The organism is uncultured Phyllobacterium sp., assembly GCF_902479695.1.
Lineage (GTDB): Bacteria > Pseudomonadota > Alphaproteobacteria > Rhizobiales > Rhizobiaceae > Phyllobacterium > Phyllobacterium calauticae.
The window spans coordinates 1-57,671 of sequence record NZ_CABSQF010000024.1 but is presented as its reverse complement, the minus strand read 5'-3'; the positions used below and the strand labels follow the sequence as shown (position 1 = coordinate 57,671).

Annotated in this window: 53 protein-coding genes and 1 pseudogene (1 of these 54 running past the window's edge); 43 read left to right on the top strand and 11 right to left on the bottom strand. The window is 56.1% G+C overall.

Annotation, left to right across the window (positions count from 1 at the left end):
* The 4 genes from RDL77_RS15485 to RDL77_RS15470 form a co-directional block, all read right to left on the bottom strand.
* Positions 1–529 carry the 5' portion of an AAA family ATPase gene (locus RDL77_RS15485; RefSeq protein WP_164056987.1) on the bottom strand. 149 nt of this gene lie to the left of the window's left edge, so 529 of the gene's 678 nt are visible here — the first part of the coding sequence; its start codon is at positions 527–529; its stop codon lies beyond the left edge, outside the window.
* Positions 530–944: 415 nt separating this feature from the next.
* Positions 945–1,529 (bottom strand): MucR family transcriptional regulator, encoded by a 585-nt coding sequence (locus tag RDL77_RS15480; RefSeq protein ID WP_130519790.1) that lies wholly within the window; start codon positions 1,527–1,529, stop codon positions 945–947.
* A gap of 191 nt (positions 1,530–1,720) precedes the next feature.
* Positions 1,721–2,326, bottom strand: a complete 606-nt coding sequence (locus RDL77_RS15475; RefSeq protein ID WP_130519787.1) for a hypothetical protein — start codon at positions 2,324–2,326, stop codon at positions 1,721–1,723.
* Positions 2,327–2,355: 29 nt separating this feature from the next.
* Complete coding sequence (locus RDL77_RS15470) at positions 2,356–2,736, bottom strand: hypothetical protein (RefSeq protein WP_130519785.1); 381 nt, start codon at positions 2,734–2,736, stop codon at positions 2,356–2,358.
* A gap of 326 nt (positions 2,737–3,062) precedes the next feature.
* Here RDL77_RS15470 and RDL77_RS15465 point away from each other — a divergent pair, with 326 nt between their 5' ends.
* Positions 3,063–3,497 (top strand): hypothetical protein, encoded by a 435-nt coding sequence (locus tag RDL77_RS15465; protein ID WP_130519783.1) that lies wholly within the window; start codon positions 3,063–3,065, stop codon positions 3,495–3,497.
* Positions 3,498–3,603: 106 nt separating this feature from the next.
* Here RDL77_RS15465 and RDL77_RS15460 read toward each other — a convergent pair whose 3' ends face one another.
* The 3 genes from RDL77_RS15460 to RDL77_RS15450 all read right to left on the bottom strand — a co-directional run bounded on the left by RDL77_RS15460 (position 3,604) and on the right by RDL77_RS15450 (position 5,483).
* Positions 3,604–4,032: a hypothetical protein gene (locus RDL77_RS15460; protein WP_130519780.1), complete on the bottom strand. Its 429-nt coding sequence runs from the start codon at positions 4,030–4,032 to the stop codon at positions 3,604–3,606.
* A gap of 13 nt (positions 4,033–4,045) precedes the next feature.
* On the bottom strand, positions 4,046–4,384 hold the full coding sequence (locus RDL77_RS15455) for a hypothetical protein (protein ID WP_130519778.1): 339 nt from the start codon (positions 4,382–4,384) through the stop codon (positions 4,046–4,048).
* Between the two features lie 70 nt (positions 4,385–4,454).
* Positions 4,455–5,483, bottom strand: coding sequence for a hypothetical protein (locus RDL77_RS15450; protein WP_288193623.1), 1,029 nt, complete (start codon positions 5,481–5,483; stop codon positions 4,455–4,457).
* 811 nt (positions 5,484–6,294) lie between these two features.
* On the opposite strand from RDL77_RS15450, the gene RDL77_RS15445 reads away from it, so the two are divergent.
* From RDL77_RS15445 to RDL77_RS15400, 10 genes are all read left to right on the top strand, one after another.
* The gene (locus tag RDL77_RS15445; RefSeq protein WP_130519774.1) at positions 6,295–6,846 is read left to right on the top strand and encodes a hypothetical protein; all 552 of its coding nucleotides are present in this window, start codon (positions 6,295–6,297) and stop codon (positions 6,844–6,846) included.
* Positions 6,847–6,853: 7 nt separating this feature from the next.
* Complete coding sequence (locus tag RDL77_RS15440; protein ID WP_130519772.1) at positions 6,854–7,093, top strand: hypothetical protein; 240 nt, start codon at positions 6,854–6,856, stop codon at positions 7,091–7,093.
* The gene (locus tag RDL77_RS15435) at positions 7,081–8,235 is read left to right on the top strand and encodes a type IV secretory system conjugative DNA transfer family protein (protein ID WP_130519770.1); all 1,155 of its coding nucleotides are present in this window, start codon (positions 7,081–7,083) and stop codon (positions 8,233–8,235) included. Before RDL77_RS15440 ends, RDL77_RS15435 begins: the two co-directional genes overlap by 13 nt.
* The gene (locus RDL77_RS15430) at positions 8,232–9,446 is read left to right on the top strand and encodes a type IV pilus twitching motility protein PilT (protein WP_130519768.1); all 1,215 of its coding nucleotides are present in this window, start codon (positions 8,232–8,234) and stop codon (positions 9,444–9,446) included. The genes RDL77_RS15435 and RDL77_RS15430 overlap by 4 nt, the downstream gene beginning before the upstream one ends.
* A gap of 3 nt (positions 9,447–9,449) precedes the next feature.
* Positions 9,450–10,127: a DUF882 domain-containing protein gene (locus tag RDL77_RS15425; RefSeq protein ID WP_130519766.1), complete on the top strand. Its 678-nt coding sequence runs from the start codon at positions 9,450–9,452 to the stop codon at positions 10,125–10,127.
* Positions 10,120–10,410, top strand: coding sequence for a hypothetical protein (locus RDL77_RS15420; protein ID WP_130519764.1), 291 nt, complete (start codon positions 10,120–10,122; stop codon positions 10,408–10,410). The genes RDL77_RS15425 and RDL77_RS15420 overlap by 8 nt, the downstream gene beginning before the upstream one ends.
* Entirely contained in the window at positions 10,407–10,940 is a 534-nt protein-coding gene (locus RDL77_RS15415; RefSeq protein ID WP_130519762.1) for a hypothetical protein, read from the top strand. The genes RDL77_RS15420 and RDL77_RS15415 overlap by 4 nt, the downstream gene beginning before the upstream one ends.
* Positions 10,941–11,080: 140 nt before the next feature.
* Positions 11,081–12,295 carry a hypothetical protein gene (locus RDL77_RS15410; RefSeq protein WP_130519760.1) on the top strand — a complete coding sequence of 405 codons (1,215 nt, stop codon included), beginning with the start codon at positions 11,081–11,083 and terminating at the stop codon, positions 12,293–12,295.
* A 15-nt stretch (positions 12,296–12,310) separates the two neighbouring features.
* Positions 12,311–18,391 (top strand): strawberry notch-like NTP hydrolase domain-containing protein, encoded by a 6,081-nt coding sequence (locus RDL77_RS15405; protein WP_130519758.1) that lies wholly within the window; start codon positions 12,311–12,313, stop codon positions 18,389–18,391.
* Positions 18,392–18,662: 271 nt separating this feature from the next.
* Complete coding sequence (locus tag RDL77_RS15400) at positions 18,663–19,634, top strand: helix-turn-helix domain-containing protein (RefSeq protein ID WP_130519756.1); 972 nt, start codon at positions 18,663–18,665, stop codon at positions 19,632–19,634.
* Positions 19,635–19,755: 121 nt separating this feature from the next.
* Here RDL77_RS15400 and RDL77_RS15395 read toward each other — a convergent pair whose 3' ends face one another.
* Positions 19,756–20,010, bottom strand: a complete 255-nt coding sequence (locus RDL77_RS15395) for a hypothetical protein (RefSeq protein WP_130519754.1) — start codon at positions 20,008–20,010, stop codon at positions 19,756–19,758.
* Between RDL77_RS15395 and RDL77_RS15390 the strand changes: the two genes are divergently transcribed.
* The 22 genes from RDL77_RS15390 (at position 20,009) to RDL77_RS15285 (ending at position 43,154) form a co-directional block, all read left to right on the top strand.
* Positions 20,009–20,656: a hypothetical protein gene (locus RDL77_RS15390; RefSeq protein WP_130519752.1), complete on the top strand. Its 648-nt coding sequence runs from the start codon at positions 20,009–20,011 to the stop codon at positions 20,654–20,656. The genes RDL77_RS15395 and RDL77_RS15390 overlap by 2 nt on opposite strands.
* A 12-nt stretch (positions 20,657–20,668) precedes the next feature.
* Positions 20,669–21,424 (top strand): hypothetical protein, encoded by a 756-nt coding sequence (locus RDL77_RS15385; protein ID WP_130519750.1) that lies wholly within the window; start codon positions 20,669–20,671, stop codon positions 21,422–21,424.
* Complete coding sequence (locus RDL77_RS15380) at positions 21,421–22,434, top strand: hypothetical protein (RefSeq protein WP_130519748.1); 1,014 nt, start codon at positions 21,421–21,423, stop codon at positions 22,432–22,434. Before RDL77_RS15385 ends, RDL77_RS15380 begins: the two co-directional genes overlap by 4 nt.
* Positions 22,435–22,444: 10 nt before the next feature.
* Positions 22,445–23,446 (top strand): hypothetical protein, encoded by a 1,002-nt coding sequence (locus RDL77_RS15375; protein ID WP_130519745.1) that lies wholly within the window; start codon positions 22,445–22,447, stop codon positions 23,444–23,446.
* A 68-nt stretch (positions 23,447–23,514) separates the two neighbouring features.
* Positions 23,515–23,868 carry a hypothetical protein gene (locus RDL77_RS15370; protein ID WP_164056735.1) on the top strand — a complete coding sequence of 118 codons (354 nt, stop codon included), beginning with the start codon at positions 23,515–23,517 and terminating at the stop codon, positions 23,866–23,868.
* Complete coding sequence (locus RDL77_RS15365) at positions 23,858–24,541, top strand: hypothetical protein (RefSeq protein ID WP_130519741.1); 684 nt, start codon at positions 23,858–23,860, stop codon at positions 24,539–24,541. The genes RDL77_RS15370 and RDL77_RS15365 overlap by 11 nt, the downstream gene beginning before the upstream one ends.
* A 6-nt stretch (positions 24,542–24,547) precedes the next feature.
* Positions 24,548–26,047, top strand: a complete 1,500-nt coding sequence (locus RDL77_RS15360) for a hypothetical protein (RefSeq protein WP_130519739.1) — start codon at positions 24,548–24,550, stop codon at positions 26,045–26,047.
* Positions 26,048–26,064: 17 nt separating this feature from the next.
* Positions 26,065–28,443, top strand: a complete 2,379-nt coding sequence (locus tag RDL77_RS15355) for a DotA/TraY family protein (RefSeq protein ID WP_130519737.1) — start codon at positions 26,065–26,067, stop codon at positions 28,441–28,443.
* Positions 28,444–28,447: 4 nt separating this feature from the next.
* Positions 28,448–31,057: a hypothetical protein gene (locus tag RDL77_RS15350; protein WP_130519735.1), complete on the top strand. Its 2,610-nt coding sequence runs from the start codon at positions 28,448–28,450 to the stop codon at positions 31,055–31,057.
* 101 nt (positions 31,058–31,158) lie between these two features.
* The gene (locus RDL77_RS15345; RefSeq protein WP_130519733.1) at positions 31,159–31,434 is read left to right on the top strand and encodes a hypothetical protein; all 276 of its coding nucleotides are present in this window, start codon (positions 31,159–31,161) and stop codon (positions 31,432–31,434) included.
* Positions 31,435–31,526: 92 nt separating this feature from the next.
* Positions 31,527–31,862, top strand: a complete 336-nt coding sequence (locus RDL77_RS15340; RefSeq protein ID WP_130519731.1) for a hypothetical protein — start codon at positions 31,527–31,529, stop codon at positions 31,860–31,862.
* Between the two features lie 171 nt (positions 31,863–32,033).
* Positions 32,034–32,993: a hypothetical protein gene (locus RDL77_RS15335; RefSeq protein WP_207900515.1), complete on the top strand. Its 960-nt coding sequence runs from the start codon at positions 32,034–32,036 to the stop codon at positions 32,991–32,993.
* 9 nt (positions 32,994–33,002) lie between these two features.
* On the top strand, positions 33,003–33,284 hold the full coding sequence (locus RDL77_RS15330; RefSeq protein ID WP_130519729.1) for a hypothetical protein: 282 nt from the start codon (positions 33,003–33,005) through the stop codon (positions 33,282–33,284).
* Positions 33,245–33,952 (top strand): DotI/IcmL/TraM family protein, encoded by a 708-nt coding sequence (locus RDL77_RS15325; RefSeq protein ID WP_164057009.1) that lies wholly within the window; start codon positions 33,245–33,247, stop codon positions 33,950–33,952. The genes RDL77_RS15330 and RDL77_RS15325 overlap by 40 nt, the downstream gene beginning before the upstream one ends.
* Complete coding sequence (locus RDL77_RS15320) at positions 33,949–34,563, top strand: DotI/IcmL family type IV secretion protein (RefSeq protein ID WP_130519725.1); 615 nt, start codon at positions 33,949–33,951, stop codon at positions 34,561–34,563. The genes RDL77_RS15325 and RDL77_RS15320 overlap by 4 nt, the downstream gene beginning before the upstream one ends.
* An 11-nt stretch (positions 34,564–34,574) precedes the next feature.
* The gene (locus tag RDL77_RS15315) at positions 34,575–35,678 is read left to right on the top strand and encodes a DotH/IcmK family type IV secretion protein (RefSeq protein ID WP_164057010.1); all 1,104 of its coding nucleotides are present in this window, start codon (positions 34,575–34,577) and stop codon (positions 35,676–35,678) included.
* A gap of 12 nt (positions 35,679–35,690) precedes the next feature.
* Positions 35,691–36,863 (top strand): DotG/IcmE/VirB10 family protein, encoded by a 1,173-nt coding sequence (locus RDL77_RS15310; protein ID WP_130519722.1) that lies wholly within the window; start codon positions 35,691–35,693, stop codon positions 36,861–36,863.
* A gap of 18 nt (positions 36,864–36,881) precedes the next feature.
* Positions 36,882–37,160, top strand: a complete 279-nt coding sequence (locus RDL77_RS15305) for a hypothetical protein (protein WP_130519720.1) — start codon at positions 36,882–36,884, stop codon at positions 37,158–37,160.
* 43 nt (positions 37,161–37,203) lie between these two features.
* Complete coding sequence (locus RDL77_RS15300) at positions 37,204–39,351, top strand: hypothetical protein (protein WP_130519718.1); 2,148 nt, start codon at positions 37,204–37,206, stop codon at positions 39,349–39,351.
* Positions 39,352–39,357: 6 nt separating this feature from the next.
* A complete protein-coding gene (locus RDL77_RS15295) occupies positions 39,358–39,630 on the top strand; it encodes a hypothetical protein (RefSeq protein WP_130519715.1) in 273 nt (90 codons plus the stop codon).
* Complete coding sequence (locus tag RDL77_RS15290; protein WP_130519713.1) at positions 39,627–42,614, top strand: hypothetical protein; 2,988 nt, start codon at positions 39,627–39,629, stop codon at positions 42,612–42,614. The genes RDL77_RS15295 and RDL77_RS15290 overlap by 4 nt, the downstream gene beginning before the upstream one ends.
* Positions 42,615–42,734: 120 nt before the next feature.
* Positions 42,735–43,154, top strand: coding sequence for a hypothetical protein (locus tag RDL77_RS15285; RefSeq protein ID WP_130519711.1), 420 nt, complete (start codon positions 42,735–42,737; stop codon positions 43,152–43,154).
* A gap of 68 nt (positions 43,155–43,222) precedes the next feature.
* On the opposite strand, the gene RDL77_RS15280 is transcribed toward RDL77_RS15285, so the two are convergent.
* Complete coding sequence (locus RDL77_RS15280) at positions 43,223–43,804, bottom strand: recombinase family protein (protein WP_109614887.1); 582 nt, start codon at positions 43,802–43,804, stop codon at positions 43,223–43,225.
* Between the two features lie 165 nt (positions 43,805–43,969).
* Here RDL77_RS15280 and RDL77_RS15275 point away from each other — a divergent pair, with 165 nt between their 5' ends.
* Complete coding sequence (locus tag RDL77_RS15275) at positions 43,970–46,936, top strand: Tn3 family transposase (protein WP_130519709.1); 2,967 nt, start codon at positions 43,970–43,972, stop codon at positions 46,934–46,936.
* Here RDL77_RS15275 and RDL77_RS15270 read toward each other — a convergent pair.
* Positions 46,930–47,334 (bottom strand): annotated as a pseudogene (locus tag RDL77_RS15270) (integrase); the annotation flags it as partial. The gene RDL77_RS15275 and the pseudogene RDL77_RS15270 overlap by 7 nt on opposite strands.
* A 190-nt stretch (positions 47,335–47,524) precedes the next feature.
* Between RDL77_RS15270 and RDL77_RS15265 the strand changes: the two are divergent.
* From RDL77_RS15265 to RDL77_RS15225, 9 genes are all read left to right on the top strand, one after another.
* On the top strand, positions 47,525–48,667 hold the full coding sequence (locus tag RDL77_RS15265) for an RHE_PE00001 family protein (RefSeq protein ID WP_165909441.1): 1,143 nt from the start codon (positions 47,525–47,527) through the stop codon (positions 48,665–48,667).
* 173 nt (positions 48,668–48,840) lie between these two features.
* Complete coding sequence (locus tag RDL77_RS15260) at positions 48,841–49,845, top strand: AAA family ATPase (protein WP_097143403.1); 1,005 nt, start codon at positions 48,841–48,843, stop codon at positions 49,843–49,845.
* Positions 49,845–52,316, top strand: a complete 2,472-nt coding sequence (locus RDL77_RS15255) for a S8 family peptidase (RefSeq protein WP_130519705.1) — start codon at positions 49,845–49,847, stop codon at positions 52,314–52,316. Before RDL77_RS15260 ends, RDL77_RS15255 begins: the two co-directional genes overlap by 1 nt.
* Before the next feature lie 432 nt (positions 52,317–52,748).
* Complete coding sequence (gene dmeF, locus RDL77_RS15250) at positions 52,749–53,732, top strand: CDF family Co(II)/Ni(II) efflux transporter DmeF (RefSeq protein ID WP_130519703.1); 984 nt, start codon at positions 52,749–52,751, stop codon at positions 53,730–53,732.
* Between the two features lie 30 nt (positions 53,733–53,762).
* Positions 53,763–54,038: a metal/formaldehyde-sensitive transcriptional repressor gene (locus RDL77_RS15245; protein WP_052820499.1), complete on the top strand. Its 276-nt coding sequence runs from the start codon at positions 53,763–53,765 to the stop codon at positions 54,036–54,038.
* Positions 54,039–54,043: 5 nt separating this feature from the next.
* Positions 54,044–54,256, top strand: a complete 213-nt coding sequence (locus RDL77_RS15240) for a DUF1289 domain-containing protein (RefSeq protein WP_165909439.1) — start codon at positions 54,044–54,046, stop codon at positions 54,254–54,256.
* 160 nt (positions 54,257–54,416) lie between these two features.
* Complete coding sequence (locus tag RDL77_RS15235; protein WP_130519701.1) at positions 54,417–54,821, top strand: OsmC family protein; 405 nt, start codon at positions 54,417–54,419, stop codon at positions 54,819–54,821.
* On the top strand, positions 54,818–55,513 hold the full coding sequence (locus RDL77_RS15230; RefSeq protein ID WP_130519699.1) for a VIT family protein: 696 nt from the start codon (positions 54,818–54,820) through the stop codon (positions 55,511–55,513). The genes RDL77_RS15235 and RDL77_RS15230 overlap by 4 nt, the downstream gene beginning before the upstream one ends.
* An 86-nt stretch (positions 55,514–55,599) precedes the next feature.
* The gene (locus tag RDL77_RS15225) at positions 55,600–55,989 is read left to right on the top strand and encodes a DUF302 domain-containing protein (protein WP_130519697.1); all 390 of its coding nucleotides are present in this window, start codon (positions 55,600–55,602) and stop codon (positions 55,987–55,989) included.
* Positions 55,990–56,160: 171 nt separating this feature from the next.
* Here the strand turns inward: RDL77_RS15225 and RDL77_RS15220 are convergent, their stop codons facing one another.
* Positions 56,161–57,426 (bottom strand): adenylate/guanylate cyclase domain-containing protein, encoded by a 1,266-nt coding sequence (locus RDL77_RS15220; RefSeq protein WP_130519695.1) that lies wholly within the window; start codon positions 57,424–57,426, stop codon positions 56,161–56,163.
* Between the last annotated feature and the right edge of the window lie 245 nt (positions 57,427–57,671).

The window sequence follows — 57,671 nt, the reverse complement described above, 5'->3', positions numbered from 1 at the left end:
CAGACCGCTCGTGGAGGTGGGTTGTGAAGGAAGGCACATCGTTCCCTTGAATTTCAGCCATGATTTTGCGCTCCACGCGCGAAATCATATTCGGTACGGTCCTCGACCAGAGAATTCGCTTATCGACCGTCCGACCTAGCGTCTCTTCGTCGCTCGTAATCAATGCGAAGGAGTCTGCGGCTTTTCGTGCGTCTTCTGGACTAGGCTGCATCGGGATAATCATGAGATCGGCCCTGCTCACGACAGGGGTTCTCATATCGGACGTGAAACCCGCCATATCAACGAACACAAACGCGCTCTTGGCTGAGGCATCTTTGATAGCTTTGTGAATGCCGGTGCTCGATGTCTGCTCAATGACTTCAATGGTCGATGTCGTCGCCTGCTCACGCCAGTTAGCGATCGATCGCTGAGGGTCAGTATCGATAACCGTCACTGAGGCATTCTGTCGTGCCAACGAATCCGCCAGCACGAGCAGGGCCGTGCTTTTGGTTGATCCACCTTTCGAATTAAATGCTGCAATAACGGGCATATAAGCGCTCCTTTTGGATTGTAGCGTGAGCACGCACGCAAACTCATTCAAATGCGTTCGGTATCTTTCATATACATTATCAATCTTTAACGTTCTGTAAACAGCTTTTGCAAGCGTTCGCGTGCGGTCTCGTTCTTTCGCTTGCTGTTGCGTTCTTGCGCGTTCTTTTGCTTGCACGTGCATGAACGCATTTGCGTTTACTTGCGTTCTAATGCACGCAGCCTGATCGCGAGCGGGAACCGCGCTCCCACATTGCGCCGTAGGTGACGGGAGCGATCTATCAAGGCTGCGAAACTACCAACAGCCAGGAAAAAACAAACCCCGCATTTGCCCGTACAGAGCGAAATGCGAGGTTCAATGGGGAAACTAACGTCAGAGGGGCGAAACGCCTCCCTACGAAGCTCTGTGGCCGTTTTCAGCCTTCATCATCGTCGTGGCCTTTGCTAACGCGCCTCTTATCCCACACCCGATGTTTCAGGACGACGCCACGCCGCGTGTCTTGGACCTTCTTGGTCCAAAGCAAATATTCATCTGGCAGGCCAAACAGCCTGCGATAATCGTCGGCCGTAATCTCATAGCCGACGAGACTGCGCGTCAGGATCTGAAACTGGGAGCCATCAAGCAAGCTGGTGATGTGATCGCTGGTAGTCGCGGTATCGACATCTCTCACGGGCAGAAGGCGAGGGCGGCTGTCGAGGTCATCCAGTTCATCGATCACGGTGAGAAAATCTTTGGTGTAATCTCGGAGCTGAGTGAGCTTGACGATGTACTGAGTGAGCGTGTCGTGCGCTTTGCGCCGGGCGGCGGTATCGAAATTTTGGAGTTCATCTGCACGAGGCGGGGTATGGTCCAGCTCGGCAATCAATGACTGCTCCTGACGCATAAGCTCCGACAACTCACCGATGTACTCACGCTGCTTCTCGATGACTGCTCGTAAACGCGTTCGCAATCGCCTCTCAGTGGGACGATGGCTACCGCGCTTCTGCGTCTTCCGCGTCATTGGTACACCTCCCCACGCGGCAGAACTTCATTTCTCATTGTCGGGATAGACTCCTGTAGGTATGCCGTGACAATCAAAGCTTAGTGATTTGTCAGATTGTCACAATTAAATAAAATGGCTGGTGCCCTCGTGTACAGCGTTATCCTTTCGCATTTTATTATTTCTCTACCCCCACCTTATTATTGTTCCATTTAGGATTGTTTTTTAAATATATTTGCTAATTCTGCTTGTATGAACTCCCCAAGTGGAGCTTTTTCCTCATAAAATCGGTTCTCAGCGACCTGCCAAGCGCGGTAGCGCATAGCGAAGCAGCCCATGAAAAGCGGCATCGAAAGCAGAAAGGCCGCAAACATCATTAGGCCCGATCCGACCCAGCCGCTATAAAGCACTGCGGCTGACAAAACCGCGCAAGCAATCACAAACAGAATGGTCGCCGATCTAATAAAATAGGCTCTACGAGCCTCGGGAGCATAATGGACGACAGGCCCATTGATGTCCGCAAGCTCACGTAATGTAATCTCCAGTCCGCAATCTGGATCGGAGCATCGTCTAGCGTTGGGCCGTCCCGAAATCGGCACAAGAACGCCGCTACGGCCTTCACGCTTGCAGTCAGGACAATCAGGTCGATCAGCGCTGAAGGCCGAGACCGTCATCTTCAACGCGTTGCGGTGAGAATCTTTAATAGGGCGGGGGATCACCCTGCCGGGCCAACGCAAAAAGCCCCTCTTATCTGCAACCGGGGGCGTATCATCAGCATCGGTAGTCTGAGCCACCTTGCGGCGTCGGAAGATTTTCATTGTTAGACCAGCTCGCTACTTGTTGTGGTTCACTGAAGCTGGATGTGCGGGAACCATTCCTCGAATAACTCGACCCGATCCAACTGATCTGCCGGGACAGTAAGCCTCAACCGCTCGCCGTTGTTACCAATTACAAGCACAAGACCATCACCGGACAAGGAAAGAGAGCACCAATCGCCGTCTCCGTTAAGGAATTCCGTTGATACAGAAAGATCACCCGAATCTACTGTGAATGTATAGCCGCCCCGAGCGACTTCACCGTCTGAAGAACCCCATAGCCTAAAGAGGCTTTTTATTGCAGGGTGAGCCAGCGATTCTGCGACATCCATTGAAAATGCGAAGGGCAAGGCTTCCCATGCAGCGACGGGCAGGCTCGTTGGCTTATAAGCCATTTCTGAAACGTCAGGCATGGGTGTACGCTCCCTATTATCGCTCAAGGACAGAGTAATCGAATCGTGAACTGATATCAAGACCGCCATATTACCACGGCGTACACCGCATGATATCACGTGCTATCACCTCATATCGCCTTACATCGCTATCATGCGCGTGCTAACGGTTGGTAGCATTATATAGATGCACAGCGCGCAATGATCTGATTTAATGAAATGCGTCGTAGATTTCGACATCCCATATCTTAATCATTCGCAGGATATCACTTTCCATTGCACGGTATTGATTGTAACATTAAGCGTCCGCTCCAGATGCGGCGACATAGGTTGGGGAAGGGGAGATAATGGCTCCGCGAAGAGCATCGAAAGCTGGATCGGGCGAGGCGATAGCCGAACGCCCCATCATTGACATGCATACGTTGCGCCTTCCCCGAGAAGAGGCGGCACGAGTTGAGACTTTTAAAAAACTCCACCGGCTTCCAACAGGCGACCTTTACGTGTTCCTGATGAACATCACCGGCATCAACGAAGATGGATCAAACAGGGTCCTCGTTGACTACGCCCGTTTCGATTCAGACGATGACGTGAGGCCGACGATAGATAATTCCTCCATGCGTCTGCCACGCGACCAGTCTGACCGCATGAAAAACTTCAAGAAAAATCACCGCTTGTCTGTCGGCGAAATGCTGATCTTCATGATGGACAACGCCAAGATTGCCGCCGATGGAAACACTCGGCTGCTCATCGATTATGAAACCTTGACGCTAATTGAGAAATAATCACCTTACCGAACCGCTCATGAAGCAGATCGCGAGCGGGAACCGCGCTCCCAAATTGCGCCGTAGGTGACGGGAGCGATCCAAATCGGATCACAGCCTTACCAGATCAAATGTACTCGTATTGCAAACCGGGATCGGTGATGACACCCGGCGTGACAATTCTCCCGACAATAAACAGTCTACCAAGCGGCTTATGATCACGTTGATCATCGCGAACACGCCTCATTGTTCGCCTGAAAGACGCCCCATTCAGACGCGCCGTAAGGAACGCGCCCTGCTCGTCAACAGCAATAGAAACTTCAAGGTCCGGTTGTGGTAGATGCTTGTCACGAATAGCACAGTCATCGAACATATCGATTGAAACTGGAATACGGATCAAAACCCCCTTAGCGGGCACCGTAAGGCGGTCGGCAGGGAAGCTGGCGCGCTTAGGCGCACGATGAACAGCGCCATCGTTGGCGTTGGCTGCGCCCCGGCGATCCATGCCGCCACGCGGAAAATGATCAATCATCGAAACTTCAGCCAGGTCGCGCACATCACACCTCATTCTACTCGCTGAGAGAATATACCGGATGTTTGTCTTCATTGGGATGAACCCGGCCTTCATCCTTCAAAAATTTGATCGCAGCCCGGCATCGAGCACCCGCACTTTCACGAGAGATGCTGAAGAGGTCTTGGAACGTAGCTGTGAAAACAGACATTCTGGCCCCTTTGACCTCTCCATCACGAAGGAGGGTCAATATCAAATCAGCATCGCGCTTCATCTGTGAATTGCTGCGCCTTCCACCTGCATCGTCAGCAAGCTTGCGTGCAAAAATCTCTTTTGCCTTCTTCGCGTCGTAGCTGAGATTATCATCCCGTTCCGACCTAACGCGTTTTGTCGTCATCTAAGCCTCACAAAAATAGAGCCTAGAAGTTATCAAAGACAGCAAATAATGCAATACGAGACGGCTTGATTTATGGTTTGAACCCCGATGTCTGTGAGGGTGTTGCGCGAACTTTCGCCGTGCTCATTTCATTATTCGTAGTCTGGTTGGAAGCGCCATTATCAGAAGCTTTCGGTTGAGCAATATTCACGGACTGATTAACGGCTTTAGCAATTGAACCGGCCAACTTAGCAAGAGACCTTTTATCGACATTCTCAACGCTTACAGCGGACGGTTTAACCGGGAGACCAACACGCCCTTTCCTACGGTTTCCGTAGGATGTGTGTGCAGTTACTGCGCTACGGTGTCCCATAGCTGCCGCAACCTCACCACCTTGATAATCCAATGTATTTTTCGCGTTAGCTGCAAACTGGTGTCTGGCGTCGTAAATTCGCGTTTTCATCTCCTTGGGAGTGATCAGTTTCATCTTTCTTAGTTCTGCCTTTGCTCCACGTAGGGCGCGGCGAACATGCGTTCCAATGTCATCCCACTCAACGCCATTCAAGGCAGTAATAACCCTATCAATGGCCGAACGCTGCTCGAACGTAATCACGTCATCTAGCAGGAATAGCTCTCTTTTCTCACCATTACCGGAAACGCCCGGCCGATACTTTGCGTTCGGAACTGTCAAGACATCATCAACAAGGCTTGCATCCTTCCATTCAACCGGTCTCAAGCCTGTTGCGATACCGGCTTCAATCATATCTGCGGCAAGAAGCTGGAAGCGTCCACGATTTCCATTTCGAAGGACATGGATCAAATCCTGTTCTAACTGTGGCCCAACGCCTTTTGGCAGCTTTAGCTTCGGCTTTACGGCTGGCTTTTTCTCACGAAAAAGGCGCGTAAATCGCTCAGCTTCCTCATGACCAATCTCGCTTGTAATCCACCACTTTATCGCCGCTCTGATGAAGCGCCAACTCGCATCAGTTAGATAAGGATCATCTGCCGTGGCGACCACCACATAATTCTCGGGGGTCGGCTCCAAACCACAACGAGCCAGTTCTGCATTCCAACGGGTCGCAGCCCTTCGATATGCCTTCTCCGTTCTCAATGATGGCAAAACAACATCCCCTACGTTTACGGACCACTGATATCATCAGATGTATTGCAGCATATCCCTGCCATCAAGTGATATCACGTGCTATCAGGTGATGGCTTCCCGATGGCCTCGGCATCAAGCGAATTGGTGCTTTTCATTTCATCCTCTAGCTGGCATAAAAGGACATTGAATTTGATTTGTAGAAGGTTGTGAACATGCTTGGAAAGTCAATTGCTGTGATTGTTGTCGCCGCCACTCTCGCCGGTTGCCAGACAACATCAAATGAGCCAACTGACGCCTATGTAAAGCGGACGCTGGAGAACAACGCTACCACCATGGCTCCACGGGTCTCGGCCTCTGCTGACGTAAACACAGCGGCTGCTCCAAATTCATAAATATTAGCATGGCAGTAACCGCTCGAAATTGCGCCGTCGATATTGGTTCGGTTTGGGTCAAGGCTATGGCGACGGTTCCCGGTGGGACACGTCTGGTTCAGTTTCCAACACGTCTAGGATTGGGGACTCGCGTCTCGGGTCCTCGCGATAAGCCTCCCCAAGTTGTCACTTACGGTGATGCGGTTGTCAGGGTAGGGGACCGTTCAGATCGGACAGGCTTCGTTGAATCTGAGTTGCCGAAGGCCCTCTCGGATACTCACTCATCGGCGGTAATGATCGCCGCAGCTTATGACCGCTTGGGGATAGCTGGCTCATCAGTCCTAATGGTCGGGTCAGGTGTTGCCCCATCTAGCGATGAAGCGGCATATCTACGTTCTTCTCTTTCGAACTGCCGCTTGTCGAATGGTAGCGCGTTGTTGGTCTCAAAGTTGGGTGTAATGGGTTCGGCTGAAGCGGTGTTGGCTGATTTCTCGCTGGATCAATTTGCAGGGATTTCACCTCGTGGGGGCAAAGAGGAAAAGGGACGTTTTGCCGTTGTAGATTTTGGCTCAAAGGAGTGGCGGATCGCACTGGTTTCTGATGGAGCTGAAGGCGATGAGGTCGAGTTTCGTAAGGTCGATATCGAGACGGCCATGTTCGTTGAAAAGCGCACCTGCGAGATCATTGAGACGAGGTTGAACGTCTCGGTAAATGGGGTCGCTGAGATATTCGAAACCGGCGTTTGCTACGCCAAGCGAGGCAAGCGCGATATCACTATGCATATTGCGCAAGCTCGTCGCGAAGCGTGGCGGGAGTTTGGGCCAATTCTAATTGCTGAGATCGGTCGCCACGGTGCATCAACGATTTATGGGGCTGGCGGGAATGCAACGGTCCTGAAAGAAGCCTCATCGGGAATAAAGGACATTGATTTCAAGATTGCGAAGCAATGTGAAGTTAGTATAGTAAGGGGGCTGCTCAAAAGCGCTCGTCGTTGGGGAGAGCAGGGGTGATTTACAAATGGATGATGAGACATCAGGAGAAGCCGGGATCGTGCTCCCCCTGACGATATTGGAAGAGAAGCTATCCGCTCATCTTCTATCTCTACCGGTTGAGAAACGTGCGGCAGCGATAGCGCGGTTTGCTCGAATCGGGTTTGAGAAAAAGAGCATTGCAACTGCCAAGCGAGGCTTGGGCGATCCACCGGGGAATGTTGCCTTGGTTGATTTTCTAGGAGGCACTATCAGATGGTTCGCATGAACGGCGCTTTTGCGGCGGCAATATTGATGACAGGGGTTTCCCTAGCGCATGCGCAAGAGGACACTCTGCCGGTACGACAGAATGTGTATCCCAATCAGGTGACTGCCTATCCCGGCGGATATCAGCCCCCGGTTGCTTATCCTAATATGTATCCTATGGGTTATCCCGGTTATCCGGCAGTTGGTTATCCCGGCGTTTATCCCGGCGTTTATCCCGGTGGTTATCCCGGCGCATATCCGGGCCAGCAACAGGGCGTTATGCTGAACCAGCCGGGGATGGCTGGCCAGAGCGTCATCCGCGATCCTGCGTCCGGTCAGATGCTGCAAGCACCTACAGGAGCAGGGTCGAATGTGGTTGTCGATCCTTCAGTTTATATGCGTGGTCAAACGCCTGATAGACGTGGACCACAAGTCCCGCCCGGTTCCGGTCTCGGGGGGCAGGGTCCCGCCCGAAAAGAGATGGTCAGGAAGACTGCTCGCACTGCCGGTATCAGAGACGGTTATGCGCAGGAGGCTCAGCGGATTAACGCCTCCCTCAATAAGATGGCGGGCTGGTTGGACCGCACCTATCCTTTTCCCTCACTTATGATCAACGATCATATTGTCCCGCCAGTTGTCGTGCTCACGAACAGCCGCGTTGAAAAGAATGGTCCTCAGATTCTTGAGTTAACGCTTGGAAGGTTTGAAATCGTCACTCCTGCGCGAGTGACAGCGCAGGCTCCTTCATGGCGCACGTACCTGTTCATGCAGTCCGATCCTGAGAATGGCATCGACCTGCGTCCTCATTCTAAAGAGGACAGCACAGCTTGGCAAAGCGGGTACAAGGAAGGCCAGTCAATTGGAATTGCCGAGGCTCGGTCTTATTTTGAAGAAGCTGAACGGCGCATGCGGCGTGATTACGAGGGAATGGCCCGTTACCATGATCTGGCATCCCGAGGCGCAATTTCGATGCCTATCGCTTCTCAAAAGAGCAAGGCTCTTCAGATCAGCCGTGACGGCCGCGTAGCGCTTCGCGGAAGTAAGACGATCAAGATCGTCGTCTCGCCGACATTCCGAGGCAAGGCCGGTGTGGATGCGTTCCCTGTGGGGTCTGCTGATGTGACGATGCGCAACGTGCCGGTGCCAATCGCGAAGGGCAAATGATGGACCAGCAGTATGCGCAGGTGATTGGCCTATGGTCGGGTAAACGCGATCTGTCGCAAAGCTTTCGCATGACTGAGACTGGCGAGGATGTTATGCGCATCCTCTGCTACGCTGCGCGAAATGGCTGTCAGGATGTCATTTTCCAGACTGGCTCCCCAATCTTGATGAACAAGCTCGGCTCGCTGATCGCTCTGACCGAGTGGACATACGACACTACGGACTTCATGCGGGCTGCAAAACACATCAGCGGCTCGGGTGGTGATGTCGAGACGCGGCTTGCCGGGGCGCGGTCATTCAATAAGCGGATCGACGCTCGTGATTTCGGGGATCGCGATGAGCATGGCGAGCCTAAAGTCTACCGTTTTCGAGCGAACGTGACCGCTTGCGCTTTCGGGGCCTCGCTCGGGGGGCAAATGGTGCTGCGCTATATTCCCGAACATCCGCCCACCGTTCGAGACATCCAGCTTGAGGAAGACATTATCGCGGAATCGACGCCTGAGATGGGGTCTGTAATTTTGTCTGGCCCGACCGGATCGGGGAAGACGACAACGTTTGCAGGGCTTCTTCGGCGAGTGATGGAAGAAGAAACGCCCATTGAAGGCAACATCGTTACGCTTGAGCAGCCTATTGAGTTCACGTTTGATTCAATTCAGTCTCACCGCTGCGTAATAGCGCAATCAGAAATCCCGACGCATTTCAGCAGTTTTGAAATGGGGATTGAAGAAGCGATGCGCCGCGTGCCGCGACTGATCGTGGTTGGCGAGCAGCGCGACTATCAGACAATGGCCGCAGCCCAAGAGGCGGCGAACACGGGGCACGCGGTCTATACCACGGTTCACTCAAACACTGCGGCTTTGGCGATCCAGCGTATTGTTGGCAAATTTCCGCGTGAAATGCAGAGCCAAGCATTCGAGATGGCGGTGGCGACAACTCATATGATCGTCAGCCAGGTACTGGTGAGAGATACCAAAGGAGGTCGTGTCTGCCTGCGGGAGTGGGTGGTACTCAATGACGACGCGCGGCAGGAACTTACGAAAGTTGGTTTTCTCGGCTCTCGTGCCTTTCTCTACGACCTCATGTCGCGCGGCGGATCAGGCAAGCCGATGAAGACGACTGTCGCGGAACAGTTTAAATCCGGCAATATCTCGGAAGAGGCTGCAATACTGGCGCTCAAGCGCTACGGCTATAGCAGCTCAGAGCGGATACTTTGACAGATGCTGGATCGTCGCTCATTCCTCGTAGGGGCGTTTTCGAGCGCGTGGGCCGTGGGGGCGACAGCCTTTGCGGCCGAAGAGGGTGCGGTCGATAAGAAGGACAGGATACCGTTCGCGCCGTCGGCTGATGATGCCGAGGATCGGGCATTCACAAAAGAAGTCGAGAAGGCTGCGCCCGAAACAGATCCTCGCACTTCTGGTTTTGGGTCACTACAGCTCTACCGTGAGGCAACGGGTGAGAGCATCGCGGCTAGATACCGGTTCAACGGCGAGCTGGACCGTCGCGCGGTCGCGGAATTATCGTGGTTCTGGCGAGATGTGAAGGATGACGATAAGGCGCTCTGGATCGAGCCGTCGCTGTTCGACTTCGTGTCGTCGGTTCAGTCAACGATGGCGATGATCCATGGTTCGATGCTGCCTTTTATCCTCACAAGCGGTTATCGCACGCCCCGGCATAATGCGGCCATAGAAACTGCGGCTAGAAACTCTCTTCATATGGGTGGGCTTGCCGCTGACCTGAAAGTGCCGGGATATCCGCCTCGATCACTGGCTATCGCGGCGATGACTTTTAAAGGCGGCGGTGTAGGGGTGTATTCCCGCTTCACACATTTGGATGTCGGGCAAATCCGCTGCTGGCCCTATTCATGCAACCAGTTCATAGGAGATCGGAATGGCTGATGAAGAGCGGGTAAGTTTTTCCGGTGATGGGTGGCGCTGGACGGGCGAGCCGATCAATGGGGTTTTAGGGCTTCATGGTTCAGTGATGCTGCTTATCCCCTCGGGGATCGCGACGGGGATGGTGTGGCAGTTCACAAAGCTACCCCTCCTTTGGCCATTCGTCATTTTTTGGGTCGTCTACATCGCGCTCGCGGCCTATGCGTCCCGTAAAGGTTATACGCCTCGTGACATGATCGAGCGGCAAGTGATCATGAAACTGTTCCAAGGTAGGTACAAGGTTTGAGCGCACCAGATCAACGTACTGAGTTCACAGTCTCGCAGCTAACGCGATTCGTTGTCGAAGGTGCGTTTGCGGATGTTGTGGCTACCCGATTAGCAAAATGTCCCAACCCGTTCGATGTGCAACGTGAGCTGTATGAAGCCGTCATCGAGCGCGCGGCCTCTAAGATCGGATCGGATGCCGCTGCGCTTCTTGGTGAAGCGATGGCTGCACCCGAATTTCCAGATTTTGCATCGGGCTTGTGGCTGGAAGACGGCTTCATAATGCCGATTGTCTTGGGGCACTCAGAACATGTCGGGAAAATAATCGGGATGCTGCCGACCGAAAGACCGTTATTTTCCGTGGACTTAAAACGAGGTGGCTGGTTCGACGTGCGTTTTTCAAAAGCCACGATCTTTGCGACGGAAGAAGCGCGAAAGGCCACTGCCTTAGCTTACGGTCAGGTGGTCGCCCATTCGACACGAGAGATTTTTTCCGACAGAGATGCATTGTCAATTGGCCTCGACAATGCATGGAAACTAGCTGCTCTGTAGGGTTTCGGCGTGTCCGTCCTCGTCGGTGATTCGACAGTGTTTTTGAGTCCGGCTTGACAATCAATTTGATTGCTGTCTGTTATTTCGCAGTGAGTGCTGGCGAGTCTGTCAGACGGTGATTTAGTTGGTTGGAGAAGAGCATGGCCGAACGTGCTAAGAAATTTGCTGGTCCAAAATTGCCTGCCACCCTCGGCAACGTCGCTCTCAGTGTGAGCGAATACACCTCAAAAGACGGTGTAACGTCCGTTAAGGGCACTCAACTTCAAAATGGCGAAGAGCTGACCGTCCAACTCATGTCACCAGCGCGAGCGGCGAACATGATGAAGGGCCGCAATGATGTTGATGATCGTGAGCGGGTGCGTCTATGGGAAGATCGCTTTGCCAATCGAAGAGAGCTATCCGAGTTCGCCGATAGGACAAACGATCAAGGCGTGAAGCCGGGCGGAGTAATCTTGCTCAACAATACCCGGCTCGATTTCAGTGATCGCCAGTATTACGCGCAAGCAGCATATGGCTTTGTTAGCGATCCCGAGTTTCAGGCAGCAATGTCGGGTACGGTGTCACTCTCGAAATTTTCCGATGGCTCGATGCGGCTACAGGTTTACCAGCCAGACAAGGCGGTGTTGCTGTCACCTTCCTCAAAGGATGAGGCTCAACGCGCTGTCAAAGAGGCTTTCGACGTTCGGTCGCCGGTTGGTTCTGGCGTTATGGCTCGAACCGTGATCGTGACGATTTCAGAGAAAAATGAAGAAGGCGAGGCGCAGAGCAAGGCGTTCTACATGCGGAGCGCAAGCTTTGAGGCTGACCTCGGGAATGGCGTGCAGTTCCAATTGTCGAACGGTTTTGGTGACACGCTGAAACGTAGCCAGCTCGATAGCAACTCAGCGGCGGCAGCGGCAGCAATTGCGGCGGCGACTGGCGTTTCGGCGCAGATCGTCATCGACCGGATGTCCGAAGCCGCTCCCGAGGACAGCGCAGCGGTTCAACGGATTTATGATGTGGTGAAGTCCGGAGAGGCATCGGTTGCCCTTACACCGGGCTTTACGGTGCCAATCGTACGGAAGTCGATGGATAATCTGCTGAAGCGGCCAGAGTTGTTTCATTCGGGTTCCTTCGCCGGGGCGATAGCAATAGCCATTCGCGGTGCAGACGGCGGGGCTTTAGAGCGTCCGGCCGCGTATGCAGTTACGAGCTATTCTGCACTGCCAAAGTCCGCGCCAGAGGTCACGCCGACGCCTGCGAAGGAAGCGATTAGAGCGCATGAAAGGTTGCTGTCGGCTGGAGGAGAAAAGCCTTCCTCTTCGCTTCAAAGTCGCCCGCCCGCGCGTTTTGCCTCGCCGGGTCGCGACTTCTAGGGCCGGGGCTAAGGTATGCCTTCCGTTCCACTCCCCATTCTTTCTGTCGATGGCATCGGAGCCGCGTATATACCGCGTGCTTCTCGCATGCACGGCAATGCAGGCGATCTTTTGATTGCGACGACCGATGATGTGCGGGCAACCGGCGTGCGGGGCGGTCTGAAGTATTGCAATGTGCCCGTTCTCAATACGGTTACGAGGGGCGAAGCCACGATTTTCGTCGTAAGACCGCCCGGCGATCTCGATCCAAGCGACTTGTGGGTTGCTTGCGGCCTTCCGATCAGGCGGCTTTGGGACGATGATTTCAACGTCGATGTTGCCGACCGCGCGCTCTTGTCCAAGCGTTTTCACGAGTGCATGAGCGGCACCGGCATGGGTGATATGGTCACTCCGCGCCAGATCGGCCTTAACCTCGCCGGTTCAAAGGTATTTGAAACCATCGGGGGCCGAGTAGCAGTCAACAAAGCGAATGAGGCCCACTACGAGTACGACCGCTTCAGCAACGGTCGTGAAAAAGGCGAGCATCGTGATCGGTTCCTACGCGCGATTCGAACAACTGAGCTGGCAGGGTGCGCGGCCGGTGTAGCACTGGCTATCGTGCAAGGTGATAGCTTTGACCGGGGATCGATAGCCCGGTTGCACAAGGATATAGTTGTCGATGACGCGTCTCCTTTCCTTAGCGTTTTCGCCTTTCAGGAGGAAATTGAAGCCGCATTGGCGGTCCAAGCTGCAAACCTCGTGCGCAGCGGTGGGGCTTTCCGTGAAGTCGCCAGAGAGCTGACTGATAGGTCTGCCGCTCATGGCGAACGAAATGCGCAACGGCTGCGTTTGCAGCAATATTCAACGCCTCTTACGATCTCGGCTGTCGCACAGGATATATTGCGCATCCGCGAGGGAGAATTGGTGCTTGAGCCAACGGCCGGAAACGGAACGCTGGCGCTCGGCGCTGCGGCGGCCGGAGCACGTATAGAAGGCTTTGAGCTGGACAAGGCACGCGCAGAACGTGGCACAAGAGTGCTGAAGGATGCGGGCGCACCGTTTGTAAATATCAGGCCGCGAGCTTTCGAAGTGAACGCTGAAGGTGGATTTGGAGGAATGGCGTTTGACGCCGTTCTGGCAAACCCACCCTTTGAGGCGATCAAGGCACAGAATGTGGCTGATAGAGAGGGCCGCACGCTCTCCATCTCACGCCTTGACCATCGGATCGTCTATGACGCGTTGAACCAGGTGCGAGCGGACAGTGGTCGCTCGTTCCTAGTTCTACCGGGTGAGATGATGGGCGAAGGCAAGCTTGAGGGAGCGACACGCTTCTTCAACAACTATCTCCATGCGACCTTCGAGGTTGCTGGCGCTGCCATGCTCGACGGAAGGCTCTATCGGAAATCCGGCGCTGAGTTCCCTGTGATCGTCTATGCCCTTGGCCCCCGGCTTGAAAACCCGCTCTCCGCTGAGAGAGCGAAAAAAATCCCCGATGAGCTGCCATATCTCCATACCACTGATCAGCTATTCGCGTGGGGCGATGCTGCACGTTTGGCCATGGACGAGATTATGGCTCGGCGCTCGGCGCCAGACACCCGGGTTGCTAGAACGTTCGTAGCTCCCGACTTTGACGACGCTGATATCACGACAGATGAGACGCCCAACGGTGATGTGCCGGCGGCTCTGGTCCCGGCAGTTCCCCCGGTCGGTCCAGGTGTCGAGGAACCGGTGTTCGAGGCGGTCAGTGAAGACGAACTTGAGATGTCGGAGGACGAGGCCGAGTTCGTGGTTTCGCCTGATGTGCTGGTCGATGACTTGGTTGTTGAGAATGATCCGTTCCAAGTCACGTATGAGTCCGCCTCCCTTGTTGGTGGCCCTGTTCTCAAGATTCAAAAAGCGCTGGCAGAACCGGTCGCACTTGCCCTCACGGAGCTGGAGCGCGTTCGCGGGCCGGTAGATAATTTTGTTGCAGACAGCCTTGGCGTTGAGGTCAGCGAGTTGGGAGGCTTGCTGCATGCTGGACAGGTCGATGGTGTAGGGCTTGCGCTTCATAAAGCGCTGCGGGCAGAATCCATTATTGTCGGAGATCTGATGGGCGTTGGGAAAGGCCGTCAGCTCGCGGCGCTCGCCCGTGCGGCCTTCAAAGAGGATCGGCCGGTGTTGTTCTTCACCGATAATGCCTCGTTATTCACGGATTTTGTAGCGCGCGATCTGGCCACGGTAATGCGGAAGCCAGCCAATGAGCTGCCGCAGTTTATCAAACCCTACATCGTCAACAGCAGTAAGGATGCATCGATCCTTGACCCCGATTTTCAGGGGGAGCGGCGACGTGGAGAGGGTTTCGTTTTCCGGGCATCGCCATCGTCTGCCAAACGTGAAAAGACGATTGATCCGTCGATGAACATGATCTTGTCGTCATATTCGCAGCTCGGCGCGCAGGGCAGGGAAGCGAAACTTGCGGCGATCATGGAGTGGCTTGGCAAGCAGGACAAGCCACCATTGTTGATCATGGACGAGGCTCATCGAGCAGCCGGTGAGGGGTCGAACGTCGGTCTCTCGATGACAGCACTGGTTGAGGGCGTCAAAGCGGCAGGTGGTTCCGTTGCATATGCGTCAGGGACGGCGTTGAAGGGTGCGCGGAATTTGCGCGTCTACGGCTCTGCGCTACCGGATGTCGGGATTCCGCCCGACAGACTGGTGGAGCTGATCGAAAAAGAGCCGCTGGCTTTGCAGGAAGCGCTTTCTTACGAGATGGCGCGGTCGGGAGGGCTTATTGCGCGTGAACTCGACAACACTGAAGTCGCTCGCGAAACTGTTTCTCTGCAAGATGTCGATCCGGTTCGCTTTGCTCAGGTACTCGAAAAGGTCGATCTTTTCGCGCACAAGATGTCCGAGTTGCTGGCCCTCGGCCGCGAGGTCAAAGATTGGTCTCAGCATCGGCAAAAGGAGCTGAAAAAGGACATCGAACAGATGCCAGAGGGTGCGGAACGGGACCGTGCTCTAGGCTCGGTCGGCGTGCATTATCAATCACCAGCCTCCCGGTTCCATCATTTGTCGAACTACCTGACGCTGGCTATCAATGGGGTTTTCTTGGAAGACCTCGTGCTGAAGTCAATCGCCGAAGGCAGGAAGCCTCTGGTGGCGGTCGCCAATACTGGCGACACGTTGATGCGCGATCTGATCGCGAGCCATTGGGATAATGATGGCCTCGATGATGCCGACAATGCGGGCATCATGAAGGGGTCAGCCTATGTCCTCCCTGAGAAGCCCCACCTCGGGCATGTGATCAAGCGTGTAGCTGACCGGTTGCTGACCGTTAAGGAAAGCAATGGATTCGGGGCGGTCACAGAAATTCGCCTTCACGAATACGAAGATTGGCTGGCTGATTTCAATGCGCGGGTGGATGCGGCCGACTTTTCCCTATTGTCGATGACCGTGATCGACGACTTAGCCGTGGCACTCGAAAAGCACGGGTTATCATTGGGAGAAATCACGGGCCGTTCCTTTATGTCGCGACCAGCGGAAGATGGGGGCGGATTTGTCATTAGCGCCCGGCCCAAGCCGCTTAAGCACGATGTTGTTTCGGACTTCAATAACGGTCGTGTGGATGTTCTGATCCTGAACCAGTCGGCCGCTGTGGGCCTGTCGGCGCAGGCGTCACCCGCAAATGGTTTCGACGTGCGGCAGCGGGAGATGATCAAGGCGCAGATGCAGGGCGATGTGACGCAGGAGCGCCAGATGGACGGCCGCATCAATCGTGTCGGGCAAATTCATCCTCCGCTCTATACGGTGCCCCTGCAAGGGCTGGCCAGCTCGGATCGTCTGGCGCAGTTGTTCAACCGAAAGAACCGTTCGCTTACAGCGGCTTCTACGGCCACCCGTGAAAACGAGTCCAACATTAAGGATACGCTCGACCTTCTCAACGAGGTGGGGCAATTTGTCAGCCGCGAATATCTCAAGAATAACCCGGATATTGCCGTCACGCTCGATATCGACCCGGAATCCGATATCGAGACGAAATATTCTGAGAAGCTGATGGGCCGTATGATCGCGCTGCCTTCCGGCATGCAGCGCACGATCATGGGCGAGCTGGACACCGCTTTTCAGATGCGCGTGGCCTTGCTGGACGCCCTCGGCGAAAATCCTCTGCGGCTGCGAGAATATGACTGGCGGGCGCAGGTGAAAGAAGTGGCATCGCTGATAAGTGGCAACGCGGCATCAGCACGCATGTCCGAACGTCCCCTTGCGCTCAACAAGCTGACTTACAAGGAGACAATCAAGCCAATCGATGTGCTGGCTGTTGAGGACGCGGTAGCGCGGGGCAAGGGATGGATGATCGATCAAACCCTTGGCCGCGAGATGTCGGTTGTTGAGCGGCTGGAAAGCCTCGCGCCGAGTGGTCAGGAAATTCGTTTCTCTGATCCGATTTTCGACCGTGTGATGAACCGCTCTGACGAATTGCGCAGCCTTGGAGCGACAGAACACCCATTGGAGGTCGCCCAAGGGTTTTGGGATAATCAATGGACACGCGATGCTGAAAAGGAAATCAAGGGGCTTGAGAAAATGGTGCTCGATGCCGGGCACAAGCTTGATTTCCTGCTCGACATAGCACCAACACTCGCACCCGGCGCTATCGTCACGGTTTACCCCAAGCTGGTCTCAAGGCTGCGAGATTCGACGCTGTTCAATGCCGCCGTCGATTATATCGACGGGACAGATCACACCGATAGAGAGATCGGTGTCCCGGCCGTGATCACCGATGTACGCTTCAACGAGGAGAAGCCCCTGAATCTTGGCGAGTGGAGCGTGCGGATCGCAGTACCCGGCGAGGAGCACCTGATCGATATGCCGATGGCATCTGTCTATGCGATCCTACGCGAAGAACACCAAGCGACAGTTGAGGCTAAGGGCGTCACGAAGATATGGGCGTTCAAGAGTGCGCGTCTGGACGATGACGGGATTGGCCTCGCCCGGTCCATTGCGCCCATGTGGTCTCAACCTCTCGCTCAGGCGCTGGAAGAAGCCGAAGCGAAGGGAAAATCCCCCGATTTCGGAAATGGTTATGAACGTCTTCACTGGAAGCCGTTCTTGGGAGATGGCAGTCCCGAAGACAGCGTGATGATGGCCCTGTTCCAGAATGTGCAGGGCGGGAGCGTCAGTCGGACGCGATATGCTGTTGAAGGCAACCTTTTTGCCGCCGTTTCGGCTCTCGCGGGGAAGCGAATGGGCGAAAAGGCAATGTATACGGACGAAAGCGGCGCGATCCGGCACTGCTTTTTGCTCAAGCGCGATGGGCACAAGAAAGTGCTCGAGCAATTGACATCGAGCGTGGCAAGCCGTGTCGGCTTCATGAAAGCTGACGTGGCTTCCGTTTCCGGCCTCCTTTTAGGAATGACGGGGATTATCAGCGAGGCAGACGACGAGGCGCGGGCGGAATACATCGCCTGTGACATGCTCACAAGGATGGTCCACGGTGGCTGCAAGGTTACGATTGATCATGTTCGCGATCTGATCCGGCCTCGGCTGCAAGAGATGCATGAGCAAATCGTCAAAGCTGTACGGCAGCAAGGGGCGATCAATACCGGTCTTTTTGTCGGCACCGATCCTTTCGGGGACTCGACGCAAAAGCTTTTCACTCCCGGCGCATCGATCCGAATTCGAGAGGGCGCGTCTGACGCGGCCAGTGGTTTCCGGGTCTATTGGGACCAAAAGGAGATAGCCAGGTGCGCCGCGTCACTCAGCGAAAAAGGCGCGCTGGCTGCCTTCGGTGGGAAGACCTTCGGCGTAATCGTAAAAGCCAAGAACGATGTTTGCGACAAATCCAAGGATGCGCTTTGCGCAGATTGGAGCAACAAGCTTGGCACGGCCGTGGTGCGCAACTCGACAGTGGCGAAGGAGATCGCATCGGCGTCGGACGTAGCCGCGATTCTATGCGCTGCGGCGAGCGATAAGTCCCTTGATGGGATGATCGGCATCAAAGGCGCGCTGGTCGTGTACAATGAGGTTGTGGCGAATCTCTCCCGTGAGCTGATCAGTCAGCATTTGGGAGCAAAAACGGAGGCTACTATGTCGGTGCGCTCAGAGAGAGCCACGTCACCAGCAGTTGCAGCCGTGTAGAATGAGTTACCCGGCGTTAAAAAGTTTGACATACTTTTTCTGTCGGGTTTCATTGTGAAAAATTTTGGAAAGGGAATCAGTCAAGGACTAGAAAGCTAACCCCAGAAATGCCGAACCCCAGACGGTCTCCCGTCCGGGGTCGAAAACTAAGATAGAAAAGAACGCTTTTGCCGAGCGCCGTTCTCCCTAGAAGGTAGATTCCTTCAGGGCGAAATGCAAGTCTTTTTGTCTTTTTTTCTCGGCGTTTCCGGCTAACCGGAAAGAGAGAAAGATGAGTGCTTCAGCGTTGGCGACGTGCCAACTCAGCGAACGAACAATCCTATCTAACGTCAAAAATACATGGTCACATTCGGCGTTGGATAGTTGCATCAAGGCTGTCATCGGTGCGCACGCTCGCGGGCTACTGGATGATGAGTTTGTGGAGTCTGTCTACGGCGCGGTGAATGAGCGTCGGGCGGAACTCTCGGCGGGCCGGAGAGCGCGACCGGTAAAATGGGGCACACCCTTGGCCATCCATTCGAGGCTTACCTTGGAGGAACGGCGTGCGCAGGCGAGAACTCGTAACATCAGTGCGGGTTGGTTCTCAGCGAAGCTCGAAAAGAGCGGGGCAAACGTAGCCGAGATCTATGCGAAGCTTCCTCGTGCCAGTTTTCGAGCGGTATTGCACACGATCTGCGAGCTTAGCGCCCTCGCGCGCGGGCGATGTGACGCTTCCATTGCGACAATAGCTAAAAAGGCGGGGTGCAGCCGATCATCAGTCGAGCAGGCTTTGGCTCATCTGAAATCGAGCGGTTTCATCGTGGTTGAGAGCGGGAAGACGTTGGGTGTAACGTCGATTATACGGCCCGCTCAGGCTTGCTTGATCAAGGTCGTGAACTGGTGCCGCGCTCGACTTGAGCGAATGCAAAAAAAGGACCGGTCTGACCGCCCGGTTTCCGCTGCAAGGGGTACACAAAATACTAGGCAGAAATCAGAATCTTATTTTTTAAATAAAAGATCGAAGACAACAGAGCCGCGCAGAGAAGGTGGGCGGGCCATTGGAGCCGTAGCATTTCCAGCAAGCGGATCGATTTATTTCAGCCATTGGCGTGATCTGGTTAGGGAGCATTCGACAGGCGTCACCCCTGATGCAGATATTGTGGCGAATGCCTTCCGAAAGTTCTGCTCCGAGAAAAATATCCCCCTTGATGCTCCGAAAATCGAAGAGCGGTTTATCAAAATCGTCCAAAGGTTCCGTATTTAGCGTTTTTCCTGCCGACAGGCCGTTCTTATTCAACTCTGCGGGATTGCTCTCAATGCGGCCTGCGGGGGGTTGGATATTGCCGCATTATGCAGTAAATCTTTTTTTGATTTCACAGTGAAATTCAGAGGTCGAGCGAGTGCCAGAGAACGCAAACCCCGATAGCGGAACTCAACTGGCGGTAAATCCGCTGAAAGGTGCCGTCCTCGTTGACCTGTACAAGCCGCTCGCGGTCGAGGATCGCACCGGCCAAGGTTTCGAGAAGACGGCGGCATATGGTGCCGATCATCTCGCGGCGGTTTTGTCCGTCAGAAATTTGAGAATTGCTTTGGCGGCTCTTGCCGCGTGGGAAAGAGGCTAACAGGAGAGAGACGGACATGCGTGCCACAACGAAGGCGACGTTTGCAGGGTTGGCAGTTTCGGCGGCGATTTTTGCGGCCTCACCGGCTTCCGCTCAAGGTGCGGGTGGATGCGGGATCACTCAAGCGGCCGATGCAGCGGTTCAGAGACAGATAGCGCTTCTCGATGCAGCGAAAGTGGATAGCTCCGAGTTTTTTAACGGGGCCAATAGCTGCCTTGGCTCAAACCTGCTCGATTCCCTCGATCTCTCGAACCTGATCCCCACAAGCTTCGATTTCTTGGGCGGGGCGGCGGATCAGTTGATCAATGGTTTGATCCAGAAAGCTCAGCAGCAAGTTTGCCAAGTGCTCAATGACCAACTGCAGAAGGTGGTGGGGAAGATCAACAACAATATGTACCAGTTCGATTCCGTCATGGGAGGACAGATGAATGAGCTGCTTGGCGGTTCAGGGAATAGCGTAACAGAGCTGAAGCTTCCGAGTATTCCTGGCATCGGAAAGTATGACTTCACGCTGGCGTCAATGAGCACCGGCAACGGCATCGACCAGCCGATCATGACCCCGCCTGCCGTGCAGGCTGGAAACAACACGGTGGGTAATGGAACGCAGCCCACCGGCAATACCGGAAACACGAGCAACCCGTTCGGAAATCTCTTCCAGCAGTAAAGGGGATATCCGATGCGAAAAGCAGCAACCGCACTGGTGATTGGCATCGCTTTCGCTGGCACGACGATGCCGGGCGCTGCCAATGCAACGATCATGGAATGGGCGACTAGTTTCGAGCGCTTCATGGCTGGCCTGAAAACGGTTGACCGGCAAGTCTCCAGCTCAGCATCCCAAACACAGCACGTGATCAAGAAATCGGAAGAGGCGGCGGTGAATGCGGAACTTGCGCAAGAGCAGGCGCTCCGTATGGCCGACATCAAAAACCGATATTCGTATGAAACTGGTCAAGGTGAGACATCCTGCGCTGTTGTGGATGCAAGGTCGGGTCTCTCAGGTGTCGATAATTCCGAAAAGAAGATGCTGACCGCTTTCCGGTCATCTGATCAGAAATACCTGAGCAGCGGCGGAAACGCGGCCGCGACAATCAAGAACTCGCTTCTTAAGAGGATCGGACATTACTGCACCGATCAGGAGCGTGCGGCCCTCGGCCCGACATACTGCCAATCGACCGTTCGAAGCGAGCGCAACGCCGGGGATTCGAATGCAGCGCCGTTTCTCGTGAATAGAAATTATGGCGGCGCTGAAGTCGTGACGGCTGCGGACTACATTGATGTCCTCGCCCCACTGCCGACGATCAAGCCTAATGCTGAAGTTGTAGGGGATCGTCTGGAATTGATGAATGCCCGTATGCGCGGCGCGGCGCTTTCAGCGTCCCGTTCGACAATGATGGGCGTGGCGGTGTCGGGTATGGGAGGCGATATGCAATGACCGTTATTTCGAAGAAAAAGGCGGCGTTTTATCTCGCTGCGATTACGATGGCGGGGATTTCGTCCCCTGCGTTTGCCGTGACATGTGCTGTTGAGGCGCATGTAATCCAGCGGACGCTACAGCTCGATACTGCTGTGACGACGCAGATCGTGAAATCGAAGACGTTGCTCATCACGGAAGAGATGCGCCAACGCCAGCTTCTGTTGGCAGCGCTGAAGGTCCTGACGAAACAGGAATCGGGATCGGGTCAGCAAACCTCTACCGTGGTAAAGAAATCTGCTGAAGCGGCAGCAAGCGCAAATGTTGCGCAGAGGCAGGCGTATCAAATTGCCGATGCGAAAGAGCGCTATGGCGTCACGGGCTATGACAGTTGCGGTTTGCAGACAAAGAGCCAGTCTTTCTATGCTGCAAACATGGCAATGGCCGGGAAAGCCGCGTCCTATCGTAATGGCACCTATTTCAAGCCGGGCCAATATGGGTCCCCGAAGGATTGGGCGTCATTGGCGCAAAGCGGCTCGAACTTTGATGCCGAAGCTATATTCAGCGGCAACAGCTCGGCGGCGGCAGAGTATATCAATTTCGTTGCCGGACCCCCGATTGAGAAGCAAGCCGGTGGCGGTGTGGCAGGCGATTTGCAGACCTTCGAAAAGAACAGGAACGATGTTCGTCGTTCGGTCGTGGTGAACGTTTTGTCGTCCATCGCTGCCGAAAATGAGCCGGGTGGCCCGAGAGAAAAGCTGGCCGAGCTGATGAAGCATTGGACAGGTGACGATGGTGGGGTGAAGTGGGCGCAGGCCAGCGCCGACAAGCCGCTGAGAGCCACGCTGCTCGACGCTGTTCGGATTGAAGCCGCAAACATCGCTCTGATGGCTTTTCAGGTCAAAGACAATGCGAGAACGGAACTGGCGCTGTCTTCCTATGCCCTGTCTCGGGTTAACCGAGCTGTGTTCAACGGCAACGAGGGCGTTGTCTCTGTAGGCGCTGGCCAGCGCCGCGCCGGTCTTCAATAGGAGCTGTCCGATGAAAAAGCATAAGCGTTTTGTTCTCGGTTCAGTTGTTCTCGGCGGTAGCATGCTGCTTGGCGCTAATTCGGCCGCTGCGGCATGGTGTGCGATTAGCACTGGATGGATTGCCACCCACGAGCAAGTCGAAAAGCATCTGATCCAAGAAACGCAGATTTTGGAAAATGATGTCGCCAAAGCTGGCTCCGAGACGCTGGAACAGGTCCTCGCAGCGCTCAAGGTGCTCAACCGGCAAACTTCCGGCGAAGGGCAAAGGTTGCAGCAGGCCACCAAGAAGAGCCAAGAGGCTTACGCAAATACCGTAACTGAGCAGATGCGGCGCGAGCGTTTGGTCGCGATCAAGGAAAACTACTCGTATGAGACAGGGCAAGGACCCAATGCATGCGCCCAAGTGGCGTTTTTGCAGAAGGTGACGGGCGCTATTGATGGCACCGGTAGCTCAACCTCGCGTGTTTACAAGCAGATCGACGTATCGCCGGGATCTGTTCCGAGTGTCGCGCAGCAGGCGGCTGACCGGCGAGATCCGCGCTCGACGGACGCCTCGTTGTTGCTCGATGTAAATGCCTCGGAAGAGGATAAGCGAAAAGTAATCCAGCAGCTCGCTGGTTTTGCGGTGGAGAAGCCCACGGGTAATGAGACAGGCACTGTTGGAGGTGAATTCTCGATGCTGCGTGCGCGCGAGGCAGAGGCTTGGCGCTCGCCTGCGCTAGTTTCGTTGGCTGCGGTCGCGGCGATGTCGAATAAGGCCAGCGGGGACGGAGATGGGGCGGGGAGCGTCCTTCAGGCCATGGATGCCTTGATAGACAACTATGGCGGTGGTCCCGCCTATCAAAAATGGACCAATGCTCTTCAGATGCAGTCAGAGCGTGGCCTGATGATCGAACTTAACCGCTTGCGGGCACTTTCGATGCGCCTCCGCACCTACCATTCGGAGTCAGAGGCTCGCAAGGCCGCGGTCGTTGCAGGAATGCTCGCAGCAGAGGCACAGGGATCGAATTGACAGGAAATAAGCCAGCCGAACGCGCAGATCACAACGATAGCCACGAGATAGCGACAGTAGACGTTGATGTGGCTGTCCCGGATAGCGACGGCTATTTCGATGATCAGGATTTCGAGGTCGGCGATGGCGACATCGAAATTACCTATGAGGTAGATGATCCCTCGCGCCCCTCGGCTGCACGGGACATCTACGTTTCAGAGCTGGCAACGGCGGCGAAGCACGAAGAGGCTCGACGCAAATCTGATGTGCAGCTCAATCCAGACAGGATGAAGGCGGCGATCAATGAGGCGTTAGGTCGGATCAGCCGAATGCCGAAGATGCTCTATGCCGCCAAGCAGATTCAGGAAGCCGTGGAGAGGCTGGCTGACGAGCGACTTGCATCGAGCGGATCGAAACATGCGGAGAGCGACTATGACGGTTGATGCGTATTCGAGTGTGGAAGATGACGACGATGCTCCGAGCGCTGCAATGATCGAGAAGCAGGCGAAAGATCAGGTCGGGTTCTCGGATGAGGATGAGATCGGGGAATTCGAGCGATCGGAGCGCGAAACGTCGTTCGAGCAGCCTTCTGTTGCCGCCACGCCGAAGCAAGAGGCTTCGCCGCAGGTGAAAAGGCTGTCAGTTGAGGAATCTACCTCACTGAACATCACCCTCAAGAATGCTGCATATGCAGCGGAAAAAGAGGCGTTCATCGATGGTGAGCCGGGCGGCATGCCAATCGGCGAGTATATTGCGCGAATTGGCTGTGACGCTATTCCTCCCGGCCGCAGCGTCCTTTGGTTCAAAGGTGATGGGCCGGATTCGGGACTCTGGCTTTTCGTTATAGCCCCGAAACCGAAGGGGGCAGTGCAGCCAGGTTATCGGGTCACTCTGGCCTTCGGCAAAGAAAAGGCCGGTGAGATTCAGATGGAGGCGTGTGCCTTGTTGCAGGCACAGGACAAGAACGGCGAGAAGCTGAAGTTCGATAAATGTTGCCTCGTCAAGCACGATGGAACGAAGTTTGCCCCGGCAGGCGTCATAAACGAGCAGGAATTGGTCGGGCGCGTTAGCGACATAGGATTTGGGATCAACCCGTTCAGCTTCGATGAAAGGTGAGGAGAGATGGACCAGAACGCGAAAAAGTGGTTCGATTTCGGCCCCGGCATCTCGCTTTCCTTGAGGCAGAGCGGGGGCCGCTATCTTCTCCGATTGGAGCTAGCGCATAAGCCTAGCCCTGCGGCTGTTGAGAAGGCATACGAAGGCAGATGGGCGATGATCCAGAGCGGTAACGATGGCCGCCCAGCGATCTATGAGCATATGAACGATGTGCGCTCGCTAAATGATGTCGTGACCCGGCTGGAAGCATTCTTTGACAAGGGGCGCATTATGGGGGCACTGAGCGTTACAGCACGGGCGCCAACGAACATTGCGCCTCCCGCTCGATCCTCCCGCGAGGTCACAGATGCGGTGCTGAACGCTTTTGCGGCCGACGCGCCGGTTCCCCTCTTGCAGCATATAAACCGTTCAATCCAGCATGCATATGCGGTGATGGGTGCAAGAGCCGCTGCCGCCAAGCAACTGCCATTTGAGGGGGACGCGTTCGGGGTTTATGACCGCTTAGTAGCCAAGGTTGGTCCTTTACGCGCGGCCGAGACATGGGGAACGGTTCTGCTAGCTGTCTCTACCGGTCGGCATGGATGGCAAGAGAAGCTCGATAGCCTGATGGAATGGGATGCGGGTGGGCGCGAGGCGCAGATCGCGGCCGACACGTCAATCAAGGCAATGGTGGAAGCCATTGCGCGCGAGGTTTCGGTTATCAATGCCACCGGTCTTGCGGAGGTTGATCTTGCCTCATCGCTGCGCGGGCGGCTCGTGGAGGCTGCGGGCGAACGGATTAGTTATCGTGCCTATGATGGAGCGAAATTCCAGCCGAAGGGTGCGCCCGATCTCGGCCCGAACACCTTTACCGTCCAACAGGGATTGTCGCTCGATCTTGCCACTGACGCCAAGGCACGTATTACTCAAGCGCTGTCGGCAGCGGCGAAAGCCTTTGGAATGCCGAGAGATCGCCTTTTCGGCGATGAAACCGTGAAGTTTTTCTTTGCCCCTGATATGGGCCGGGCCGGTGGCTTGGACCGTGGATCGGCAACGCTTTATCGAGCCAACGAAGATATTCAGCTTCACGCAATTCACATTGTGCCGACGCGGCCCGGTGCCCTGATTCACGAGATCGGTCACCAGATACACAATGTTGGCGATAAAGACTTTATCTTGGAAAAGGTTCGCTCCCATAAATTCGCGCAATCCACCAGAAGGATTGTCTCGGCGCTGGAAGAAAAGGGCCTTATCTCTCCGCAGTATGCGGCGTACCTGACCGAACCAGCAGAGATATTTGCGCGGGCATTTGAGGCCCACGTGGCGGCTACGCAATCAATGGAACAGATGGGGGGATCGCTTTCAAGCGTCGGTTCCCCAAGTTTGACGCCTACTGGCGACGAGCTTGCTACCTTCATGTCGAATATGAGGGCCGTGGTGCAGGCAAGTAGGTCTGACCTTGATAGCAAGACACGAGCGCGCCCGGCTGAGCCTAGAAATGCGGCCACACCACGTATGAGTATTTAACGTCTTAGGGGGACACAATGGCTGAGCGGCCGGATATTACAGAGCTTTTCACTCCCGAAGATTATAGTGCGGGCCTCGTATTCCTTCGGCGAATTCTTGGCTGCACGTTCGATTACCTATGGGTGCCGGGTGGTCAAGCGGCTCCGTCTGGCGGTAGCTGCGATAACACCAACGATATTCTGGCGCAGCTCGTCACAACATTGAATTGGGCGATGCTGGCTGTCATCGCTGTCGTTGCCACCTACCTCATATTCGCGGCCCTTAAAGATACGGCAAATGATGGCGAGGCCGGTGGTCGTTCAATGAACCCAAGCTGGACGCTTGTTTTAGCCGGTTTGGGCGCGATCCTCTGCTTCCCGGCCTTCAACGGATACAGCGCGTTGCAAATAGGCACGATGCAGGTGGCCGTATGGTCGTCTGGCCTCGGGGACTCGATGTGGCGCATCGCTGGCGATAAAATGGCAAGTGCCAATGCCGTCAACAAGACGTTCACGAACCTGAATGAGAGCGGCTGGTGGAGTGACGGGGGGGATGGCACCGAATCTGATCTGCGGACTGCTATAACCCAAGCGTTGCAGGCGCGGGTGGGCGGCGAGCTTTGCAAACGTTCGCTGAATAAAAGTCTTGCCAGTATGGCAACGACGAACGGCCAGATTACTCCTGTTTCGGGGGCAGAGGTACGAGACACCCAAGAAGGATTTGCGCAACGGAGCATCTACTTCAAAGCTCCTGCTTCGCTGAATGACAGCATTGGGCTTTGCGGCGGCGTTACGGCTACCTATTCCATTGAAAAATCGGTGCCGAACGCTCAGGCGAACGCGAACGCTGATCCTTCCAACATGGCCATCCAGAACCAGATCGCCAGCACAATCAGCAAATATGCTGCCCGAACAGGTAAGGCCGGTGCCGATGCAATCCTCTCGTCGCTCGATACCGAAGCGCAGAGGTTGACTGACATACTGTACCCTGCAGATGGCATGCGGAAGCGCGGCCCGGCAGAAGTGGACGCTATTGGGCAGTCTATCTCGACGGTTGTGGCGGCGGCTAAGCAAGCCATCAACACTCAGTTTCAGCAATCTGAACCGGAGCTGCGCCAGACAACTGCGCAGGCAATGTCTGCTTCTAATCGAAACGGCTGGTTCTATGCGGTCCTCTACCAGCGTATTCTCGTGAATGCGACCTCTGCCCGCGACGGCATCCGCAAGGGGATATCCGTTTCTGCTACTCCTGCCTCGCGCGATCTGGCGGCAGCTTGGGGCTGCGTGGTCTCCAGCTCGTGGGCCTTCTGGAAATCAACGTGTTCAAATGAACTGGAAGTCTTCTTCAAGCAGTATTCGTCGGACATGGCCAACCTCGATCAGATGTCGGGCACATTCTTGAACAACGCAAACCGAGATAGCGGATTGGGGACGAACTCGTCTGATATCGCGGCTATTCGCGGTGCGGGTATGGGTTGGGGCCGTCTGACCGATTGGGTGCTCGGCATGATGGGCCAGAACAATGAAGGCAACTCTCTGAACGGAGAAGGTTGGGCCGATCCTATCCCGCAACTGCAAACGACGGGCGGTGCGATGCTCGGTGCCGGCGGCGCTCTCGTCGCTGCTGCCAAAGCTGGTGAAATTGCGTCGGAATCGGCGGTGGGGATGGTGAACCCACTGGCGTATATCGGAGGAAAGCTGCTTGAAATGGTGGGTCCCCTCGGCTGGCTATTGGTCGCCATCGGCTTTCTGCTGGCTGTGGTCGTGCCGTACATGCCGCTGATCTACTTCTTTCTCGCCGCACTCTCGTGGTTGATCTTGGCGGTACAGACGATCATCACAGCGCCGTTCTGGCTGATGCAAATGTTCTACCCAAACCGGCAAGGTGGTTTGCAGGGGACGAGCATCGCGCGAGCGTTGATGGTGCTGCTGGCATTGCTGGTGCGCCCGGCTCTCATCATCATCGGACTTATCTTCTGCATGATGCTCATGCGCGTGGGGCTGGATTTCCTCAACATCCTCACACGAAACGCATATGCGGCCATGGCTTATGCTGGACCGGTCAGCGCCGGGGGGCAGTTGGGCAATATCGCGTTGGCAATCGGCGGGTTCATGATCTACGCCTCGGCGGCGGTAGCGCTGGTTTCCATCTGCTGCGGCCTGATCGACGGCGTTGGGGATGCCGTGATGGATGGCGTCGAGGCAGGTATGAGCCGGTTCCTCGGATCGCAAGCGCAGCGCGGCGAAGGGATGCTTGGAAATCCTGCTGCTGCGGCAGCATCGCAGATTGCCATCGGCGGGCGTGGGTCGTTGGCCGGAACTGGCAGTCAGATTGCCCGGATGCGGAACCAGCCTCGCGGGGGCCTTGGCAACGGAGGGAGCAATCCGCCCCGTCGCCTTGGTGGCACAGGGAAGTAGTTGAATGGCGAAGCGCACGAGAGAGTTTGAAGGCGTCGAGCATACAGACGTTGTTCGCTTATCCTCCCGGCGCGAAAGGAGGAAAAGCCTCACCGAATGGGTGAAGGATTGCCACAACGATCCCGCTGACGTTCTCAAGCCCTATTTTGGCTTGGCTGTCATAGCTCTGCTCTTGTCTTGGGCACCATTCTGGCCGGAACTTCTGGCGATTGGCGCGGTATTCCTCGCTCTGTCACAGGGGAGCTATGCCCGTAAGTTGTGGGATGCCCCTTACCGGGTTCCGATGGACCTCGGCAAAAAGGGCTTCAAAGACAAGTCTACAGGCGACGTTGGCGCTGGCGTCATTTACCACGGAGTAGGCCGGGGGGCGTACTCTGGTCAGGAGGTGTGGTCTGCCGCGAAAGACATCCAGACCCACAGAATGGTTCTTGGCGGCACCGGTTCCGGTAAGTCCGAAGAGATATTTGGACTTGTGTTCAATGCCCTTTGCCTGAACAGCGGTGCGATTATGGTTGACGGTAAGGCATCGGCCGATACCCTCAACTCACTGAAGAAAATCACCCGCCTTTTCGGTAGGGATGAGGACTTTCTCACCCTCAACTTCATGATGGGCGCGAAGGATTTTTACGGCCATTCCGAAGTCAAGTTGACCAACACTTTCAACCCCTTTTCGATGGGGTCATCTGACCAGAAAAGCACGCTGATGGAAACATTCATTCCGCCAGCAGAAGGATCGAACAGCGTGTTCGCGCAGCGAGCTATGCAGCTCAACAAGGCGCTTCCCCGGCCTCTGACTTTCCTTCAAGAGCGGGGATATGTTGACTACAATCCGCGACTGCTGACAGAGTTTTTCCAGCTTAATAACGTTGAAAACCTCGTATGGTTTGGCCGCTTCAGGGACAAGCACGGCCGCGTAGTCAGCCTGCCGGATGAAGGCAAGCATGAAGATTTTCTTCGGTTGAAGCAGGCTTGCCAGAGCTTGGAGCAGGTTCTTCTCGATCTGCCGGGCTATAGCCAGGTCATGCCGAAAGAGCCGCCTCCCATGATCGACGCCAACGATACGAAGATTGCGATGGCGCTCCTGTCTGGCGAAAACGAGGTCGAAGCGCTCTCCCGAGAAATGATAGAAAGCTATCGAAAGCTCGCGGGAGGCACGGGCGGCGGCGATCAGAACCAAGCGAACGAAACTTCTCGTGCCGAGGTGTACCGACAGTGGGGTTACATGACGATGAGCCTGTCGGAACCCGCTGCGATGCTGACCTATTCCTTCGGGCATGTGTTTAACGCGCAGGTCGGTGAAATCAACATGAGCGACGTTTTCCTGAACCGTCGCATAGTGTTTGTAATGATCCCCTCGCTCGAAAAAGCTCCACCAAGCACAGCGGCTCTTGGAAAGATCACGGTTGCGGCTGTGAAACAGGTTCTCGGCAACCTGCTCCATAAGCCGCTTGAGGGCGACCGCCGCAGTATTGTGGACGCATCACCTAGCAAATCGAACATGCCCTATCCGCTCATTTTCGATGAGTACGGATATTATGTTGTCGAGGGATTTTCTGTCGCCGCTGCGCAAGCCCGCTCTTTTGGGGTTTCATGCACGTTCGGTATGCAGACGCCCGACTCTCTCGAAAAAGCCTCCCCGCAGGAAGCCCAAGAGACGCTTCAGAATACCACGTTGAGGCATATTGGCCGTTTCGTCGGGGGCGAAGACAGCAACACATTTAAGCTGATCCGGGGGTGGGGATCCAAAGTGATGACCCCTGTTTCGAGAGGGATGAAGGTTGATCAGCGCGCTGCCTTCAAGACCACCCGTTTGAGTGATGAGGTCAGTTACGAAGAAGAGGACGTGATCAAATATGCCGACATCGCAGGGCAGCAAGACGGCCAATTCCATTTGATCGTAGGCACGCAGACGCGGGAAGGTCGGATTCGACGTGGTGAGAGCCGGACGATCCGCTATACCGCTTTCTATACCGGTGGGGTCCCTGAAGTCACAGAATGGCGGCTAAACCATTTTGTGCCGGTAAAATCTCGTGATCCTGAATCGATAGAAGCAATTCGCAAGCGTGATCGCCAAGAGAAGATGCTTGAGGAGCTGAGCGCGGAAGGCATCAAAGAGTGGTCATTTACGCAGGCTGATCCGACGAGGCGATATCTCGACCATAAGGATCGTGACGGCATTGCGGTTCTGCTCCGTGATATTCTTACGACGCTTTCAAGTGTGATCCGCGATGAGCGGTTTAGAAGGAGCAAGCCAAAGGCTGATACGCCTATCGAGGTTGTGGCTGAAACCCTGAAAAATATGCTGGAAAGCGGCATCGTTTCGCAGGGGCAGCTCGATGCTGCAATTGTCGAAAGCCTCGCCGCGCTAGACAGCAGCAGCGGCGCTATCTCGGTAAACCGCGAGATCGACCAATTGGAGGATGCGCTGAAGGCGCGCTACGCGGATAGCATTTCCAGCGCAGGGTTGTCGGCAACGGATAGCGAGCTGGCAATGGCGGCGTTTGGTGTCTTGATTGACCAGCCTTTGCGTGTGGCAAGGCGTACAGCTCTTCGCAACAATTCCATTCGAGCGGCGACTTTGAATACAGGGGCGCTTTTGGCTGCTGCTGAGTGAGGACTTTAACTCGTGAGCGACCTAAAATCCTTGATATGATTGGGGATTTGACATATATTTAGAAACGGAAATTAATGTCGAATTTTTTGCAGGAGGTTAAGGTGTTGGAATTCTTCGGAAAAAAACCAAAGCCCCAGATGCGTGCTGCGGATGTTCGCGACCTCTATAATGCAAGCCTCTTTAATGGCCTGACGCTTGTAGAAGGAAATGCAACGGCAGAAGGTACGTTGACGAACCTCCTGATCCAAGGCGAATGCGCAAGGCTTACTCTGGTCGATCTGCTGGAGGAAACCCGTGCTCTTCACGAGACGCAAAAGGCGCTTCTGGAAGAGATGAGAGCCGCCCGACTGGCGAATGACTCTCGGAACGCCGCATAAAATAATTCTGCAACTTGCGAGAGACGGAAGGCACCTGCCATATAGGCCGGTGCCTTTTTTATTTGGGGTGGAATCATTGGACAGGAGAGGACATGCAAATGAAACGAATAGCTATTTTGATTATTTGCGGACTGCTTGCTGGCTGCGGAGATAAGGGGCCGAGTCACGCGGAAATTGAAGGAGCTGTGATGAGCCGCATGGCACAGCAGTATCAGGAGGCCGTACAAGCGTATGGTGCCGCCGCCGCCGAGTGGCATGTTATCCCGCCTCAGGCTGTGAAGATCGTTTCAATCGACAATATCCGGTCTCAGGATGACGCAACCTATCTTGCCGATGTGACCCTAGAGCGCGTCAAAACGGGCGCGAAGGATACTCGGGCCTTGAGTCTGCGGATGATCGAGGGCGCTTGGCGCGTCGTCAGCCAGTAGGACAGCGGCGCGAGGTCTCGTGAAGCGAGACACATTTACAACTGCCCGGAAATGTTTGATAGAAAAATTGATTCTAAAATCGTTGTCGTTTAAGGTGGCGACGGTTGATTTGTAGATGGCTTTCGCTCGATGGCGAAAACCGGTTTATCGGGTTCTAACAACGGGATTGTCATGGCTGAGACCACGTCATCGAAGGAAAGCGTTTCGGGAACGCAGAAGATTATCATTCAGGGAATTTGGGCTACGGCATTCGTTGGCGTAGCCTGCTTGGGGGTCTTTGTTTTACCGAAGCAGTTTGCGCCGCAGAGCGCACCGCCCATGATGAACGGCTACCAGCCTCAGCCGGGCCAATATCCGCAGCAATCGCAGGGCCAGTATCCGCAGTTTCCGGGGCAGCAGCCGGGCTTCTATCCGCAGCCGGGTCAGTATCCACAGCAACCTCAGTATCAGGCGCAACAATTCCCGTTGCAGCAGCCTTACCAGCCTCCGCAGGTCCAATACCAGCAGCAGCCGGTACAGCAGCAACCGGTGCAGCAAACTCAGCAGACGCAGCAGGCTCAGCCGAACGCCATCGCATCGGCGCAACCCATTACCCGGCAAGGGGTCGATTCCGGGTATGAAATTGCCGACCTGAATGTAGCAAACCAATTGCTGACCGGCCTAGCCTCACTGGCGAGCATTTCCGACACGCCTGCCGGTCAGCAGGCGAGCGAGAAGAACACCATTGTCATGTTCTTCGATCCTCGGTGCCCGTATTGCCAAGCAGCTCATAAGGCGTTGTCAGGCAAGTACCCGATCCGTTTTGTGCCGGTGAGCGTGCTCGGCGATCAGGCCACACAGCTTGATGCGTTGCCGGGCATTCGGGGTGTCCTGAAACAACAGGATAAGGTCAAGGCGCTTCACAATCTGATGGCACAGCAGACGCAAGGTCTCGACATGTCGCCGGATGCCAACCTCGACAAAGAGGTCAACCAGAACTTCGAGGTTTGGCTGACGCTGGCGGCAAATCTGCCTGATCGTGCTCCAGCAGTACCGCTTTTCGTGGTGCCGAAAGCTTCTGGCAAAGTCGCCGTTCTCAAGGGGTGGGACAATTCCATGATGCCGGTTGTCGATGCTCTCCTGAAGGAATGAGGGTCGCCAATGGGGCTTTTCGATAAGAAGAAGAAATTCAGTGAGGTAAGGGTGCCAAAGTTCGCTTTGGCTACTCTTCCCGATCCGGTCGCGCCTTCTATCGCGCGTGAACAGATTATCGCCAAGCAGCAACAGCTTACGATCTTATGGACGGCGCTGATCGTGGGGACGCTCGCAGTGCTGTTATTCGGATATGTTTTACAGGCAAATGCGGTGACTGAACCTTACGTCGCCGATGGCGGGGTTTTTGGTTGCCCGGTGCCGATTTTGCAGGGGAATACGGCGCGGTGAAGTCGAAAGAGGCTATTTTAGAAGACAATGCAGCGATGGCCGCGATCTTGCGGAACATGCGCGTTTTCACGCTGCTTTTGGCAGTTGCCGTTGTTCTGATCTATGTTCATCTGGCGCAAATTCTTTATGCGCGGTTCGTAAAATTCCCGGCAACTGCCTTCTTGGGCACGACTGATGCTCAGTCAGTGTGTGCGCCTATCGGCCTTGATGAGCCGATGGTGGCAGACGCGACCGCTCGCGACTTTGCGGTAAACGCGATCCGCATGATCCAAACCTACGATTGGACTTCTTGGCGCGACCAGATCAACAGCAGCACGTCGCTTTATATGACGCTTGAAGGCCGCAACAATTATCGTCTTTCGGTCAGCGAGTGGGGCATCATCAAGGATGTCGTCGCGAAATATCAGAACGCTACCGCAACCCAACGCGGTCCCGCAGTGATATCGAGGCAAGGGCCAACTCGACAGCCGGACGGTACGTCTCGCTATGAGTGGGAAATCGTCGTCCCAATGACGCTGATCTACCGGAACTCGCAGGATCGTCGGTCGGAAAACCGTGATTTCTATGCAACGATCGTTCGTACTCACAAATCCCCTCTTAATCCAAAGGGTATTGCGATTGGTCGCCTTGTCTCGACGCAGCCAGTCGAAGAAGGGGGGCGTCCATGAAAGGTGTCGAGATCTACCGCTTTGCGATTATAGGTCTTGGCGGTCTCTTTGGCCTTGGTGTCGTTGCGAGCTTCGCGATGACGGCCGACACCTATCTGATGAAACCTGTCACGCAATTTGTCTGGCGTGAGCAGGGCACCGGCAGCTCGTGCAACGCGACGGTCCTGAAAGAAGCTGCGATCAGTCAAGCGAGGCTTATTGATTTCGCTTCTGATGCCGCAGTCGCGGTCAATTCATACGACTACTATAATCAGGCGACGATCATCGGTTCGGCTCTGAGGCAGTATTTCACGCCTTCTGGCCAAAACTCCTATGTTCAGGAAGTGAACCGTACCGGCTCCCCTATCGCCTTTAGAGAGAACTTCGTTACGCAAACAGCTTACCGATCCGGCGTTCCGAACATCAAAGAGGTCGGCTTTTTGCAGGGACGCCGTTTTTGGCGAGTGGAAGTCCCTATCGTTCAATTTCAGCAGTCAAACGTGGACACGAGGCGGTCGGACATATTGCTGACGATGCTGATTGTTGCGCTTCGGCCCTCCGAGGCCAACCCGAACGGGATCGGGATAGACAGCATCAGCGCCACACAGAATTTCAACAAGAACGAGTCTTGATGGAGCAGGGCATGAAGATGAAGACCAAAGGGGTTCCGGTAGCGCTGCTACTCTCCGTCATGATGGGAGGCGCGGCTGTCGCGCAAGAACAGCAACAGCAGGACATCAATGCGCCGGTTGGTGAGCAAGGGATACCTCGGCAGGACCCCGGCCAGTATCAGCAGCAGCCAGGTACGCAGACCTATTCGCAGCAACCGAACCTTCCAGCCCGCGAACTCACGCGGGAAGAGTTGGACAAAATCAGGCAAGGGATGGTGGATCGGACCGAAGGCATGATCCTCAAGCCCAACGAGGTCGGCCGCATCAGGGACGCCACGCTAGGTTCTCAGAGTGCTGCTGTCCGGCCGACTTACTCGACCGATCCATACCCGAGCGCATTGCCTCGGGTTGTGAACGCCGCAAAGACACCAATGCAGACGCCTCCCACGGTGCGGATGGCCTTTGGTCTTACGACTCCTGTCACCTTCGTTGACAGCGATGGCTATCCGTGGCCGGTGGCGAACGTAACGTATAACCCGCAGATGCTGGCGCAGGATGGGGCAGGATGCGGAAACGCTACAGGCGCTCAGGCGAGCGAAGCCGGTGAGCGGCCTACCACGATCAACCTTACTCCCTGCTATTTCGAGGTGTTTGGCAACATCAACGTGGCGCTTGATAAGTGGCCATATCCCATCGTGTTGTTGACGCAATCCGGCTTCCGGCCGCAGGGCGGTCAGAAGGTGAGTATCGACATGCCTTTGACTGTCGTGATCGAGGGGCGGTCTCCGCTCGCTGAAAAAGTGAGGCCGGTTTCTCTGAAGGGGCGGAATGCGCCGAGCGGCAGGAATGTCGCCAGAAGGCCGGTGCCGCAGAGCGACTTGGCAACCTATATCATCGGTAGGATACCGGCCGGGGCAAGGTCAGTAGCCTTGGAGGGTGCGCCTGATCTACGTGGCTATACCACGCCTAACGGTGATCTGGTCGTCGTCGGTCATGTTGAAATGCTCACTCCGCAGTTCGCGCAAAAGGTCCCCACACCGGATGGGGAGACGGCCTATAGGTTCAATGGGCTACCTTATCGCGTGCTTTTCTCCGACAGATCGGGCGTGGAGCGCCCCGCAACGGTTCGATACTAAGAGGGGTTGACCATGAATAAGCTCGTTATTGGCGCAGCAGGGGCATTGGTCGTTGCTATCGGAGCCGGGGCCTTCATGCTTTCGGGGCAAACGGCACCTGACCGTGGCGCTGGCACAGCCAGCAATCTTCCGAATGGCCAAAATGTGCCGCGAAACGATCAAATGACGCCGGTTGATACAAACGAGGCCAACAGGCGCGCTACCGTCAACAATGAGGACGCGCAGCAAGCTCGCCAAGGCGGAAGGGATTATCAAGCTCCTACCGTGATTACCGGGGTAGGCCCGGCTGACAAGGGCGAAGAACCTGTTGTTCCGCCAGAGAAGAAGGCCGAGCCGGAAGAGCGCGTCATCAAGGAGACCACGGAAAGAACCGTCTATGTGACGCAGGTTCCGGTGCAGCAGCCCGTATCGGATCAGGCCGCTAGAGCAGCCATTCAGGCACAGATCGATGCGCTTGCTCGTGGTGGCAACGGGAATGGGGGGAATGCGCCCCGCGTTCAGATGGCAACGCAAAAATACAAAGCACCGGAAGTCAAGGAAGAGAAACAGGCAGGGCCAGTAGCAAAGCCGCAGCCCAAAATGGTGATGCTGGCCCGCACTGGCGATGTTATTTTCGCGCGTCTGGATCGGGCTTTCAATTCCGACGATCCGGGCGCTCCGATTATCGTGTCGCTCGATGACGTGATCTACGACCCGGCTAGAGGCACGCGTAATGGGCCGTTGACGGGCATGCGCCTCGTGGGCCAGATCAGCTACTCCGACAATCAGGCGGCGATCTCCTTCAATCAGATCGTCACCAACACAGGTGCTCAATTTCCGGTGACGGCAATTGCCGTGTCGGAAACGCAGGCCCGCACCGGAATTGCAGCAGACGTAGATAAACACACGTTGCAGCGATACAGCGGGCTGTTTCTGTCTTCTATCCTGCAAGGCGTCGGTCAGGTCGGCCAGCAGCTCGTCCAGAATAACAGGACCGTTGCGGTTAGCGATGGTGTCATCGTATCTGGCCGGGAGCCTGTGAACTATGGACAGGCAGCTCTCGCCGCATTGCAGCCGCTTGGCCAGAACCTTTCACAAGCCGCAGCCAGCAATTTCAGCCGCCCCCCTACGATGTCGGCTCCGGCCGGGATGGGCTTGGGCGTCGTCTTCTTGGCGCCAGTGGTGATCCCGCAAGGGGTGCGATAAACCCGTGGGAGGGCCGAGATGAACCCAAATAACCAGAACCTAGAGACCATGGGGCAATCGTTTTATGAGTTTCTGGCATCAGCCGGAAACTTGATCCCCGTGATCTTTGCCCTTCTGAGCTTGGTCATTTGCCTGAAAACCGGCGTCAATATCTGGCTGATGGTTCAGAGCGAAAATGACGGTTTCACCGGCCACGGTGAGCAAACCGTGTACGGCCAAGTGATTGCCTTTGTCTTTGGTGCCCTGCTTGGGATTTCTGCTGTCGTCACCTACGCGCTTTCCAGCATGTGGGGATAGCCTTTCCGGCTATCGGTAACTTGTGCGTTTTGGAGGTCTGCCCATGGCGTTAGAGCCAGAAAACCGGGAAGAGGTCGAACGAGGAAAGCATGTTCTTGCCGAACTAGCATCGGCAAGGTCGCATGTCACAGAACCGGCGCTCAACGCAACCACGAGGGATGAAGCGGTCATTAAGCTTCACGACGCCGTTGTCGCCGCGAAGGCGGAGGCGAGATCCGGCAATCGCTATGTGCTCGATCATGCGAAGCGATATCCCACGGAATACGGTTTCCTTGACGATGGATTTGACGAGGAAAGTGAGGTTCGCGCGTATGAGCGGGCCGTTGAGGCTTTTGGCGAACAGAATGTAGCCGTGGTCAACGGCATTCTGGAAGAAATCGATTCCCTTTATCAGTCGTCTACCGACATCGAGCGTCCTGAACCGTCTTACGACGCTGAGACAGGCTCGTACATGTACAATGCTGATGGGGAAGATCAGGGATGGCGGGAGAGTGCTCGCGCTGACATCGAGCGTAGAGTTGATGCGGCTTGGCAGCGGCTGATGGCACTTCACGATGACGGTAACGGATATGTCGAGCAGGCCGCTCAGAGCAATGCGGAGCTTTTCGCTCGCATGGTTGAACGGAAGGCTGCGATGGAAGATGCGCGGCAGAATGTGCCCGGCAGTTGGGAAAATCCGATCCAGATCGGCCACAGCATCGAGCAGCAACTGAGGTACGCGGCGAGCGGCGAGGCCCGACCCCAATCTACCGTCGAAGGAGATGCCATGAAAAATCCAGAACCCGTTCCGGGCAGTTGGGAAAACCCGATCCAGATCGGCCATAGCATCGAGCTACAGCAGACCTATGCGGCCAGCAAAAGCCTCGAACCTTCGCGGGAACGCCGGGTAATTCACGACGCCAAGCCCGATTCAGTCGAGATGTTCCGCGAGCTTTATCAGGATGTGGTTCGGACGGGCGATAGTTTTCCAATTGGAGCGCTTGAGCGCCATGCAGAGGGCCGATTGCAGCAGACCTATGCCGCACTGGTGCTGATCGAGAACGCAAGGGCTGCTGGTATCATACCAGAGAATTCGAAATTCGTTGCGACCGGCGCAAAGGTGCAAGACAAACGCGCCAGTAAGGCATATCCGGCCGCGCACAGGCTCCCGGCCGATCTATCGATTCAAGCTTCTGATGGCTCTCTTCGCCGACTGACGGATCATCTGACTGTCGATCTTGATCGCATATGGGTCGATAAAAACATTTTTGCTCCCACAGACCGCATTCATCGTCTTGCGAACGTCGCCGATCAGTGGGTGGAAGACGGTGGCATGAAGACAGCCTTCGTCAACGCTGCAAATGCCGTTTCGAGCGGCAAGCTGACGGCAGAGGAAGCGCTGGAAGATATCGTGCAGCCGGGTTATGCCGCCGCTCATGCGCGAGCGCTCGAAAAGGTCGAACGCAATTTCACGCTCATCGAGCGGCAAGCACTCTCGCAGAGGATCGTAGATCAGCACGGCCAGCCTTATCGGAAGGTGCCAGAGCCTACGGTCCTGAAAATCAAAGGCTTGGAGGAACGCGCTGCCGCGAAAGATGTGATGGAGCGCACGCTTAAAGCCTATAGCCGCATGGAAGAGCTTTCGCCGTCCCTCCGGATGAAGAGTAATCTGGCGGTGAATGGCATCATCGACAATGAAATTCGGCTCCGAGAGCATGGACCCAATTCCCGTCGCGCACTTGCTCCGGGTGAGGCGATGGTTGAAGCCCGCCGTGCCGCTGGTGAGGCCAATACGGCCCTTACGAAACAGATGGATGAGATCATCCAGCTTGGAAATAAGGCGTCTGCTGCTGCTGCCGCAGCCTCCGATCCGTCTCGACCCATGGAAGCCCGAATGCGGGCAATGGGCGATGCTGGCGCTTATGGCGAGGCAATGAAAACCGCATGGGCCAAGTTGCAGAACGAGACCGGCCCGCAAGTTGTCAAAGGGTTATCTGAACGTCTTGAACGGTGTGGACCGCACGCGGGAGGGCATCTGGCGGCTGTTAGATCGCGCCTCGCCTCGCCTCCAAAAGAGGTTCTGCAGGCGGCAAACCAGATTGAAGACGCACAGGAGAAACTACAGCGCGCCAACCGTAGCCAGGTCGATTTCGGACAGCAGAATTCGGTTCGCCAGTCGTTTGGCCAGAGGCCAACGCCATCGATGGAGTAACGGACCATGGCGACGAACAAAGAGCCGTCCAAGATTGCCTTTCTGCCCGAGTTGCAGGGCAGTGAGGCTATGACAGCACTGATAGACCGGGTGCGCGGGCTGGCGGCAAGCAACCAGTTTCCTAATGCTCTCAGTGCGATTGATGAATCTTTGGAACATCGAGTTCGGATCGCCGAAGGTTTCGCTTCCAGCACGTTCAACACAGATTTTGAGAATTTACCTGATGACGCCGATTTAGGCGGCTTCCTGTATCGCTTTACCCCGAGGGACCGCACATGAGCATGTTCAACCGGAATGCTGACCAGTTTTGTGATTTGAGCGGCTTCGATCCAGACACCCCGCGTCCCGTCATATTTGCACATGATGGCTCCGACATCACTCTGATCGAGATCAAGGGGATTCGCTCGATCACATCGGAAGTCGAATTTGCGGATCGTATGGTCGACATTTTTTCGGCCGAGTTGGCGCAGGTAATGAAGACGCCCGGCCATAACATGTCGATTTCATATGAATGCTCCTACAATGCCGAGAAGGTGGTTGATGAGCATCTTGACCGCGCCCGACATAATGCCGAGCTGAAACAGTTGCGGATCGATACGATCCTGCGGGAAACGCGCGATGTTATCCTGAAAAGGGCGGTCAATGAGCGGGTTATAATGGCCCTCACGTCACGGCCGGTAGCAGGGCCGCAGCGTGAAATGATGATGCAAAAAAAGGCCAACGATGAGGCCCGTAGCGAGCTGCCGGCGATGCGGTCGGCAATGGACCCCTTCATTGAGCTAAAAGGGCTGGAAGGCCCGCACATGGCCTATGTCCAGAGCGTCCTTTCGGCCTTAAGACGGTGTGGCGTCATGGCCGAGATCATGCGACCGAAGGAAGATGGATCGCGACCGGACATAGCGGCAATCAGGCAGGGCATCTTTTATCATGAGACGCCAGATGACTGGTTGCCTCACGAACCCGGCGCTGTGAAATATCCGCCGATCAAAAAAACGTTTGATAGCGATGTGTCAGACTTCTTCGCGCAGCCGCTGGCAAAGCAGATTCTCTCGTCAGCTCCTGTCGTTTCCCAAGATATGCGTCAAATTAAGTGGGGGCCGCGCACCTTTTCGGTTTGTCAGGTTCATCGCTTCCCGAAGAATCTCCGGCCGTTCAACATACTTGTTTCGCGCCTGCGGTCGGAAAAAATGCCGTACCGGGTCACTCTGCATCTGGAATCGCTTAATCACGCGGATCGGCGCTCTATCGGGCTGCGGCAGGTTGCTGCGCAGCTCTTGGGCATCTTCAATTCCACGACAAAACTTCTCGGCCAGAATCTTCAGCTCGTAACGCAGGCGCTAGGTTCGGATACAGAAGCCGTTGTGAAGGCCAATCTGGAAGCTGCGACATGGATCGAGCCGCATGAGCGGCAAGAGCTGCTTCCCACGCGCGCCTCGCGTCTTCTGGTGGATATCCAGTCTTGGGGAGATTGTTCGGTTTCGGACAGTCCCGCAAATCCGGTGCGGGTGCTCGCCGAGACTGTCGCCGGTATGAATGCCACATCGAAAGGATGGCGCGGAGTGCTTGCGCCGGTTTCCGACTTGTCGGTCATCATGCCTCTGCACCGCACAGCGCCGGTTTTCCAAGCCGGGGATAGCCTTTTCACGGGCTTGGATGGGTCCCTTCTGCCTCACAGGGCTTTCGCCCCTGAGCAGCCAGCATGGCTCACGCTTGGCAGCGCCGGTACAGGTTCGGGTAAGTCGGTCCTTTTCAACCGGATGAATTTTGATCTGATGGCCTATAGGTCAGGCAGTGAATTGCCTTTCATGATGATCGCAGACGTGGGTGTGTCATCGAGCGGCTGCATGAACTTGCTGAAGGAGCTGCTTCCGCCTGAGCGGCAGAATGAGGTTTTGTATGTTCGGCCGAAAAACACGGCCGAGTGGGCGGTTAATCCCTTCGACATTTCGCTTGGGTCACGTAGCCCCCTCGACCGCGAGAGGGTTTACCTGAAGAACTTCCTTTTGACAGCGATCCCGATGAAGGAGGATCTGCTTCCCGAGCTGATGACGCGCATTATTTCCCGCGTTTACGAGGTGAAGAGCGATCTCAGCATCGATTCACGTCCTAACCGTTGGCAGGCGAACCTTGATCCGGTTCTGAATGATGCCGCCACTGCCGCTGGTATCGTTTTGAGCGACAAAACGCGCTACTGGACGCTCGTGGACGAGTTTATGCGGCGTGGAATGCCTGAGATGGCTTCGAGGGCGCAACGCTACGCAGCGCCCCGCTTCAAGGATATTGCGACCATCATTGCAGAGCCGCAAATGAAGAAAGACTTCGGCGATGCGATGCTCGAAAAGCTGCAACGCTATCTGGAAGCGCTGGAAGCCGCCTATCCGATGTTCGCCAGCCATACCACGATGGAAACCGGCGCTGCTCGAGTCATGGCCGTCGATCTTCAAGACCTTCTGACGGTCGGCTCGCTCAATGATGAGTTGAGCCGGAAAAACACCCTGATGTTCCTCATGACGCGACAGTTGTTCATGGCAAAGATCGCTGGCGACAAAGATGACATCCGCGCCATGACCTTCCCACAAGATGAGGCCATTCGGACGCTCTATGAGGATTATTGGACACGGCAGTTCCAGACAATCGCCGAGACCCCGAAGCGCCTGATGATGGACGAATACCATCTAACCGGCACTATCGACACCATTAACGAGGTGGTCTGGCATGATTGCCGTACAGGTCGTAAGTGGAATCTTGAAGTTTGCTTGGTCAGTCAGGAGCTAGGCGATTTCCGTGGCCTCACGTCGCAGGCCACCACAATCATGATTTTGAACTCGGATTCGCAGGAAGCCCGCAGAAAGATCATTGAAGAGCTTGGCGGTACAGAAGCCATCGATAAGGCGTTGACGACATATGTGAACGGTCCTGATCCTTCGGACCCTTCGAAGGGCGCGAACGTGCTGGTGATGTATAAGCTGCGAAACGACGAGAAGCGTTGGGTGATCTTCAAGAATGCTCTCGGAGTGCGGATGCTTTGGGCACTTTCCACGAAAGCGGAGGATCGAGCCGTTCGTGATGAAATCTATCGTCGTGTCCCGCTGGATCGGGCACTCGATATCCTCGCCCGGCGCTTTCCAGAGGGAACCGCAATTTCGCGATGGAATGAGATCGCACGTTCGAAAAAGCGGAACAATGGTTCACTCGCAAAGGTGCTGGCGGATGAGGTCATGCAGTACGATGCACAATACTCGTACCAGCAAGCAGCGGAATAAGAATGTCAGCTTTGCATTTCACAACGAAAACGTTATCTGATATGTTGTGAATGCCAGTGGGTTGTAGTATTACCGAAATCGATTGTTCGCCCCCGAAACAGGGATGAAAAGGAGATGGGAATGAGCGGAGTCAGTTCGGCCATGACGGCTGTGAAGGACAAATATTATGGGGCACTTGCTACTGCGAGTGTATCCTACTTTGCGTTGACGACATGGGCGTTCGCACAGGGGGCAGACCCCAAAGCGCCGCTCGATTTCCAGAAACAGGCGCAGTCGGCCGCAGCCAGTTCTCGTCTGAACCCGGACGATGCCCAATCGGGCTTGAACAATGTTGGCTCGACGTTCCTGTACGCTGGCAGTGCGCTCTCCATCATGTTTGCGCTCTATTCGCTCTACAAGTGGTGGGATGCCGTCAACAACGAGCAGAGCCGTCACAGTGCTGGCGGATCGTTCATGGCAGCGTGTATCGCTGGCGTGATCGGCATTGTCGGCATCTTCGTCGGTTGGGTGCAGTCCGTTGCTCTCGGAGGCGGGAGCTAATCCCTCCAAAGAGGCGTCACGACACGAAAGTGGCGAATCTGTCCGACTTTTAAGAACGTATCCGGAACTCAGGTTGGTTTGACCGTGGTTGTCGTTGCTTTTTCGGCCTTGAGAGCTTCGTAGAGGGCGGTTTTCCCTATTTTCACGCGGGCCGCGGCTTCCCGGACGTTCAAACCGGCCGCCAGATGCTGGCGGGCTTTGGCAAGTTTGTCCGGGGTTACGACGACTTGTCGGCCACCGCGTCGGCCGCGTTCCTCTGCGGCTTGCAGACCGGCACGTGTTCGTTCCCGGATCAGATCGCGCTCGAACTGTGCCAGCGCGCCGAACAGGTGGAAGACCAGGCGACCGCCGGATGTCGTGGTGTCGATGTTTTCGGTGATGGATCGGAAGCCGACGCCTTTGGCCTCCAGTTCGGTGATGATCTCGATGAGGTGCTTCATCGACCGGCCGAGGCGGTCGAGCTTCCAGACTGTGAGCGTGTCGCCGTCGCGAACGTAGCGGATCGCCTCAGCCAATCCGGGGCGGTCAGTCTTCACGCCGGATGCCTTATCCTCGAACAGCCTTTCACAACCTGCTTTGCGCAAAGCGTCGAGTTGCAGGGCGGTGTCCTGCTCGCCGGTGGAGACCCTTGCATAGCCGATAGAGGTCATGAGACGTGGTTTGTCCGTTTTTCCGTTGAATTCGGACATTGTCCGATTTGCCGTTTCATGACAAGGTTTGCGGACAAGAACTGTGGATGCCGCGAAACGTTCGTTTGTCGGACACGCATTTTCCGTTTCGCTGCACTCTCCGCGGCGAAACGGGAAGATCAGTGAATGGCGCGAAGAGCATTACTGAGCGAGGCATGGTGGCAACAGGCGACGATCATCCCGGATAACGAAAGGGAGATCGCCAAACATTATACGCTGGATCGATCGGATCTCGACCTGATCATGCGACAGAACAAGGCCGCGAACAGACTGGGCCTCGCCTGTGTTCTGGCCACGCTACGATACCCTGGCCGACCGCTTGCGGATGGCGAGGTCCTGCCGGCTGGCGTCTTACGATTTCTGGCGCGGCAGATCGGCGTCGATCACCATGAGATCGAACGTTATTTCGAGCGCCCACAGACGCGGCGCGAGCATCTGGCCCTGCTTTTCTACAGAATGCAGATGCGTCCGTTTGTGCCTTCGGACGTGCGGGCACTCACAGGCTGGCTGACACCTGCCGCGCAAACCCTGCGCCAGGCCGATGTATTGGCGGATATGGTCGTGGAAGAACTGCGACGCAGGAGAATTCTTTTGCCAGCGCGGCCAGCGCTCGAAGCCATCATTCATGTGGCAATCAGGCGCGGCATTCGTATTGCTCATCGGGCCTTGGCCGGCGGGATCTCAGAAGGCCAAAAGCTCGATCTGGACAAGCTTCTCGATCCGCGTGAGGGGACAAGCGTGACCATTCTTGCCTGGGCGAGAACGCCGGCATTGTCGCCAGCCGCCGTCAACCTCGACAGAATTGCCGAGCGCATTCGTTTTCTCCGGTCTCTGAACCTGCCGACGACGTTGATGGATCGAATTCCGGCCAAGGTCTTTGACGAATTTGCTGCAGAGGGGACGCGAATGAGCGCGCAGCATCTGCGCGACCTTAACACCGAACGCCGACATGCTGTCCTGGCTGCAACAGTGCTCCACCTTTCCCGCCATCTCACCGATTGCGCGATCGACATGTTCAAGAAACTCATGGGCATCCTGACGCGGCGAGCCAATAACCAGGCGGCTGCTCGCGTCACCCGATCCGTTCGGGAAGTGCAGACGCCGTTGAAGGACGTTTCAAAAGTCTGCCATGCGATCATCAAGGCCAGAGAGAAGGGTGAGGACATGGCCAAAGCGCTTGATCTGGTCATCCAATGGCCAGCTTTTGCAACCAGTGTCCAGGCGGTTGATACGCTGATCGCGCCGGATGTTATCGACGGTAAAATCGAAATGCTCCAGCGCTATCCGACGATCAGGAAACTGGCGCCACAGTTTCTCTCCACTCTCGTGTTCCGCGGTCACGCAGTGGCGGCGAACCTCTTGCGGGCGCTATCCGTGGTCGCGGGTCTATATCGTACGGGCAAAAGGACCATACCCGACAAGGCACCGATCTCCTTTGCGCCGAAGGGCTGGATGCCTCTCATACTCAAAGATGGAAAGATTGATCGCAGGGCTTATGAGCTTTGCCTTTTCAGCGAATTGAAGCGCCGGCTCGATGCGGGCGATATCTGGGTGGAAGGAGCCAAACGCTTCCAGTCTTTCGAAAGCTTTCTCATTCCCACGCCGACATTCGAGCTGATGCGTGAGGAAGGAGCGCTTCCAATCGCCGTTGATACCGATGTCGAGACTTATCTTCGCCAACAGCGCCAGCTGCTGAACGATGGACTGGCTGACCTCTCGCGTCTGGCCGCAGCCGGCGAGCTCGACGATGTAGAACTGACCGGGGCGGGGTTTAGCGTCACGCCGCACAAGGCTATGTTTCCGGATATCGCCAAGTCGCTGAAGCTAAAGGTGGAAAGCCGTCTGCCTGCGATCCGCATCACTGACCTTTTGCTCGAGGTTGACGCCCGAACGGAATTTTCGAACGCCTTTACCCATTTGCGCAGCGGTCGGACGGCCGACAACAAGCTTGCGCTCCTCACCGCCATCCTGGCGGACGGCATCAATCTCGGTCTCACGAGAATGGCGGACGTTTCCCCCGGCATTACGATGCGCCAACTCGCCTGGGCGCACGACTGGCATATTCGCGAGGAAGGTTACACGGCCGCGCACGCCATTCTCGTCAACGCCCAGAGGCAATTGCCTCTGGCAAGCTTGTGGGGCGATGGAACAACGTCATCCTCCGATGGCCAGTATTTTCCGGCGGGCGGACACGCCGAGGCGATCGGCGACCTCAACGGCCGCTATGGTCCCAACCCCGGCGCCAAATTCTACCGGTTCACCTCTGACCAGTACGGCGCTTTCTACATCATCGCCATGAATGCCAATGCGAGCGAAGCCATCTATGTCCTCGATGGACTGCTCTATCATGGCAGCGATCTCGCCATCGAAACCCACTATGTCGATACCGGCGGGGTAAGCGATATGAGCTTCGCCCTTTGCCATCTCGTTGGTTTCCAGATTGTGCCTCGGCTGCGCGGTCTCAAGGATCGCAAGCTCTATCTCTTCCCGGGCGACGCGCCTCCCGAAAACCTGGCGCCGCTCGTTGGCGAGCACATCAACGTCGAGCGGATCAAGGCAAACTGGAACGACATCCTGCGGCTGGTCACGACGATCCGTTCCGGGCAGGTTCGGCCTTCGACCCTGTTGGCAAAGCTGTCCGCATTCCCACGCCAGAACGGACTGGCGTTGGCGCTACGCGATCTCGGTCGCATCAATCGGTCCATCTTTCTGCCCCAGTGGTGGCAGAACCCCGAAATGCGCAGGAACGCGACGGCCGGCCTCAACAAGAGCGAATCCCAGAACACCTTGGCCCGCGCACTGTTCTTCAATCGCCTCGGAGAATTGCGCGACCGGACTTTCGAGAGCCAGTTCTACCGAGCATCTGGACTGAACCTGCTAATCAACGCCATCGTCTACTGGAACACACTCTATCTCGAACCGGCGTTCGCCGAGCTCAACCGCGAGGGCATTCCCACGCCGCTTGACATCATCAAACACATTACCCCACTCGGCTGGCAGCACATCAGTCTCACCGGCGATTACATCTGGACCCCAACAGACGGCGTTGATCTCAGGCCATTGCGGCGCGAAACATCTATCCTCGCAGCGTGATCACCATACGTTCTCAAAAGTCGGACAGATCCAACACTTTCGTGTCGTGACGCCTCGTCGATGTCGGCCGGCATGCCGTGATCGGGATCGGTTTCGCGCCGTTGCGGATCCCACAGGTGATGGGCAACGAATTTCAGGAGGAGGGCTTCGGGCGCCGGCCAGGGCAGCGATTTTCCCGTCGCCGTCAGCGCCCAGGCTTGGAGATAAGCCAGATCAGACGTCAGTGCCCGAAGGGTATTGTCGCCCATGCCCTGGTTGACGAGATGGCGCAGCGTCTCGACATCCTGATCGCTCAACAGCTCGGCGAGCTCGTCGCGGCGCTCGATCGGCAGGACGGCTGCAATCGTGTCGAGTTCCTCGGTGCGGCGTTCGATGGCGGATTTTTGCACAGGCGGCATTTTGGCTCCAAAAACGGGCGGTTCTGGCGTGTTTCAGGCCCGTGACGGAGGCCACTTTTGGTGATTTGCGGCGTCAGATCAATCTATCATCGATAAGGGTTACTTATCGGAGGTCATAGACCATCGGCATAGCTGTGAGGAGTACAGAACGCTATTGCGGATATAGCTTTCGCTTAACAAATCATTTACCATAAATTCAATGTCTTACGATCTCGCCAAATTGCCCATCCACAGCCTGCTGCGGCCGATCTCCGAGGCCGCTGTTGCTCTTGCCCGTCTCGACGAGCGCATTGCCCGCTCCCCCGTCGGCGAGGGCTTTCTCGAGCGGTCGCATTTCCTCGACGCGCATGCCTCGCTCTGGGTCGACGGTGAACTCGTTCATCTCGAAGACCTCGTCCTGCATGACGCGCTCCGGGATATCCGTGCTCCCACCCATGAACTCACCATTGCCCGCGACATCCTGAAAACTCGCCGTCGCATCGCCGCCCATCCCCCCGCCTGGGCCCTCTCTGATCAAGGCCTCGCCTCCCTCCGCGGCCGGTCGTGGGCCGGAGCATCATTGGGTGGAGACAGGGAGGGGGTGCGGGATGGCAGTGTTGAGGTGAGCGACGCTCCGGCCGAGATAGGGGATGCGGAAGATCCCGAGATTGATGGTCTGGGTGATGCGTTTGCAGCGATCGATGCAGTACTCGCCCGATCCGGGGTCGCGATCGAAGAGGCGAAGAAGCCGGGGAGCGCCAAAAACGCTCCGGAAAAGGATCCGTTCGTTTATGACCTCGACTGGGATGAGGACGAGCGGCTGGAGGAGTGGCGGGCCGTGCTCGCGCGTGCCCAGGACTTGCCGCCGGTCCTGCAGGCAATCGTGGCGCTGGATGCCTGGAACCAGATCGCTGTCCTCCAGCATGCGCCTTGGCTCGGGCGTTTGCTCGCCGCCTCGGTCCTGCGCGAGGGCGGCGTTACCACTGGCGGTCATCACGCAGCGATCAATCTCGGGCTCAAGGCCATTCCGGTCGAGCGGCGCCGGCATCGTGACCGTGAGACGCGGTTGCTGGCGATAGCAAGGGCGCTGACAATCTCCGCCGAGACGGGGCTCAAGGAGCATGACCGGTTGGTGCTGGCGCGGCAGATGATGATGCGCAAGCTGGAGGGACGGCGAACGTCGTCCAGGCTGCCGGAGCTGGTCGAGTTGGTCATGGCGCGGCCGTTGATCTCGGCCGGGATGGTGGCGAAGACGCTTGAGGTCACGCCTCAAGGAGCGAGGCGCATCGTGCAGGAGCTCGGTCTTCGCGAGATGACGGGCAGGGGAAGGTTTCGGGCGTGGGGGATTTTATGAGTTCTGACCGGCAGACATAAAAAGGTTATGCTAACTTCGGGGCGGGGCCGCTAGACCGTCACTTAGTTCCGCGGAACGGTATAGTAAGGGATTGGTTGTTAACCTTGGGGGAATTGCGTTGCAAATTGCGCTGCAGCTGATAGTCCAAAAGCAGAACGAAACGGCAGATTACGATGACCACCGCTCGCCACATTGTGACTCTTCTGAAAAGCCACATCGCCGGCGATGAGGACCGTTTCCTGTCGACGGCTCTCCAGTTGGCCGCCCATGAGGCGCGGCAGGGGCATGGTAAGCTGGCGCAGGAGGTTAAAGATCTCGTTGATACAGCAAAGACGCGCCAGCCGAGCATGCGCCGGGCGGGCGGGGCGATCGTACTTGTGCAGCCGAAGGGTGAACTCGCCGGTCTGCTGAGTGCCCGTTACCCCGACATCCGCCTAACAGACATGGTTCTGGCACAACCCCTTCGCCAACGTCTCGATCGTATTTTAGCCGAGCAGCGGCAGCAGGCGAGCCTCCAAAGCCACGGACTTCAGCCGCGCCGCAAGATCTTGCTCGTCGGTCCGCCGGGCGCCGGCAAGACGATGACGGCGAGCGCCTTGGCGGGAGAACTGCATCTTCCCTTGTTCACCATTCTCTTGGACGGCCTCATCACAAAGTTTATGGGCGAGACCGCGTCGAAGTTGCGCTTGGTTTTCGATGCCATGACCGCGACCCGCGGCGTGTATCTCTTTGATGAGTTTGATGCGATCGGAGCGAAGAGGGGAGACCGGCAGGACGTCGGAGAAATCCGGCGTGTGCTCAATTCCTTCCTTCAATTCGTAGAACAGGATGAAAGCCAGGCCTTAATCGTCGCTGCGACGAACCATCCCGAACTACTGGACCGGGCGCTTTTGCGTCGTTTCGACGACGTTATCGAATACACGCTTCCGGATGTGTCACTCATCGAAGCGATCCTTCGTAACAGGCTTGATCGCTTCGCAACACCCGAACTGTCGTGGGTAGATGTCGCGAACGCGGCACACGGCCTTTCGCCGGCAGATATTACTCGTGTGGCTGACGACGCCGCCAAGTCCGTCATTCTGGATAATTCGGGCACGGTCACTGCTGCAAGCATATTTGACGCGCTTGCCGAGCGCCGCTTGGCTGCCCAAGCTATGGATGCGAGCAACAGGCCATAATGGCAACCGGACCACGCGATCGCCCGCATTTCCTGCTGAGAGATAACGGCGCGGCAGAGCCATACCGGCGCCCAAACCGGAAAATTGACCCACCGGCGCTACCTCAACGCAATAGGCAGGCTCATGCCCAGGCGCTGGCGTTGGCAGTCGGAGGAGCTGTCGCGGCGGCAGAGCAGCAGCTTGCCGAAACCGGGGTAACAGCCTTTGAGACGCGCGGTTTCTATCTCGAGTTCGATCTTCCTGCCTCCGAGGGGGCCGCAATCGACCAGCTCGCGAACAGACAACAAAAAATGGAGGTTGTCGCAGTCCGCGAGCCGGAAGGCGACGGCGGTATCGTCAAGGCCTCGGTATTTGTGCCCGAGCGTGCAAAAAACTACTTCCTAAACAAGATTGAGCAGTATCGATCGACGGACACCGACAAAGGGCGTCCTCGAAATGAGCCTCTAATTTCAAGGATCGAAACCGCACAGCTGGCATCCGCGCGTTCTCTCTTCACGGATGACGCAGCGCTGTTTCCACCCGACCAGCAACTCGCGGTGTGGTGGGAAATCTGGTTGCGCGAAGGCAGGCGTGAGAAGTTTGAAGCCATAGCGGCCGCTTTGGAAATAGAGCTGCGCCAGCACGCCATCCGGTTCCCCGAGCGCGAAGTCGTCTTGGCGTTGGCAAGCACCGTGACCATGGATCGCGTCGTTGCTCGCAGCGATACCATCGCTGAGTTGCGCCGGGCAAAAGATACGCCAGCGTTTTTCACAGGTCTTGGAGGTGCAGAACAAAGAGCTTGGACAGACGATCTCGCTGGTCGCGTTCAGGTCTCGCAGACTGCCGGTGACGTTGCTATATGCCTTTTGGACAGCGGGGTCCGCCGCACTCATCCTTTGATCGAGCCGGTGTTGTCGATCGATGATTGGCATACGATCAATCCGGCTTGGGGCGCCGACGACACGCCAGCTTGGCAGGGTCACGGCACGCGAATGGCCGGAGTAGCACTTTATAACGATCTGATTGATCCGCTTGCTTCTGAGGACGCTGTCGAACTGCAATATCGGCTGGAAAGTGTTAGAATTCTGCCACCTGGCGACGCGGATGAAAACCGACCTGATCTCTACGGCGCGATTACCGGTGAGGCGATTGCTCGAGCCGAGATTCAGGCGCCGCACAGAAGTCGGGTCGTAGCGACTGCTATAACAAGCACGGCTCCTTCGCGGGGGCGAGCCTCATCCTGGTCTGCTTCGATCGACCAACTCTGCTTCGAGACGGATGCGCAGCGGTTGATCCTGATAGCTGCTGGAAACATACGGGTTGACTTAAGCCCTGCGGATCACCTGGTTCGCAACGATATCGAACCGCTAGATGATCCAGCGCAAGCTTGGAACGCAATCACCGTCGGGGCTTTCACCAACAAAGTTGACGTTATCGATGCGCCTTTTGCCGGCTACGCCCCGATCGCGCCCGCTGGAGAACTGTCTCCGGCGAGCAGGACCTCCGTCACCTGGGATCGTCAGTGGCCGGTCAAGCCGGACATCGTCATGGAGGGCGGGAACCTGGCGCATGACGGCGTCAATCCTGGTGAGCCGATTGATGACCTGCGCATTCTGACGACGCACTTCCGGCCCGAAAACCGCTACTTCTCTACGATTGGCGACACCAGTTCCGCAACCGCGCAAGCTGCCAAGCTCGCGGCAGAGATCATGGTCAGCCGGCCGGGGCTCTGGCCCGAGACTGTCCGTGCTTTATTGGTTCATTCTGCCGAATGGACACCTGCGATGGCCGCCCGCGTCACGGCCTGCCACGGCAACAAAACGCAATTGCAATCGATTTTGCGCCGCTACGGTTACGGCGTGCCAAATCTCGGCAGAGCGCTGCTTTCCGCCAATAACGATCTGACTTTGATGATCGAGGACGACATTCGACCCTTCCAGCGAGAAGGGAGCGGATCAGTCAAAATGAGAGATATGAAGCTTCATCTGCTTCCTTGGCCGAAGGACAATCTGCTGGCCTTGGGCGCTGAGCCTGTCGAGGTCCGGGTCACGCTGTCCTATTTCATCGAGCCGAACCCCGGCGAGCGAGGCTGGACTAGGCGTCACAGATACGCTTCTCACGGATTGCGCTTCCAGATGAAAACAGCCACGGAATCCGTCGACGAGTTCCGTGCCCGCATCAACCAGGCTGCCCGAAACGAGGAAGAAGGTACACCCGTCAACGTCGGCGAAAGCTGGTTATTGGGTACATTCCGCGACAGCGGATCGCTGCATTCGGATTTCTGGCGGGGAACGGCGGCTGATCTTGCCGAGCGTGACGCCATCGGTATTTATCCAGTTGGCGGTTGGTGGAAGGAAAAGCCGTATCTGGACCGATACAACGAGAAGGCGCGCTATTCGCTGATCGTGACCATTCGCGCGCCTGGTGCCGCGGTTGATCTTTATGCGGCGGTCGAGACGATTCTGAAGACAGAGATCGTCGCACAGGTGTAGGATTCCTTTGATTAATTGGCGGCCGGCCACAATAGGCCCGCACTCCTTCCGATTTGGTGCGAGACTTGTCCAAGTGTTTGGACGAGATGGTCGGTAGGCTCTGGTGATAATAGGGGCGATGGTTCGTATCCCTTCAAGGCGTTTAAATCTAACGGCCCAAGGCGGCAGTGTGGCGATCAATGGTTTAAGTGCGGACTCGCGCGCTGGATGCTATCGGTCGCGGTTTCCGGATTTTTGCCGGCGGTTCTCTAAATTGCGTGTTGGCGTCAAGCGTCTTCCCAACGCCGAATCGGCGGTGTCTGGATTCCGCCCATGCAGTCATTGATGACGTCATCTACTTTGTAAGAACAAACACTCCGCCGATTTCAGAACGTTTGTATTCGTCTTACAAATAGTATACCCCCCTATAATATATGAAATGGAGTTTAGGCTATGAGTTCATCTCAAGGGCATGCGCACGACCATCCCCATCCGCACGATCACAGCCATGGTCGTGCGCTCAACGCCGCCCATGAACATTTCTTCCTTGGCGACAACCACCTGCGGAACGAACGCCGCACGTGGCTAGTGATTGGTATCACCGCCACCATGATGGTGGTGGAGATCGTCGCCGGAAACATGTTCGGGTCTATGGCTTTGACGGCAGATGGCTGGCATATGTCCACGCACGCTGCGGCCATGCTCATCGCGGCATTGGCCTATCTCTATGCTCGCAAGCACGCCAGCAACCGCCGCTTCTCATTCGGCACTGGCAAGCTCGGCGACCTTGCAGGATTCGCCAGCGCCGTGATCCTGGCGCTAATCGCGGTGCTTATCGGCTGGGAAAGTTTTCTGCGCTTCCAGTCGCCTGTAGCGATCAATTTCAGGGAAGCCATCATCGTGGCGGTGGTCGGATTGATCGTAAACCTTGTCTGCGCATGGCTCCTCAAGGATGATCACCATCACGGAAACGATCATGGCCATGCTCACGGACACGGGCACAATGCAGGCCAGGATCAGAACCTTCGCGCCGCCTACATCCACGTACTGGCTGATGCGCTGACCTCCGTTCTGGCGATCGGCGCGCTGGTTCTCGGAAGCCTCTATGACTGGCTCTGGCTTGATCCAGCTATTGGTATCGTCGGCGCTATTGTGATCGCTCGCTGGTCCTGGGGATTAATCCGAGATACGGGCGGCGTCCTGCTCGACTACGTTCCTGAAGGCGAAGACCTCCCCGAGGAAATACAGGAAATCCTCGTCAAGGAAGGCGCGGAAATCGTCGATCTCCACATCTGGCAACTCGGGCCCGGCCACCACGGAGCCATCGTTTCTATCGTCGTCAATGATCCGCATGCGCCGTCCTACTACCGCGCAAAGCTTGCGGCCATTCACGATCTGTCGCATGTGACGGTGGAGGTCGAAACCCGCGCGGCTTGACAAAAACGTCTATACCGAAGGAGCATTCCTATGAGCCATACCATCCGCGAAAAGCAAAAGCTGATCAACCGCGTACGTCGTATTCGCGGGCAGATGGAAGGTGTCGAGCGGATGCTTGAGGAGGAAAAGGGTTGCGTCGAAGTCATGCAAACGATCGCGGGTGCGCGTGGTGCCATCAACGGTCTAATGGGCGAAGTCATCGAAGATCATATCCGCATGCACTTGGCCGCCGAAAGTCTGAGTCAGAAAGAGCGTGAAGAAGGCGCGGCCGAACTGATCGATGTCATTCGCGCTTATCTCAAATAAGGTTCATGATGAATAATAAGTCGCCTTGCACCGATCTGTGCCGCTTCGATCCGCGCAATAAATGGTGCTTGGGCTGCGGCCGGACGGCGGATGAAATCAAGGCGTGGCGCAAAATGTCGCCCTATCACCGGACAAATTTGTCGACTGAATTGAAACGCCGCATGAAGCGATTAAAGGATGGCGAGGACGGCGCTGCGACCGCATCCGCTTGCTTGTAGAATTTTACAACTAACAAAGGCCGGTTATTGCGCAAACCAGCCGAACGCGGACGTCCATCATTGATCTTTTCGATTGATGTCGATCAATTTTTGTTTGTGATCAAAGCATAGTGTGGGGCTTGTGGTCTCCTAAACATGGCTGCGCCATGGAGGACGAGTGATGCTCGGATACAAGGTCTCGGCTCAACGGATAGATCCTAGGGAGAGTGTGGCACGCACCGAGACTGCCGAGGTCAGGCTTGCCACGGGACTGTCCGGCGCTGCCGATGCCTTCAATCCGGCCGAACTTCTGCTCGCGTCCATCGCTGCCTGTATGATCAAGGGCATTGAGCGCGTCATTCCTCCCCTCGCTTTCTCTATTGATGGTGTCGAGGTGGTCCTTCACGCCGTTCGACAGGATGATCCGCCGCTTATCGTTTCGGTCAAGTACCAACTCGTGGTCGATACCGATGAGACTGACCAACGGCTTGAACTTTTACACAAGAATGTCCGCAAATACGGCACAATCTCCAACACCGTCCCTCTTGCAGCCCGCTTAGATGGTGTAATCTGGAGGAAGTCATGAGGGGCCTTCATCGCGAAACGCATCTCGTTTCCCGGATCGGGTGGCTGCGAGCCGCCGTTCTCGGTGCAAATGACGGTATCGTATCCACTGCGAGCTTAATCGTCGGCGTTGCAGCCTCCGCGGCGGGCAGCTCGGAGATCTTGATCGCCGGCGTCGCCGGCCTCGTGGCTGGTGCGATGTCGATGGCGGCTGGAGAATATGTCTCGGTCAGCTCGCAGGCGGATACCGAACAGGCTGATCTCGCCCGCGAACGGCTTGAGCTTGACGGCCAGCCCGATCTTGAGCGCGAGGAACTCGCACAGCTTTACACCAGGCGCGGCGTCGAGATTGATCTGGCCCGACAGGTAGCAGTGCAACTAATGCAGAAGGATGCGCTTGAGGCGCATGCCCGCGAAGAACTTGGCATCTCCGAAATCACTACCGCCCGACCGATCGTTGCCGCGCTGACGTCGGCTCTGACGTTCGCGGTTGGCGCGATAATGCCACTCGCAATGGTATGGGTGGCGCCACCGAACCAACTGGTGATGCTGGTCTCTGTAGCCTCGCTTATGTTCCTCGCCCTGCTCGGCGCGATTGGTGCCAAGGCAGGCGGTGCAAATGTGCTGAGGGCCACGGTACGCGTAACCTTCTGGGGCGCCTTTGCGATGGCGCTGACAGCAGGCATAGGCGCCTTGGTGGGAACAGCCGTCTAGGTGTGCGGAATATTGATCAAGTGTTACTGTGTGGTCCTCACACCGGCGGATTAATCGGCAGGAGCCGATTTATATGGAGGAAGAACATGACCTACACTCTCGATAAGACGACCAACGGAATACCATTTGATCAGGTGGTCGCAGCCACGAAGGCGGCTCTCGCGAGCAACGGGTTCGGTGTCCTCACTGAAATCGACGTACGAGCGACCATGAATAAGAAACTCGACGTCGATATACCGGACTATCTCATCCTGGGTGCGTGCAACCCGAAGATGGCCCTCGAGGCGATGAAGATCGAGCCGAAGGTCGGCGCGATGCTGCCTTGCAACGTGATCGTACGATCGCTGGAGGGGGGCGCCATCATGGTCAGCGCCATCGACCCCGTGGCCTCGATGCAGGCTATCGAAAACCAGCAACTGAAGACGGTCGCGGCGCACGTGCGGTCTTTGCTTGAACAGGCGATTGCGAGCGTCTGAGGACGTTGGTGGTCAATACGGTCGCCGTTGACAAGGCAAGCATGCGATGCTCCCCCTAACATTCGTCAGCGACTCGAATAGCGAGGAGCAAATAGGCCCGAATGAAACGCCTGAACTGCGGGAAAAACTGGGCGTTGAAGATGACGGAACCGAACTTGAGCCACTGCCGGGTTAGACAAGCACGCGTCGGTTCATCAGCGAAAGCCGAATCGTCTCGATAGGATTGGCGATACCCTTCAGCAGAAGTGAGCCTCTAGCCGAAACGTTGAACTCGTGCCCTGCCGCCACCTCGAAAAATTCACTGGAGGCCACGATTTCACCTGGTAGTGCCGCAGCACACAGTCGCGCGGTAACGTTGACGGGCGAACCGAGGATCGTTGCATCCTTGCGAATTTCGGTTCCGATCACGGCCTCTATCACAGTGCCGTCGTGCAGTCCTATGCCGATCCCTCTGGGCAAATTCGCCCGTGAGACACTTGTCAGAATTGCCTCCGACGCCCTGAGGGCGTTTGTCTTTCTTTCTGATCCTTCGAACCAGGCGACAAGCCCGTCACCCACGAGGCGATCAATATCGCCGCCGTGTTCGAGGATGGCCGCGAAGCTGTGGCTTGCAACCTCAGACACAAGGGCAGCGGCTTCTTCGGCGCTCGCCTGTTCGACAAAACTGGAGAAGTCTCTGATATCGAGGACCAGGATGGACGCAGCCAGGCGCTCGGCGCTCGAGCGCCCGGAACTAACGCGCTTCTCAGTGCTGTCGGAAACAAAATGTGCGAGCGACTTTCGCGCCTCATTCAGGGCGTTTGTGCGTGTGTCGATTTCATTTTGTGCCCGTGAGACGAAATACGTGGAGAGGCAAAGTGCTCCTATTAGAGGCACGCCAAGGATAACGATCCAAATAATCGTATCGTTGTCGAGAAGTTTTTCGCGGGCGGATGCCTTTTCGGAAGTGGCGATGTAGACCGACATAGACCCTGTCATACCTGGCGCCCTGCTGAGCACGGTCCAATGCACAGGGGGCCCATCTTCTTCGAGAAAGACTGTCTGTCCGTCAGATATTTCGGGGATGCGACTTATCGTTGAGGCCATGCACGATGTGTCGTTGGTTGCCGCCAGTACCTTGCCGTCTTCGGTAAAAGCAACTGCGCAGAGCAAGTCAAGCTCCTTCGCTTCCGTTTCGATAGCCTGTCTTGTCTGGTCAGCGTCGCTGACTTTTCCTCCACTTCCGATCTCCGAGTGTCTGGCTTTCCCCAAGATCGGCGCGAACAGCGCGGCATGGAGCGAAGCCGTTTGTGCACTATAGGCACGTTCGACACTAACAGACAGAGCGTTTGAGACGGCAATAAGTAGGCCGGAAATCGTCAGGAAGAAAATCGGTAGTACGAACAGGTTATAGTTCCGTCTTAACGGATAGGGGCGCGCCAGAATCTCATTATCCAATGTTTGCCACCTTCGTTTCTTTTCGTCATTTCATTCGTGGATTCGATCTTCACGAAGACTGATCTTACGATTCTGAGTTCGAATTTATATTGCCGTCACTATAAATCTTTGTAACCTGAGTGTCGGTCCGGAAAGAAGTTGCGTAATCTGAGTCGGTTATGATTCCCTGGCTTTGAGATGATTCTTTTCGGGCAAGGCAGCGATGTGGACGACAGCGAACCGTGGAAAATACAAGCGCGATGGAT

Bases quoted from the DNA above. Each gene is read 5' to 3' on its own strand.
- RDL77_RS15395 (WP_130519754.1), bottom strand. From the start codon at position 20,010: ATGTCCGTCTCTCTCCTGTTAGCCTCTTTCCCACGCGGCAAGAGCCGC.
- RDL77_RS15275 (WP_130519709.1), top strand. From the start codon at position 43,970: ATGGCGCGAAGAGCATTACTGAGCGAGGCATGGTGGCAACAGGCGACG.
- RDL77_RS15285 (WP_130519711.1), top strand. From the start codon at position 42,735: ATGAGCGGAGTCAGTTCGGCCATGACGGCTGTGAAGGACAAATATTAT.
- RDL77_RS15300 (WP_130519718.1), top strand. From the start codon at position 37,204: ATGGCGTTAGAGCCAGAAAACCGGGAAGAGGTCGAACGAGGAAAGCAT.
- RDL77_RS15360 (WP_130519739.1), top strand. From the start codon at position 24,548: ATGGACCAGAACGCGAAAAAGTGGTTCGATTTCGGCCCCGGCATCTCG.
- RDL77_RS15380 (WP_130519748.1), top strand. From the start codon at position 21,421: ATGACCGTTATTTCGAAGAAAAAGGCGGCGTTTTATCTCGCTGCGATT.
- RDL77_RS15255 (WP_130519705.1), top strand. From the start codon at position 49,845: ATGGCAACCGGACCACGCGATCGCCCGCATTTCCTGCTGAGAGATAAC.
- RDL77_RS15320 (WP_130519725.1), top strand. From the start codon at position 33,949: ATGAAAGGTGTCGAGATCTACCGCTTTGCGATTATAGGTCTTGGCGGT.
- RDL77_RS15440 (WP_130519772.1), top strand. From the start codon at position 6,854: ATGGATGATGAGACATCAGGAGAAGCCGGGATCGTGCTCCCCCTGACG.
- RDL77_RS15430 (WP_130519768.1), top strand. From the start codon at position 8,232: ATGATGGACCAGCAGTATGCGCAGGTGATTGGCCTATGGTCGGGTAAA.
- RDL77_RS15385 (WP_130519750.1), top strand. From the start codon at position 20,669: ATGCGAAAAGCAGCAACCGCACTGGTGATTGGCATCGCTTTCGCTGGC.
- RDL77_RS15315 (WP_164057010.1), top strand. From the start codon at position 34,575: ATGAAGATGAAGACCAAAGGGGTTCCGGTAGCGCTGCTACTCTCCGTC.
- RDL77_RS15290 (WP_130519713.1), top strand. From the start codon at position 39,627: ATGAGCATGTTCAACCGGAATGCTGACCAGTTTTGTGATTTGAGCGGC.
- RDL77_RS15340 (WP_130519731.1), top strand. From the start codon at position 31,527: ATGCAAATGAAACGAATAGCTATTTTGATTATTTGCGGACTGCTTGCT.
- RDL77_RS15365 (WP_130519741.1), top strand. From the start codon at position 23,858: ATGACGGTTGATGCGTATTCGAGTGTGGAAGATGACGACGATGCTCCG.
- RDL77_RS15240 (WP_165909439.1), top strand. From the start codon at position 54,044: ATGATGAATAATAAGTCGCCTTGCACCGATCTGTGCCGCTTCGATCCG.
- RDL77_RS15445 (WP_130519774.1), top strand. From the start codon at position 6,295: ATGGGTTCGGCTGAAGCGGTGTTGGCTGATTTCTCGCTGGATCAATTT.
- RDL77_RS15470 (WP_130519785.1), bottom strand. From the start codon at position 2,736: ATGCCTGACGTTTCAGAAATGGCTTATAAGCCAACGAGCCTGCCCGTC.
- RDL77_RS15475 (WP_130519787.1), bottom strand. From the start codon at position 2,326: ATGAAAATCTTCCGACGCCGCAAGGTGGCTCAGACTACCGATGCTGAT.
- RDL77_RS15335 (WP_207900515.1), top strand. From the start codon at position 32,034: ATGGCTGAGACCACGTCATCGAAGGAAAGCGTTTCGGGAACGCAGAAG.
- RDL77_RS15310 (WP_130519722.1), top strand. From the start codon at position 35,691: ATGAATAAGCTCGTTATTGGCGCAGCAGGGGCATTGGTCGTTGCTATC.
- RDL77_RS15260 (WP_097143403.1), top strand. From the start codon at position 48,841: ATGACCACCGCTCGCCACATTGTGACTCTTCTGAAAAGCCACATCGCC.
- RDL77_RS15400 (WP_130519756.1), top strand. From the start codon at position 18,663: ATGAGTGCTTCAGCGTTGGCGACGTGCCAACTCAGCGAACGAACAATC.
- RDL77_RS15245 (WP_052820499.1), top strand. From the start codon at position 53,763: ATGAGCCATACCATCCGCGAAAAGCAAAAGCTGATCAACCGCGTACGT.
- RDL77_RS15465 (WP_130519783.1), top strand. From the start codon at position 3,063: ATGGCTCCGCGAAGAGCATCGAAAGCTGGATCGGGCGAGGCGATAGCC.
- RDL77_RS15375 (WP_130519745.1), top strand. From the start codon at position 22,445: ATGAAAAAGCATAAGCGTTTTGTTCTCGGTTCAGTTGTTCTCGGCGGT.
- RDL77_RS15330 (WP_130519729.1), top strand. From the start codon at position 33,003: ATGGGGCTTTTCGATAAGAAGAAGAAATTCAGTGAGGTAAGGGTGCCA.
- dmeF (WP_130519703.1), top strand. From the start codon at position 52,749: ATGAGTTCATCTCAAGGGCATGCGCACGACCATCCCCATCCGCACGAT.
- RDL77_RS15235 (WP_130519701.1), top strand. From the start codon at position 54,417: ATGCTCGGATACAAGGTCTCGGCTCAACGGATAGATCCTAGGGAGAGT.
- RDL77_RS15435 (WP_130519770.1), top strand. From the start codon at position 7,081: ATGGTTCGCATGAACGGCGCTTTTGCGGCGGCAATATTGATGACAGGG.
- RDL77_RS15425 (WP_130519766.1), top strand. From the start codon at position 9,450: ATGCTGGATCGTCGCTCATTCCTCGTAGGGGCGTTTTCGAGCGCGTGG.
- RDL77_RS15420 (WP_130519764.1), top strand. From the start codon at position 10,120: ATGGCTGATGAAGAGCGGGTAAGTTTTTCCGGTGATGGGTGGCGCTGG.
- RDL77_RS15480 (WP_130519790.1), bottom strand. From the start codon at position 1,529: ATGACGCGGAAGACGCAGAAGCGCGGTAGCCATCGTCCCACTGAGAGG.
- RDL77_RS15295 (WP_130519715.1), top strand. From the start codon at position 39,358: ATGGCGACGAACAAAGAGCCGTCCAAGATTGCCTTTCTGCCCGAGTTG.
- RDL77_RS15305 (WP_130519720.1), top strand. From the start codon at position 36,882: ATGAACCCAAATAACCAGAACCTAGAGACCATGGGGCAATCGTTTTAT.
- RDL77_RS15455 (WP_130519778.1), bottom strand. From the start codon at position 4,384: ATGACGACAAAACGCGTTAGGTCGGAACGGGATGATAATCTCAGCTAC.
- RDL77_RS15390 (WP_130519752.1), top strand. From the start codon at position 20,009: ATGCGTGCCACAACGAAGGCGACGTTTGCAGGGTTGGCAGTTTCGGCG.
- RDL77_RS15280 (WP_109614887.1), bottom strand. From the start codon at position 43,804: ATGACCTCTATCGGCTATGCAAGGGTCTCCACCGGCGAGCAGGACACC.
- RDL77_RS15405 (WP_130519758.1), top strand. From the start codon at position 12,311: ATGCCTTCCGTTCCACTCCCCATTCTTTCTGTCGATGGCATCGGAGCC.
- RDL77_RS15355 (WP_130519737.1), top strand. From the start codon at position 26,065: ATGGCTGAGCGGCCGGATATTACAGAGCTTTTCACTCCCGAAGATTAT.
- RDL77_RS15410 (WP_130519760.1), top strand. From the start codon at position 11,081: ATGGCCGAACGTGCTAAGAAATTTGCTGGTCCAAAATTGCCTGCCACC.
- RDL77_RS15350 (WP_130519735.1), top strand. From the start codon at position 28,448: ATGGCGAAGCGCACGAGAGAGTTTGAAGGCGTCGAGCATACAGACGTT.
- RDL77_RS15225 (WP_130519697.1), top strand. From the start codon at position 55,600: ATGACCTACACTCTCGATAAGACGACCAACGGAATACCATTTGATCAG.
- RDL77_RS15230 (WP_130519699.1), top strand. From the start codon at position 54,818: ATGAGGGGCCTTCATCGCGAAACGCATCTCGTTTCCCGGATCGGGTGG.